General features: G+C 66.8%; 49 protein-coding genes (1 of these 49 only partly in view). 18 read left to right on the top strand and 31 right to left on the bottom strand.

Annotated elements, in window-relative coordinates; translation table 11 throughout:
• The 7 genes from AB0I34_RS08100 to AB0I34_RS08070 all read right to left on the bottom strand — a co-directional run.
• A protein-coding gene (locus AB0I34_RS08100) for an ABC transporter permease (protein WP_360441368.1) crosses the window boundary here: on the bottom strand, positions 1 to 2 show a 2-nt sliver of it. Its footprint begins 967 nt before the window's first position; just 2 of its 969 coding nucleotides fall inside the window; the start codon is cut by the window's left edge — 2 of its three bases fall inside, at positions 1 to 2; its stop codon lies off the left edge, out of view.
• 135 nt (positions 3 to 137) lie between these two features.
• Positions 138 to 2,402 (bottom strand): DPP IV N-terminal domain-containing protein, encoded by a 2,265-nt coding sequence (locus AB0I34_RS08095; protein ID WP_360441365.1) that lies wholly within the window; start codon positions 2,400 to 2,402, stop codon positions 138 to 140.
• Positions 2,403 to 2,659: 257 nt separating this feature from the next.
• Entirely contained in the window at positions 2,660 to 3,916 is a 1,257-nt protein-coding gene (locus AB0I34_RS08090; protein WP_360441362.1) for an MFS transporter, read from the bottom strand.
• Between the two features lie 130 nt (positions 3,917 to 4,046).
• A complete protein-coding gene (locus AB0I34_RS08085) occupies positions 4,047 to 4,946 on the bottom strand; it encodes a LysR family transcriptional regulator (protein WP_360441359.1) in 900 nt (299 codons plus the stop codon).
• A gap of 45 nt (positions 4,947 to 4,991) precedes the next feature.
• Positions 4,992 to 5,558, bottom strand: a complete 567-nt coding sequence (locus AB0I34_RS08080; protein WP_360441356.1) for a hypothetical protein — start codon at positions 5,556 to 5,558, stop codon at positions 4,992 to 4,994.
• A gap of 169 nt (positions 5,559 to 5,727) precedes the next feature.
• The gene (locus AB0I34_RS08075) at positions 5,728 to 6,504 is read right to left on the bottom strand and encodes a phytanoyl-CoA dioxygenase family protein (protein ID WP_360441353.1); all 777 of its coding nucleotides are present in this window, start codon (positions 6,502 to 6,504) and stop codon (positions 5,728 to 5,730) included.
• 838 nt (positions 6,505 to 7,342) lie between these two features.
• Positions 7,343 to 7,666, bottom strand: a complete 324-nt coding sequence (locus tag AB0I34_RS08070) for a hypothetical protein (protein WP_360441350.1) — start codon at positions 7,664 to 7,666, stop codon at positions 7,343 to 7,345.
• 551 nt (positions 7,667 to 8,217) lie between these two features.
• Here AB0I34_RS08070 and AB0I34_RS08065 point away from each other — a divergent pair.
• The 4 genes from AB0I34_RS08065 to AB0I34_RS08050 all read left to right on the top strand — a co-directional run bounded on the left by AB0I34_RS08065 (position 8,218) and on the right by AB0I34_RS08050 (position 11,190).
• Positions 8,218 to 8,886: a DUF1353 domain-containing protein gene (locus AB0I34_RS08065; protein ID WP_360441347.1), complete on the top strand. Its 669-nt coding sequence runs from the start codon at positions 8,218 to 8,220 to the stop codon at positions 8,884 to 8,886.
• A gap of 43 nt (positions 8,887 to 8,929) precedes the next feature.
• Positions 8,930 to 10,018: an IS630 family transposase gene (locus AB0I34_RS08060; protein WP_360441344.1), complete on the top strand. Its 1,089-nt coding sequence runs from the start codon at positions 8,930 to 8,932 to the stop codon at positions 10,016 to 10,018.
• A 97-nt stretch (positions 10,019 to 10,115) separates the two neighbouring features.
• On the top strand, positions 10,116 to 10,631 hold the full coding sequence (locus AB0I34_RS08055; protein WP_360441341.1) for a SigE family RNA polymerase sigma factor: 516 nt from the start codon (positions 10,116 to 10,118) through the stop codon (positions 10,629 to 10,631).
• Positions 10,606 to 11,190: an META domain-containing protein gene (locus AB0I34_RS08050; RefSeq protein ID WP_360441338.1), complete on the top strand. Its 585-nt coding sequence runs from the start codon at positions 10,606 to 10,608 to the stop codon at positions 11,188 to 11,190. Before AB0I34_RS08055 ends, AB0I34_RS08050 begins: the two co-directional genes overlap by 26 nt.
• Here AB0I34_RS08050 and AB0I34_RS08045 read toward each other — a convergent pair.
• Entirely contained in the window at positions 11,175 to 11,486 is a 312-nt protein-coding gene (locus AB0I34_RS08045; RefSeq protein WP_360441476.1) for a helix-turn-helix domain-containing protein, read from the bottom strand. The two genes, AB0I34_RS08050 and AB0I34_RS08045, sit on opposite strands and share 16 nt — an antisense overlap.
• Before the next feature lie 247 nt (positions 11,487 to 11,733).
• Between AB0I34_RS08045 and AB0I34_RS08040 the strand changes: the two genes are divergently transcribed.
• Positions 11,734 to 11,868 (top strand): hypothetical protein, encoded by a 135-nt coding sequence (locus tag AB0I34_RS08040; RefSeq protein WP_360441335.1) that lies wholly within the window; start codon positions 11,734 to 11,736, stop codon positions 11,866 to 11,868.
• Positions 11,869 to 11,999: 131 nt separating this feature from the next.
• Here the strand turns inward: AB0I34_RS08040 and AB0I34_RS08035 are convergent, their stop codons facing one another.
• The gene (locus AB0I34_RS08035) at positions 12,000 to 14,135 is read right to left on the bottom strand and encodes an AAA family ATPase (RefSeq protein ID WP_360441332.1); all 2,136 of its coding nucleotides are present in this window, start codon (positions 14,133 to 14,135) and stop codon (positions 12,000 to 12,002) included.
• A gap of 196 nt (positions 14,136 to 14,331) precedes the next feature.
• On the opposite strand from AB0I34_RS08035, the gene AB0I34_RS08030 reads away from it, so the two are divergent.
• Together AB0I34_RS08030 and AB0I34_RS08025 are read left to right on the top strand one after the other, a co-directional pair.
• Positions 14,332 to 15,747, top strand: coding sequence for an FAD-dependent oxidoreductase (locus AB0I34_RS08030; protein WP_360441329.1), 1,416 nt, complete (start codon positions 14,332 to 14,334; stop codon positions 15,745 to 15,747).
• Between the two features lie 25 nt (positions 15,748 to 15,772).
• Positions 15,773 to 16,612, top strand: a complete 840-nt coding sequence (locus AB0I34_RS08025; protein ID WP_360441326.1) for an alpha/beta hydrolase — start codon at positions 15,773 to 15,775, stop codon at positions 16,610 to 16,612.
• 23 nt (positions 16,613 to 16,635) lie between these two features.
• On the opposite strand, the gene AB0I34_RS08020 is transcribed toward AB0I34_RS08025, so the two are convergent.
• The 3 genes from AB0I34_RS08020 to AB0I34_RS08010 form a co-directional block, all read right to left on the bottom strand.
• Positions 16,636 to 16,932, bottom strand: a complete 297-nt coding sequence (locus AB0I34_RS08020; RefSeq protein WP_360441323.1) for an antibiotic biosynthesis monooxygenase — start codon at positions 16,930 to 16,932, stop codon at positions 16,636 to 16,638.
• 96 nt (positions 16,933 to 17,028) lie between these two features.
• Positions 17,029 to 17,673, bottom strand: coding sequence for a response regulator transcription factor (locus AB0I34_RS08015; RefSeq protein ID WP_360441320.1), 645 nt, complete (start codon positions 17,671 to 17,673; stop codon positions 17,029 to 17,031).
• Positions 17,670 to 18,635 (bottom strand): sensor histidine kinase, encoded by a 966-nt coding sequence (locus AB0I34_RS08010; protein ID WP_360441317.1) that lies wholly within the window; start codon positions 18,633 to 18,635, stop codon positions 17,670 to 17,672. Before AB0I34_RS08010 ends, AB0I34_RS08015 begins: the two co-directional genes overlap by 4 nt.
• Before the next feature lie 177 nt (positions 18,636 to 18,812).
• Here AB0I34_RS08010 and AB0I34_RS08005 point away from each other — a divergent pair, with 177 nt between their 5' ends.
• On the top strand, positions 18,813 to 19,376 hold the full coding sequence (locus AB0I34_RS08005; protein ID WP_360441315.1) for a hypothetical protein: 564 nt from the start codon (positions 18,813 to 18,815) through the stop codon (positions 19,374 to 19,376).
• Here AB0I34_RS08005 and AB0I34_RS08000 read toward each other — a convergent pair.
• From AB0I34_RS08000 to AB0I34_RS07985, 4 genes are all read right to left on the bottom strand, one after another.
• On the bottom strand, positions 19,364 to 20,650 hold the full coding sequence (locus AB0I34_RS08000) for an ArsB/NhaD family transporter (protein WP_360441312.1): 1,287 nt from the start codon (positions 20,648 to 20,650) through the stop codon (positions 19,364 to 19,366). The genes AB0I34_RS08005 and AB0I34_RS08000 overlap by 13 nt on opposite strands.
• Before the next feature lie 3 nt (positions 20,651 to 20,653).
• Positions 20,654 to 21,169, bottom strand: coding sequence for a CBS domain-containing protein (locus AB0I34_RS07995; RefSeq protein WP_360441309.1), 516 nt, complete (start codon positions 21,167 to 21,169; stop codon positions 20,654 to 20,656).
• 235 nt (positions 21,170 to 21,404) lie between these two features.
• Positions 21,405 to 22,511, bottom strand: coding sequence for a hypothetical protein (locus AB0I34_RS07990; RefSeq protein ID WP_360441306.1), 1,107 nt, complete (start codon positions 22,509 to 22,511; stop codon positions 21,405 to 21,407).
• Positions 22,512 to 22,869: 358 nt separating this feature from the next.
• Positions 22,870 to 23,970, bottom strand: coding sequence for a methyltransferase (locus AB0I34_RS07985; RefSeq protein WP_360441303.1), 1,101 nt, complete (start codon positions 23,968 to 23,970; stop codon positions 22,870 to 22,872).
• A 119-nt stretch (positions 23,971 to 24,089) separates the two neighbouring features.
• Here AB0I34_RS07985 and AB0I34_RS07980 point away from each other — a divergent pair, with 119 nt between their 5' ends.
• Positions 24,090 to 24,974 carry a LysR family transcriptional regulator gene (locus tag AB0I34_RS07980; protein WP_360441300.1) on the top strand — a complete coding sequence of 295 codons (885 nt, stop codon included), beginning with the start codon at positions 24,090 to 24,092 and terminating at the stop codon, positions 24,972 to 24,974.
• A gap of 28 nt (positions 24,975 to 25,002) precedes the next feature.
• On the opposite strand, the gene AB0I34_RS07975 is transcribed toward AB0I34_RS07980, so the two are convergent.
• Positions 25,003 to 25,500: a helix-turn-helix domain-containing protein gene (locus AB0I34_RS07975; protein ID WP_360441297.1), complete on the bottom strand. Its 498-nt coding sequence runs from the start codon at positions 25,498 to 25,500 to the stop codon at positions 25,003 to 25,005.
• A gap of 75 nt (positions 25,501 to 25,575) precedes the next feature.
• Here AB0I34_RS07975 and AB0I34_RS07970 point away from each other — a divergent pair, with 75 nt between their 5' ends.
• Positions 25,576 to 26,172: a dihydrofolate reductase family protein gene (locus AB0I34_RS07970; protein WP_360441294.1), complete on the top strand. Its 597-nt coding sequence runs from the start codon at positions 25,576 to 25,578 to the stop codon at positions 26,170 to 26,172.
• On the top strand, positions 26,166 to 26,993 hold the full coding sequence (locus tag AB0I34_RS07965) for an MBL fold metallo-hydrolase (RefSeq protein WP_360441291.1): 828 nt from the start codon (positions 26,166 to 26,168) through the stop codon (positions 26,991 to 26,993). Before AB0I34_RS07970 ends, AB0I34_RS07965 begins: the two co-directional genes overlap by 7 nt.
• Before the next feature lie 45 nt (positions 26,994 to 27,038).
• Here AB0I34_RS07965 and AB0I34_RS07960 read toward each other — a convergent pair whose 3' ends face one another.
• From AB0I34_RS07960 to AB0I34_RS07940, 5 genes are read right to left on the bottom strand one after another with little or no spacing between them, the layout of a single operon-like run.
• Entirely contained in the window at positions 27,039 to 27,995 is a 957-nt protein-coding gene (locus AB0I34_RS07960; RefSeq protein ID WP_360441288.1) for an ABC transporter ATP-binding protein, read from the bottom strand.
• Positions 27,979 to 28,971 carry an ABC transporter ATP-binding protein gene (locus AB0I34_RS07955; protein ID WP_360441285.1) on the bottom strand — a complete coding sequence of 331 codons (993 nt, stop codon included), beginning with the start codon at positions 28,969 to 28,971 and terminating at the stop codon, positions 27,979 to 27,981. The genes AB0I34_RS07960 and AB0I34_RS07955 overlap by 17 nt, the downstream gene beginning before the upstream one ends.
• Entirely contained in the window at positions 28,968 to 29,864 is an 897-nt protein-coding gene (locus tag AB0I34_RS07950) for an ABC transporter permease (RefSeq protein ID WP_360441282.1), read from the bottom strand. The genes AB0I34_RS07955 and AB0I34_RS07950 overlap by 4 nt, the downstream gene beginning before the upstream one ends.
• Positions 29,861 to 30,865, bottom strand: coding sequence for an ABC transporter permease (locus tag AB0I34_RS07945; RefSeq protein ID WP_360441279.1), 1,005 nt, complete (start codon positions 30,863 to 30,865; stop codon positions 29,861 to 29,863). The genes AB0I34_RS07950 and AB0I34_RS07945 overlap by 4 nt, the downstream gene beginning before the upstream one ends.
• Positions 30,862 to 32,463 (bottom strand): ABC transporter substrate-binding protein, encoded by a 1,602-nt coding sequence (locus tag AB0I34_RS07940; protein WP_360441276.1) that lies wholly within the window; start codon positions 32,461 to 32,463, stop codon positions 30,862 to 30,864. The genes AB0I34_RS07945 and AB0I34_RS07940 overlap by 4 nt, the downstream gene beginning before the upstream one ends.
• Positions 32,464 to 32,665: 202 nt before the next feature.
• Here AB0I34_RS07940 and AB0I34_RS07935 point away from each other — a divergent pair, with 202 nt between their 5' ends.
• Positions 32,666 to 33,664, top strand: a complete 999-nt coding sequence (locus tag AB0I34_RS07935) for a LacI family DNA-binding transcriptional regulator (RefSeq protein WP_360441273.1) — start codon at positions 32,666 to 32,668, stop codon at positions 33,662 to 33,664.
• Positions 33,665 to 33,668: 4 nt separating this feature from the next.
• Here the strand turns inward: AB0I34_RS07935 and AB0I34_RS07930 are convergent, their stop codons facing one another.
• Positions 33,669 to 34,940, bottom strand: a complete 1,272-nt coding sequence (locus tag AB0I34_RS07930; protein WP_360441270.1) for a putative glycoside hydrolase — start codon at positions 34,938 to 34,940, stop codon at positions 33,669 to 33,671.
• Between the two features lie 110 nt (positions 34,941 to 35,050).
• On the opposite strand from AB0I34_RS07930, the gene AB0I34_RS07925 reads away from it, so the two are divergent.
• Complete coding sequence (locus AB0I34_RS07925; protein WP_360441267.1) at positions 35,051 to 35,713, top strand: SGNH/GDSL hydrolase family protein; 663 nt, start codon at positions 35,051 to 35,053, stop codon at positions 35,711 to 35,713.
• Positions 35,714 to 35,732: 19 nt separating this feature from the next.
• Positions 35,733 to 37,070: a Gfo/Idh/MocA family oxidoreductase gene (locus AB0I34_RS07920; protein WP_360441264.1), complete on the top strand. Its 1,338-nt coding sequence runs from the start codon at positions 35,733 to 35,735 to the stop codon at positions 37,068 to 37,070.
• Positions 37,071 to 37,122: 52 nt separating this feature from the next.
• On the opposite strand, the gene AB0I34_RS07915 is transcribed toward AB0I34_RS07920, so the two are convergent.
• Positions 37,123 to 37,908, bottom strand: coding sequence for a 6-phosphogluconolactonase (locus tag AB0I34_RS07915; protein WP_360441261.1), 786 nt, complete (start codon positions 37,906 to 37,908; stop codon positions 37,123 to 37,125).
• A gap of 125 nt (positions 37,909 to 38,033) precedes the next feature.
• Here AB0I34_RS07915 and AB0I34_RS07910 point away from each other — a divergent pair, with 125 nt between their 5' ends.
• Positions 38,034 to 39,191: an amidohydrolase family protein gene (locus AB0I34_RS07910; RefSeq protein WP_360441258.1), complete on the top strand. Its 1,158-nt coding sequence runs from the start codon at positions 38,034 to 38,036 to the stop codon at positions 39,189 to 39,191.
• Between the two features lie 3 nt (positions 39,192 to 39,194).
• On the opposite strand, the gene AB0I34_RS07905 is transcribed toward AB0I34_RS07910, so the two are convergent.
• From AB0I34_RS07905 to AB0I34_RS07875, 7 genes are all read right to left on the bottom strand, one after another.
• The gene (locus AB0I34_RS07905) at positions 39,195 to 39,983 is read right to left on the bottom strand and encodes a phytanoyl-CoA dioxygenase family protein (RefSeq protein ID WP_360441255.1); all 789 of its coding nucleotides are present in this window, start codon (positions 39,981 to 39,983) and stop codon (positions 39,195 to 39,197) included.
• A 30-nt stretch (positions 39,984 to 40,013) separates the two neighbouring features.
• Positions 40,014 to 42,902, bottom strand: coding sequence for a beta-galactosidase (locus AB0I34_RS07900; protein ID WP_360441252.1), 2,889 nt, complete (start codon positions 42,900 to 42,902; stop codon positions 40,014 to 40,016).
• A 59-nt stretch (positions 42,903 to 42,961) separates the two neighbouring features.
• Positions 42,962 to 46,618, bottom strand: coding sequence for a Calx-beta domain-containing protein (locus AB0I34_RS07895; RefSeq protein ID WP_360441249.1), 3,657 nt, complete (start codon positions 46,616 to 46,618; stop codon positions 42,962 to 42,964).
• Positions 46,619 to 46,656: 38 nt separating this feature from the next.
• The gene (locus AB0I34_RS07890) at positions 46,657 to 50,664 is read right to left on the bottom strand and encodes a Calx-beta domain-containing protein (RefSeq protein WP_360441246.1); all 4,008 of its coding nucleotides are present in this window, start codon (positions 50,662 to 50,664) and stop codon (positions 46,657 to 46,659) included.
• Positions 50,665 to 50,781: 117 nt separating this feature from the next.
• On the bottom strand, positions 50,782 to 51,762 hold the full coding sequence (locus tag AB0I34_RS07885; RefSeq protein ID WP_360441243.1) for an ABC transporter permease subunit: 981 nt from the start codon (positions 51,760 to 51,762) through the stop codon (positions 50,782 to 50,784).
• Positions 51,763 to 51,765: 3 nt separating this feature from the next.
• Complete coding sequence (locus AB0I34_RS07880; protein ID WP_360441240.1) at positions 51,766 to 52,662, bottom strand: carbohydrate ABC transporter permease; 897 nt, start codon at positions 52,660 to 52,662, stop codon at positions 51,766 to 51,768.
• Between the two features lie 23 nt (positions 52,663 to 52,685).
• Positions 52,686 to 54,473: an extracellular solute-binding protein gene (locus tag AB0I34_RS07875; RefSeq protein WP_360441237.1), complete on the bottom strand. Its 1,788-nt coding sequence runs from the start codon at positions 54,471 to 54,473 to the stop codon at positions 52,686 to 52,688.
• Positions 54,474 to 54,783: 310 nt separating this feature from the next.
• Here AB0I34_RS07875 and AB0I34_RS07870 point away from each other — a divergent pair, with 310 nt between their 5' ends.
• The 3 genes from AB0I34_RS07870 to AB0I34_RS07860 all read left to right on the top strand — a co-directional run.
• Positions 54,784 to 55,578, top strand: coding sequence for an SDR family NAD(P)-dependent oxidoreductase (locus AB0I34_RS07870; RefSeq protein ID WP_360441234.1), 795 nt, complete (start codon positions 54,784 to 54,786; stop codon positions 55,576 to 55,578).
• Positions 55,578 to 56,966 carry an adenylosuccinate lyase family protein gene (locus AB0I34_RS07865; RefSeq protein ID WP_360441231.1) on the top strand — a complete coding sequence of 463 codons (1,389 nt, stop codon included), beginning with the start codon at positions 55,578 to 55,580 and terminating at the stop codon, positions 56,964 to 56,966. The genes AB0I34_RS07870 and AB0I34_RS07865 overlap by 1 nt, the downstream gene beginning before the upstream one ends.
• A partial coding sequence (locus AB0I34_RS07860) for a thiamine pyrophosphate-dependent dehydrogenase E1 component subunit alpha (protein WP_360441228.1) occupies positions 56,963 to 57,671 on the top strand: 709 nt, incomplete at its 3' end. The genes AB0I34_RS07865 and AB0I34_RS07860, both read left to right, overlap by 4 nt.

Below are 57,671 nucleotides of genomic sequence, written 5' to 3'. Positions count from 1 at the left end.
AAGTATTTAACCACTTAGGCAACTCCCATAGGGCATCGCTGTCTGCCTTCACTTCCGAACACCGGTCAACCACCAGCGGCAGCTGAATTACTCGGCTTGCGAACTGGACCAGTCACCCAGCGCCGCCGGCTCCGCTCTCAGGACTTACGGATGCTGTAGTTCGGTGGCTCCTGCCCGGCCAGGTGCCGGACGAAGTAGTCCCACCGTCGCCTGATCACGTACGGCTCTGAACCACAGGCGTGCGACCGGTTCGGCAGGATCAGCAGGTCGAAGTCCTTGTCCGCGGCGATCAACGCGTCGGCCAGCGAGAGCGTCGAGGCGACCGGCACGTTCTCATCGGCCTCACCGTGAATCAACAGCAACTTGCCCTGCAACCTGCCGGCGAGCGTCCGGTTGGCCTGGTCGATGTAATGATCACCGACAGGCCAGCCCTGGTAGCGCTCGATCCACCACGCCTTGTCGGTCCGATGATCATGGTTGCCGGCACCCGACACACAGACCTTGTAGAACTCCGGATGTGCCAGGATCGCGCGCGTCGACGCGTACCCACCAGCCGAGTGCCCGAAGATGCCGACCCGATCGAGATCAAGATTCGGGTACCGGACCTTCAGGTCCCGCATCGCGCTGATGTGATCCGGCAGGCCGGCATCGCCGAGATTGCGATAGGAGACGTCACGGAATTCCTTCGACCGGTACGGCATGCCCAGCCCGTCGATCAGTACGACGACGAACCCGAGTTCAGCGATCGCCTGTGCCGCCCAGATCCGCGCCGCTTCGGTCAGACCGACCGGAGCCTGGTTCATCTGCGGCCCGCCGTAGATCGAATCGATCACCGGATAACTCTTGTCCGGGTCGAAGTTGGTCGGTCGGACGATCACGCCGTACACCCGGGTCCTGCCGTCCCGGGAGGGAGCCGAGAAGCGTTCCGGGAACTGCCAACCGGACTCGGTCAGCGCAGAAAGGTCCACTTCAGCGATGACGCCGACGCTCTCCCCCGAGGAACGGAGCAGCTCCGCCACCGGGGCCTTGTCGATCTTCGACCACGTGCTGATGAAGTAGCCACCGTCCGGCGCGAAGCTGACCTCGTGGCTGCCATCCTGCGGGGTCAGCAACTCCGGTTCAGCCGACGAACCGTCCAGCCGTACCCGATACAGCCGACGGAGGTACGGATCCTCACTCACGTCTTTGCCCACTGCCGTGAAGTAGACGTACCCGTCGCCGACGTGCAGTACATCCGCGACCGCCCACTCGCCCGAGGTCAGTTGATTGAGCAGCGTCCCGGTTGAGGTGCGGTACGTGTACAGATGGCCCCAGCCGTCACGCTGCGAATACCAGAGCGTCAGATCCTGATCTTCAATGGTCCGGTGGTTCACCGGACCCGACGTCGACAGGTTGGAGTCGACCGGCGTCTCCGCCTCCTCGTCCACGATGACACGACTTGAACCGTCGGCACCGATCTCATACAAGGTCGCATGCCGATCGCCGCGGAACAGCCGCAACAGGTAAAGCGATGACCCGTCCTGTCGCCACCACATGTTGCGCGAACTACTGTCGGGACCGGGGATCGGGCTGCCGTAGTAGTAGAGCTCCAGCGGTGCTATCTCAACCGGCGTACTGTCGTCGGATGCGAGGTCGATGATGACCAAAGTCGCCGTCGGCAGCGGATCATCGCCCGGCAAGGGATAGAAGTACTCCACCGCCTCCGGTCGAATGCTGCCAGACCGCGGCGTCGACAGGCTCATGGTGATGGTCCCGGCACCCGCGGTGTCGACCCGATGGGTCAGGAGTCGGCTGCTGTCGGGCGACCAAAGGACTTTGGTGTCCTTCCACGGCTGTCCGGCCCCGGGCAGTCCGGCGGCGCGCAGCGGGGACGGCAGAACTGCGCCGTAGAACGACCCTTCCTTGCCGCCACAGGTCAGACGGCGCTCGATGCCTGTCGCCACCTCGCGGACCCACAAGTCGTGATCACGATTGAAAGCGATCTTGGTGCCGTCCGGGGAACGTACCCCGAATTGATCTTCCTCACTGAACTGCCGTAGCTCGCTGCCGTCCCAGCGCCACCGGGCATCGTTGAAATCGAACTCGAGATCATCGGCGCCCCGGTAGTCGATCCGCGTCGGCTTGAGACGACTGGGGTCAACCTTCTCGTCGGTTGCGTCGGCCAGCGCAGCAGCCAGGCCTTCATGGTCGAACGCATCCTGGTGTTCGGTGCCGGCCGACGCATCGGCGATGCGGTAACGCCAGCCCTCCTGCGTACTCAGCTTGAACCGATACCGGGGTGAGCCCGGCAGCCATGCGATCTCGGTGACCTCTCCGGGGACCCGAGTCTCCATCTGCCAGGGAAGGAATGATTCCGCCCGGGCGTAGTCCTCAACGCTGTAGATGACGTCCTCCTGGTGCAACTCAGGCGGTCTTGGCCATGGCTTCCGTTGGACCTGTGGTGCGGCGTGAAGTCGACCTGTCGATCGCCATTCCGGCACCGCACGGCTTGGAACTACCCGTGAAGTGTAATGTGATATGTCACCGGTGACAACGGATTTGGGCCTCGGCTCACCGCGGCGAGATCCTCGCCTGCCGCTTCCACGACATCGCCTTGGGCGACAGGTCGACCCCGCCCGAGCATCGCGACGGATCACTGCACCTGGAGGGCCGCCGGCTATCAGCTCCGGTCGGCCGGTTGGGCGGAGGGTGCGATGGCGGCTGATCGGCGCGCGATGACGATGGCGATGAATGCGCCGATCGACAGCACGCCGGCGAAGCCGATCATCGACGGCCGGAGCGCGACATGCTGGATGACCAGGCTGAACGCGATCGACGGCAGCCCCATGCCGACGTACGCGATAATGAAGAACATGGCGAGGACGCCGGCCCGCGAAGCCGGTACGGCGGCGATCGCGGCCTCAGTAACCCCGCTCTTGATGAGGAGCCCCGCGCCCCCGCCGGCAAGAGCCGCAGACGTCAGCGCCAGCCAGAGCGTCGGCTGGTAGAGCGACACCGCGGTCAGCGCCAGCCCGATCGGGAACAGCAGCCCACCGATCACGAGCACCGTCGACTGGGCGACCTTACCGAGCGCGAGCTGCGCGACGGCCGACGCGGCGAAGGCAGCGAACGGCGCAAGGCCAGTGACGAAGTACGACGTGATGCCCAACTCGCCACGCACGATGATGGCGCCGAGCGAGGAGAACAACCCCATCACCGCGAACGCGAAGAACCCGACCGCGGATGCTGCTCCGAAGGCTGCGCGCTGACCTGGACGCAGGGCGAAGCGCAACGGCCGGTCCTGATCCGTCGCCTCGGTGTCGATGGTCTCGGGGCTGGCCAGCACCAGCACGAGGAGGCCCGCCATCAACGCTCCGAAGATGAGGTACGGCGTACGCAAGGGCGAAGGTGCCCATTGGGCCAGTGCTCCGGCTGCCAGCGGGCCGAGGGCGAGACCACCGAGATTGACAGCGGTCGCGACCAGTGCGGGAACGGGTGATCCGTGCCGTCCGGGCCGAGCGTGGTGGTACAGATCGCTGAGATAGACAGTCGCGGTCGACGCCATCAGACCGATAGCCACACCAGTCAGCACCCGGCCGACGATCAGGCCGGGCAGGTCCGGCCAGAAGGCCAGCACCGCATCGGCGAGAATCGCGACGAACAGTCCAGGGACGATCACCCGGCGGCGGCCCAACCGATCGGACAGGTGGCCGAGCAGCCGGAAACTGGCGCCGGTGCCGACGACCAGCGCCGCAAAGGCGACCGTCACCGTCGTCGCGCCGAAGTGATCCCGGACCTGGTAGATCGGCCACAGCGGTGTGGGGACCGTACCGAAGGCCATCAACGTCAGGAACGCGGCAGCCACGAACCAGAAACCGGCCAGATGCCGCCCGGCACTCGCAACCGCGACTCGGGACGATTGTGTTGCTGTACTCATTTCCAACCTCTCGCGAGCGAATGGTGCTTCCACTCGTTGAGAACCTCCTGCTCGCGAAGGCCGATGCCAGACTTCGTCGGCCCGGATGAGATGCATTCCATCTCTCCTGGAGATCCCGAGGCTGGAGCCCTCAGCCGGCGCGGTGCTGGGCCAACATGCCGGCCGCGAACGCGGCGGCCGCCGGACTGGTCTCGGCGCGTGGCGGCAGGATCAGGTAGAGGTGGCGTTCCATCTGGGCGCCGTCCACTCGAAGGTGACGCAGCGGGCTGTCGGGATCGGTCAGGACCTTGTACTGGAGTCCCACCGGGGTGAATCCGATGCCGGCGCCGGCGGCGATCATCTCCAGCAGGACCTCCCAGTCGCCGACCTCCGCGACGATCCGCCGGGTCAGTCCGGCTCCCGCGAACAGGGCATCGCACAGCAGCCGCGCGGTCCAGCCCGGGGGTACGTCGACGAAGCGCTCGCCCGCGAGGTCGGCGACCGTCACACGGTCACGGCCGGCAAGTTCGTGATCGCTTCGACAGGTCAGCGCGAGCGGCTCGCTGGCCAGCGAGGTAAGGCGCAGCCGACCGCGTTGCTCCAGAGCCGGTCCGATGGCGCAATCGAGCTCGCCGTTCTCCACCATGTCGAGCATGGCCAGCGCGGCGGTACCGCGCATCCGGACGTCGACGCCGGGGTGGTCGCGCAGGAACGCGCCGAGGTAGCCCGCGAACGGTACGAGGTACTGCGCGGAGAGGGCGATGCCGAGGCGGAGCCGTCCCACGAGCACATCCCGGGTCTCCTGCACCGCGCGACGTGCAGTCTCAGCGGCGCGCAACGCCTCGCGCGCCGGCGCCAACAGGGCCTCTCCGGTGGCGGTGAGCCGCACCGGCCGGGTACCGCGGAGGTACAGCTCGCTGCCCAGCTCGCGTTCCAGGGACTGCAGGGAGTTCGACAGTCCGGATTGCACGATCAGCTCGCGACGAGCCGCGGCGGTCACGCTGCGCTCCTCCGCGAGTGCGACGAAATGTCGTAGCTGGCGCAACTCCATGCCCGAACCTCCATCTGCTGAGCGGATCGAGACTATCGTTCCCGGTCAGAGCTGGTGCAGTCCGCGGCGACGCCGTACCAGGAGCACGGCCGGGCCGGTCATGATGCCGAGGGCAACCAGCAGGCCGGCGCCGATGATCGTCCGGGTTTGGTCGGAGTCATCCTGCGCGACCGGTCCAGCAAGACCAGCCTCCACTGCGGTTGGCACGGCCACCGGCGTCGTCCGGGACGACGTACCGGTCGTCGGCGTCTGCGACGGCGGTGCGGTCGGCGTACCCGTTGGCGTGCCGGTTGGTGCTCCAGTTGGCGGCGTGACGTCGCACTGCACACGCCCCCGGATTTCGGCGACGAACTCCCCGTCGGCGTTCTGAGCCTGGAGCAAGTACGTACCGTTGGGCAGACCACCGAACTCGACGAGCTCAGTCCCACGCGCGGCCGGCGAGACGACGTACGTGTCCTGCACATCGCCCGCCGTGATCCCGACCATGTAGTGCTGGAGCGTCGCGTTCGGGTTGTACAGCTTGGCGGCGACGACGGCGCCTTCGTCGTGGCACGTCAACCGCGCCTTGCCGGGGTCGGCGCAGAGTCGGCGGCGAGTTCGAGCACCTGACATGAATAGGTAGACGGATGTCGACAGAACGAATGGTGTGAAGAGATTTCACGATGCCCCGCTTGGAGACTCATTTGACGCGCCAAGGGCGAACAAATTTCACCACCACCAACGCGGCACCGGCCTCCCAACTCAATGCAAGGCCGGTGTCGCGGGAAAGCGAGTCCGTACGTCAGATCGGCAGCGGATCGTAGTTCGCGCCGAACGGGGCGTCCGGCCTCGCGAACTCCCCCAGCAGCGCGCGCCTCAGCGGTGTGGTCCGCTCAAGGAACTCAGGGTCGTTGCCGAAACGGTCGGCCGGGCGGACCCACGGTGGGCTGTAGACGTAGTGCGTTGTGAAACGGTCGTAATCGCCATCGTGGCGGAAGGTTCGATGCCAGACGCCATTGTGGAACACCAGAGCAGCCCCGGCCTCGGCGCACACGACATGGCCGATCGCGATGTCGTCGTTGGGCTCACGGATTGCATCGGGTAGACCGACCCGCGAGCGGTGGCTGCCGGGAATCAGCTCCATGTTGCCCATGCCGGGCACAGTCTGATCGGTGAGCAGATACGACACGCGGAGCTGAAGCAACGGAACCGGGTAGCCCAGGTCCTTGAAGTCGAAGGCGGCCGATCCGTCCTGGTGCCAACGGCCGTTCCCCGCGTGCGCCGGCTGCATGGTGTTCCAGCCTGCTTGCAGCACGAATCGGTCGCCGAGCAGACCCTGCACTTTCGGAAGGACGTCAGGATGATCCATCAGCCGCTCGAGAACCGGCTCGCTCTCGTAGCTCCGGCCGATCTGCCCGAACGCGCGGTCGCGGTTCTGGTGCAGACGCCGCGAAACATCGTAAGCCTCGGCGGCCTCATCCTTTGTCAAGACGTTGGGAATCATGAAGTAACCCCATGACTCGAAGATGAAGCGGTCAGTCTCGGTCAGCTGACCTTTGCCGACGACGGGATCGAGCATCAGTCTGTCCTTTCTTCATGGTGTTGAGACGGCTTCCCGGGCTGGCATCACAGCTACCAGGGAGGCGGACGGATCACCAGATCGGCTGGTGGTCAGCGCGCACAGCCACCACCTCCAGGCAACCCACGGATGGTGGCTGTCAGTGTTCGCTGAGGTGCTCAGATCCTCAGGGCACGCGACCATCGCCGGAAACGGCGCAAGGCGATGGGGTCCTGAGAGTCCGCATGAACCTCGTGCAGGTGCGAGCTGAGCCCATGGCAGTCCGCCGACACACGGCTCGCCAAGCCGCGCACGAGGCGGATGATTGCGGTCACGACCCAATTCTGACGCCACTCGTATACCGATAAACATCCAACTCACCGAGAACTCGCCGGCGGCTCCCCCGAACGGCGCCAGCCACAAGTCCACGACGGTGGCGACCTCGATGCTGCTGATCGGCACGAGCGGGAACTCAGGCAACCCATCCCGGACGCAGCTGCGGCCCAACGCCACGATTGCGGCGGCGCAAGAACTGAAGACAAGGCCGCTCCACCTGTGCCGCCACCGACCTGTCGGCGCAGCCACGTCCAACGGGCTTCCCACCACCGGTCTACTCGCGCCCGCCCGCAACGTCGCGGATCAGCGCGCCTGCGGGCGACCGGCAACCGCAGCGGACTCCTTTCCCCGTCGGCAAGGTTGTACGTCGTCCGGTCAGCATGCCCATGTAGGACGTTGCAACCCGACATCATGCTCAACGAACAGTTCCGTTTAACGCGCTACCACCGTGCGACTTCCACCGTGAGTCCGTCGACGATCACTCACAACTCGTCCCAGCCCGCACCGCAGGCAGACTGGCCGACTACATGAACAGGGTCGGATTGTCAGCCTTGATTTGCGCGGTGACATGAGGTTCAACTGCACCGGCGAATAGTTGAGCCTTCGAGGATTCTTTGTTGGCTCGCTCCGTCGCCGCGTCTGCTTTCTTGCCCGCTTGATCAGCCTGGGCTTTGAAGAAGAAGGTGGGAATGGCGCCCGTGGTCACACCGATGAGTGTCCCGAACAGGCCCCAATATTTGGAATAGTCATCAAAGGAGCTGGTCTGGTCAGCGCAGAACAGCATGATGAAAACAACCAGCCCCAAGTAGGCCAGGCCAATCAAGATCGGTCCAGTCTTCGACTCCATCGAATTTCCCCCTTGAAATCTGGCCGAACGCGTCGGCAGCGGATTCACTGGTTTCACAGTGGCCCGCGCCGGGCGGAGTGTCAATGACGCGCGTCCGAGACCCTCGTAGATATCGCGCTCGGCGCGCGTGTGCTATTCGCGGTCTGGCGGCGCGGACGTGGAACCCCATGCGCGGCTCTGCTCAACGCATCACCGTGCTCCTGCAAGGTCAACGCTGCGCCCTCGCGCGCTAACGAACGCAAGAATGGCGCACTCCTGGGTTCACCTTCCCGCGATCGAGTCCGGCGGCCACATGCCATCGAGACCCGAAGACCGTTAACTGCCAGCGAGTACGCATCGATTGGTTGGTCTCGGTTGCCGGAATCCTGAGCCATCCGCATATGTACGGGTCATCGGATTCGACCGGATGCGAATCGCCTCGGCATCCCCTTGCCTGCCAGGCTCCGACACATGACTCTGACTACATGCCACCACTTCCTCCTCCGCCCTGGGCGAACTGCTTCGAAGACCCTGATCAACCGGGTCAGCCAGCCAACATCCAACTGGAACAGGTGACTCGAAAGTCATTCATCCTCGGGTCGTCGCTGAAGTACACCGGCGCTCGCGGAGTGGCGAACCTCCCCGACGCAGCCTGCGTGCTGCGACCCGCTGATTTAGGCGACCCGGCACTCACGGACCTCGCCTCGGTGCCTACGGCATTGCGGTGGTTCGTCAGTTCCTACGACGTCCACACGCCCGCCGCTCTTCTCCACGACCGGCTGATCGGACCCACGAACATCCTTGGTGTTTCCGATGCGGACGCCGATCGGTTCTTCCGCTTCATGCTCAAAGCGCTCGGAGTGAGATTCGTCCGCCGCTGGATGATGTGGACAGCGATAGCATTCGGTACCCGGTGGCGCAACCCGCGATTGCGACCGCTGCTGATCGTCTGGCTGCTGGCCGCAGTCGCTGGAATCTCGACCCTTGTATACGGATCTCTCGTGCAGAACTGGTCCCTCGTGATCGTGGCGGCGATCGCGCCGATTCCCGCTTCTCTGCTGTGGGGCCGCCAGTACGGCGCTGGGCTCACAGCCGCCGCGACCGCCGTATGGGTACTTCCGCCGACCATCCTGGGCACCGTCGGCTTCTGGATTTACTGGGCGTTGGAGAAGGCGGTATCTGCGCTCCCCATCCACACCGCTGTCAAGGGCGACGAGCCAGTCGAGTACAAGCACTTCTAGTGTCCTGAGTCAATAGTTCGGTGTTAGTTGGTAATCTGTGGTGATGCCGAGCCCGAAGGTTGATCCTGTCATGTTGTCCTTCGAGGAGCGGTCGGTGCTGGCCGGGTGGGCTCGGCGGCGGAAAACGTCGCAGGCGTTGGCATTGCGGGCTCGGATCGTGTTGTGCAGCGCGGACGGCGGAACGATCGGCGAGGTCGCTGCGGCTGTCGGGGTGTCGCGGAACATGGTCTCGAAGTGGCGTGCCAGGTTCCTGGTTGATCGGCTGGACGGGTTGTCGGACGAGCCGCGGCCGGGCCGGCCTCGGGTGATTGGTGATGAGCGGGTCGAGCAGGTGATCACCAAGACGCTGGAATCCCAGCCGCCCAAGGGTGATACGCATTGGTCGACGAGGTCGATGGCGGCTGCGACAGGGATGTCGCAGTCGGCGGTGTCGAGGATCTGGCGCGCGTTCGGGCTGAAGCCGCACGCGATCGAGACCTGGAAGCTGTCGACCGATCCGTTGTTCGTCGACAAGGTCCGCGACGTGGTCGGGTTGTACCTGAGCCCGCCGGACAACGCACTGGTGCTGGCGGTGGACGAGAAGTCCCAGATGCAAGCGATCGACAGGACCGCACCGATCCTGCCGATCATGCCGACCACCCCGGCGCGGATGACCCACGACTACGTCCGGCACGGCACCACCAGCCTGTTCGCGGCCTTCGACATCGGCAGCGGCTCGGTGATCGCCCAGCACTACCGCCGGCACCGGCACCAGGAGTTCCTGCGGTTCCTCAAGCTGATCGACGCCGCGGTCCCGAAAGACCTGGAACTGCACCTCGTGGTGGACAACTACGCCACCCACAAGACCCCGAAGGTGAAGGAGTGGCTGATCCGCCACCCCCGGTTCCACCTGCACTTCACCCCCACCAGCAGCTCATGGCTGAACCTGGTGGAACGCTGGTTCGCCGAACTCACCAACCGCAAACTCCGCCGCTCCGCCCACCGCAGCATCACCGAACTCGAAGCCGACGTCCGGACCTGGATCAACGAATGGAACGCCGACCCCAAACCCTTCGTCTGGACCAAGACCGCCGACCAGATCCTCGACACCCTCGCCGCATACTGCACGCGAATTAACGACTCACGACACTGATGACGACGAGGCATGCTCGTCGTGTCACCCCGGATGCAGCGTTTTCGGCGCTCCGAGCGTTTGAGGAGTATGAAGGTCCGATAGCGAGGAGTCGGATTTGGAGTTCGACGAGTACTTTGCTGCGCGCGGCCAGCAGCTTGTGCGGCTGGGCTTTGTCTTGTCGGGTGATCATCACGCCGCCGAGGATCTGGCCCAGCACGCGCTGATGAGTGCCTACCGGCATTGGCGGCGCGTGCGCAGGATAGAGGATCCTCACGCCTACGTGCGAAGGATCCTGGTCAACGCACACTTGTCGGCTGCTCGACGAAGACCTTCACGCGAAACGCCGATGGCAATAGCTGACTCGGCGTTCACGGAACCGGACCTGGCAGAGGCCGTGGCCCAGCACGATGTGGTGTGGCGAGCATTGGCTGACCTCAAGCCTCGGGAGCGGACGGTCCTCGTCTTGCGTTACTACGAGGATCTAGGTTACGCGTCGATCGCCGCGCTGCTCGGCATCCAGGAGTCAACCGCACGTGCAACTGCAAGCCACGCGCTTGCCGCATTGAAGAGCAGCGCAGAACTCGCCATGCCGAAGGGAACCATCGATGAAACTGACAGACGTCGAACGTGAGTTGCGCGCGACCCTGGCCGAGGCGGGGCGGCGAGCGCGAGTTCCTGACGATCTCGAAATCCGTGTGGTCCAGCCCGTGCGCCGTCGCCGAGCCTGGCTCGCGGCCGGCGTCGCCTCAGTCAGCATAGGACTTGCCGGAGTCCTCATTGCCGTCATGACGACTGGAGGGGGGAACGACACGGTTGCCTCGACTCCCACTCCGGCGACAACGCCAAGCGGACTCGCCAGTGCTCTCATCGGCGCGTGGAGGCCAATCGATATCGTCGGATTCGACCGGTCCAAACTGACAGTAGCTCATTCGACAAAGGCCGCAATCACGTTCGGCACGGACGGCAAATGGTCTGGGACAGACGGCTGCAACCGAGTAGGCGGAACATACCGCGCCGCGGACAATGGCTCGATCACAGCGGACGCCGGCGCTGCGACAACTCTCATGTCCTGTGACAACGTTCCCAATCGCGGCGCGCTGGAACTTGCCGCCCGGTTCAAGATCGACGGGCGTTCACTCACTCTGTACGCCGCGGACGGTTCGGGTGTCGCGTCCTATGAGAAGAAGTGAGCCAGCCAGAGTCCATTCCAAGCGCCGGGATTAAGCAAACGTGTGATGCACTGCGCGGTCTTTTCTTGGCGGCCCGGCCGCGGCTCGTCCGACAACCCGTCCAGCCGATCAACCAGGAACCTGGCACGCCACTTCGAGACCATGTTCCGCGACACCCCGACAGCCGCAGCGACCTCGCCGATCGTTCCGCCGTCCGCGCTGCACAACACGATCCGAGCCCGCAATGCCAACGCCTGCGACGTTTTCCGCCGCCGAGCCCACCCGGCCAGCACCGACCGCTCCTCGACGGACAACATGACAGGATCAACCTTCGGGCTCGGCATCACCACAGATTGCCAACTAACACCGAACTATTGACTCAGGACACTAGGCGGCACTTACAGGCTGAGGTTATGGGTCTCATCGCATTGGAACTTGACGCCAGCCGGCCGCCTCCCGACTGGCCGCGTAGACCACCTTGGGGTTTCTGCCGATTCGTCACCTGTGTCATCGATAAATACTCGCAACCGCGCGGCTTCAGCCGGCGATGTTGTCGGTGTACGCATGCGTCCAGCCAAGCAGGACGAACGCCGTACGTTGCGTGGATTGAGCAAAGTCCTCAATCCACGCAACGTCCGGCGGCTACTGCTCGACGTGTGCACGGAGGCGGCCGCGACGGTCGGCCGGCTGCGTTGGTAGCTCCGCTTGCCAATCCATATGCAGCAGATTAGGGCCCCGGGCGAGCATGAATCGCGAACGAGCGGCGCGCAACCGTAAGTAGCAGGCTTCACGTGCCACTTGCCGCCCATGTACGTGTTCCGGCCGTCAGCTCAGCGAGGTGGGGGTGGTGGGCCCTGGGGGCCGTGTACTTCTTGGGTCCATAACCGGTCGATGATGCGGTCGATGCCTCGGGCGAGGTGGCGGCGGTAGGTGGTGAAAGGTAGGCCGAGCACCTCGGCGGCCCGTTCCTGCGTGCCGGCGGGCCGTAGGAAAGTACGGTCTATCGCCCGGAAGGGTCTGTCGTCACGGGGGTCGACCCGGAGTGACTCAGCGGCTTCCAGGACGACGGCACGCAGTGTCTCGGCGGAGGAGTCACCGTGGTCGCGGATCAGCCTGGAGCGCAGGAGCGGATTGCCGGCGAGCCGGTCCGGCCGGTGCAGACAGCGCAGGGCGGCGCGCACTGAGTGGGCGAAGTCGGGCTGGGAGAGCACCAGTTCCGGGTCGGCGCCGGTTGGCGGTCCGGCGGGGGCGCCGATCTCGCGGTCGGACATCAGCTCCAGCCAGGCCGCGGGGTCCAGCCGCCGGAAGTCGTGCGCGAACACCGCGTAGTGATGGGTGCCGATGTCGTACTCCGCCTCATGGGCTCGGTGGTAGTCGATGTAGGCGAAGAAGGGCTCCCAGAAGGCTCCGTCCTCGTAACACGCGATGAAGTCCCACGACAGGCGCGGGGTAGTGAGGACGTGCTGGATGTGCCACGCGGTGATCACGTTGTTCGACGCAGACGGCATCTGGTAGGCATCGCGGTCGATGAGGAACCTGGCCGCATGAACGCTCTCGCCTGGTCTCGGCGGGCCGTGCCTCTGCGCGTACTGCCAGATCGCCGCGGCGCCTGGGTCGGCGGCGAGGTCGGACTCGCCGGCTTGATCGAGGGCGATCGCCCCGCCGTACCCGATCGGCTCGCCGGTTCCGGCCCGGATGGGAATGAACCTCGCGGCAGGATGATCCATCCAGTGCCTCACCAGCTCGGCCTGCTCGGCCGTCTGGTACCGCTCGGTCATCGCGAGGATGGGAGCGCGGTCCTCGTCGCGGAGCTCGTCGGGGAACGCGTGACCAAAGGTCTCCCAGTCCCAGAAGCTCCGCATCACCGGGTTGTTGCGGTGCAGGAAGATGATGTCGGCAGCCCACCGGTGCTGTTCCAGTCCCCTGGTACGGCGTGCCTGCTCCACGAGGTGCCGACGTACCCGCCGGTGCAGATCGGCGTACGACGCGCGGTCGCGCCAGCGCAGATCCGCGTCGAGGACATCCCGCGCCACGTCGTGCGGGAACACCCCGTACGGGTCCTCCTCGACGAACGACAGCCCACGCAGCCAGCCGAACAGCTCATGCGTGTCGTCGCCGCCGAGCGCCGTACGCAGTAGGTCCTCCGTGGTGAACCGGGCGTGCGCGCAGGCCTCCAACGCTTCGCGGTGCCGTGGGCTCGGGACCCACTCGACGAAGTGTTCCAGCAGTACCCGCACCACGTCCGGCGTCTCGTGTAGAGACAGGCCCGGCGCGAGGGCACCTCGGTGCTGCTCGACGACATCGGCCAGGAGGGACAGGGCGAGCGGATGCCCGTGCGTCATCTCCAGCACTCGTCCATGCAGGTCCTCGGGCACATCCGCGGCGTGCAGGTAGGCGCGTGCGTCGTCGGGTTGCAAGTTGCGCAGAGCAACTACTTGCAGTAGCTCGCCCCAGCCAGGATCGCTCGCCCAGTGCGGCGAAGGCGGCGTACGCCCGGCCACCACGACCAGCGCGGCCGCGGGAAGCTCCGGCAGGAACTCCTCACGCAGCCAGTTGTCCAGCGGCACCAACTGCTCGTAGGTGTCGATGAAGAGAATCGGGCGACTGTGCGCGGCGAGGCCCTCCAGTGGTGCTGCTCGTTCTGGCAGGCCGAGAGCCGCGCCGAGTGCAGCGTAGAACGCGGGCGGCGACGGCTCGACCGTCCGGGCGTCCAGCCGCACCGCCGTAGCACCCGCCTCCTCGGCGGCCTCGGCGAGAGCACCGAGCAAAGCGGTCTTCCCGATCCCTCCCGGCCCGTGAACGAACAGCACGGTGAAGCCGGACCCGCCCGACGTCAACGCAGTCCGGAACAACTCGAGCTCACCGGTCCGCCCGACGAACCGCCGGCGCCGCGCCTGCCGGAGCCGATCCGCAACAGTGAACGCACCGAGCTGTGCCGTCTGCGTCGCTTTGCCACGGCTCGTCATGCGCCACCCCCTTCGGCACTCCGAGCATTCTCGCGCGCCGCGCCTCAGTCCAACGTGCCCTCCGTCCGGTCAGCGGTCAAGACGGATGGACAGCTCGTACGACGTTCGGACAGTGATTGGACAGCGAATGGTCTGGCAGATGGGCAGCCGACGGCCGCACGCTTCCGGCACTGATACAGCTCCCCGGAGGTGTGAGATGGCGGAAATCCTCGTACTGGGCGCCGGCCTGAACGGCCTGGTCACCGCGATGCTCCTGGCCCAGGACGGCCACAGCGTGACGATCCTGGAACGCGACCAGGCGGCCCCCGGCGACGACGCCGAGAACGTTTGGCAGAGGTGGCAGCGGCCGGGAGTCAACCAGTTCCGTCAGTTGCACTTCATGCTCCCCCGCTGGCGGGCGCTGATGCAGCACGAACTTCAGGCCGTACTCGACCAGGTGATCGCTTTCGGCGGCACCCGCGTGAACGTGTTCGACGAACTGCCACCCGACCTGACCGGCGGCCGGCGCGACGGCGACGACAGATTCGACACTGTGACGGCCCGGCGTCCGATCCTCGAGGCGGCAGCCGCTGCTGTCGCACAAAGAACCCACGGTGTCTCGATCCGCCGCGGCGTCACGGTCACCGGATTGCTCACCGGACGCTCTTTGGTCGGGGCAGCACCACACGTGACCGGTGTCGTGGTCGACGGCGGCGCCGTACTGCGTGCCGAGCTCGTCGTCGACGCGACCGGGCGACGCTCACCGATCGCCGCCATGATCGAGTCCGCCGGAGGCCGCCGCCCGCACGAGGAGCGCGAGGACTCAGGATTCGTGTACTACGCCCGCCATTTCCGTTCGCCCGACGGATCCCGCCCCGCGGCCCTGGGCACACTGCTCCAGCACTTCGACAGCCTGTCGATCCTGACCCTTCCCTGCGACAACGACACCTGGGGCGTCGGGTTCATCACCTCCGCGCGAGACAAGCAGCTGCGCGGACTGCGCGACACCTCCGCGTGGCAGGCGGCGCTGAAGCTCTACCCGACCGCCGCCCACTGGGGCGAGGCCGAACCGATCACCGACGTACAGGTGATCGCCGGCATCGAAGACCGGTACCACCGGTTCGTCGTCGACGGCGAACCGGTCGTGACCGGGCTCGTCGCGGTTGGCGACGCGTGGGCGTGCACCAACCCCTCGCTCGGACGCGGCGCGTCGATCGGGATGCTGCACGCCTGCGCACTCCGCGACCTGCTCCGCGACGTCAGCCCGGACCAGCCGGAGAAACTGGTACGGCGCTTCGACGAGATCACCGAGAGCACGGTCACCCCGCTGTACAGGATGACGCTGGCCTTCGACCGGCACCGGCTGAACGAGATCGCCGCCGATGTCACCGGTCAGACCTACCGCACATCAGACGCCGGCTGGGCGATGACCAAAGCGCTGTACGCGGCCGCACTGCGCGATCCCGACGTACTGCGTGGGTACGCGTCGGTCATGTCGATGCTGAGTACTCCGCAGGAGGTGTTGGCAGCGCCCGGCATGGCCGGCAAGGTCCTGACGCTTGGTGCCAACGCGCCCCAATACCCGACGCCTGGTCCCAATCGCGCGGAACTGCTGTCCGCGATCGTCGGCTGACGACCGAACCAACAAGGAGCTCGCCATGCGCCTGGACGTCAACGGAACAGTCCTCGAGGTAGAGGACAACGGCAACGGTCAACCCGTCCTCCTGCTCCACGGCTGGCCCGACAGCCATCAGGTCTGGCGCCACCAGATCACCGCTCTCGGCGAGGCCGGCTACCGAACCATCGCACCCGACCTCCGCGGATTCGGTCACTCCGACAAACCCGACACCGTCGCCAGCTACGGAATCATCCAGCAGGTCAGCGACCTCATCGGACTCCTCGACCTGCTCGGGGTGCCCCAGGCGAATGTCGTGGGACACGACTGGGGCGGTGCGATTGGCGCAGTGCTCGCGGCCCTGGCCCCCGAACGGGTCGCCAGCCTGACCTGCGTGTCGGTCGGCCACCCGGCGGCGTTCGCCGCCGCAGGCTGGGAACAACGCCAGAAATCGTGGTACATGCTGCTGTTCCAGTTCCCCGGCATCGCCGAACGCTGGCTCGCTGCCGACGACTTCGCCAATCTGCGCAACTGGAGCCGGCACCCAGACATCGACTCCGTCATCACACACCTCCGCGACGCCGCGGCTCTCACCGCGAGTCTCGCTGTGTACCGGGCGATCCTGCCGCCGGAATCGCTGATCCGGCCGCCGACGGAGCTCCCGCGCATTCAGGCACCGACCATGGGGATCTGGAGCACCGAAGATCTCGCTGTCACCGAACAGGCACTGACCGGCACCGCAGCTTTCGTCGACGCCCCGTGGCGGTACGAGCGGATCAACGGCATCGGCCACTGGCCACAACTCGACGCACCCGACCACGTGAACACGTTGCTGCTCGACTTCCTGACCAGGCTCCCCACTGCCACCTCGGCGTACTCCTGATCTACGCCACCCCGGCCGTCGCGCTACTTGACCGCGATGACGTCGATCGTGCGGATGTCCGGGTCGGCGGCCAGCAGATCGGGACCGAACTGGCCGAGGGCGGCCGGGATCTCGCCGTTGAGGTGGGCCTGCCGACCGTCCTCGTCCGCGAACGTGTCGAAGATGCCGAACGTCGTCGGCCCGAGCCGGAACGCGTACCAGGTGACGGTCCCCTCTTCGGCGGCCGCGAGCTCCCGCCCCTTCTCGAGGAACGCGCGCAGTTCCTCTTCCTTGCCCGGCTTGGCCTCCAACGTCGCCAGTAGTCCCCGGTCGATGCTCATGTCCGTGGTCCTCTCCTGAGTTGCCCTCCTTCGACCGTACTGCGCGTCGCCAGTGGCACGCACAGCACGGCGAAACTGAGGCATCTGCCCGGGACGTCATGGCTCGATCAGGCCGGCGCGGATGGCGTAGCGGGTGAGTTCGGTGCGGTCGCGCATGCCCAGTTTCTGGAGGATGTTGGCGCGATGGCGTTCGACGGTCTTGGGGCTGATCGTCAAGACGGCGGCGATCTCCTTGGAGGAGTGGCCTTCGGCGATCAGCTTGACCACCTCGTCCTCGCGCTCGGTCAGCACCTGCCCCGGCACTCGTTCGCCGCGGCGAACTCGCTCGAGGTAGTCGCGGACCAGCGTGCTCACCACGCCGGGATAGAGAAAGGACTCACCCCGAGCGGCCGCGCGGCAGGCGTCGACGAGGTCACGGTCGGCGACCGACTTCAGCACGTAGCCGCAGGCGCCGGCCTTGAGCGCCGCGAAGAAGTACTGCTCGTTGTCGTACATCGACAACATCAGCATCCGCGGCGGCTCCCGCCGGCGTGACAGCTCGCGCGCCGCCTGCAGTCCCGTCATCCGCGGCATCGCCACATCGAGTACCGCCAGATCGATGGGAGTACGGCGGAACGCCTCCACGGCCTCGGCACCGTCGCTTGCCTCGGCCACCACTTGCAGGTCCGGCTCACTGTCGAGGATCAGTCGTACGCCGCGACGTACCAGGGTGTGGTCGTCAGCCAGCAGGATCCGGATCATCGCACCGGCTCCAACGGGACGGTGAGGCGGACCGACGTACCACCGAGCTCTCCCACCCCCACGACCAGTTGCGCGCCGATCAGCAACGCACGCTCCCGCATCCCGTTGATCCCGGTGCCTTCGGCAGCTCCTCCCAGGCCCTGTCCGTCGTCGTCCACCGCGAGGACCACCGCAGACCCCTGGCGCTGCAGAGCGAGCCGCACGGTCCGGGCCTGGGCATGGCGGGCAACGTTCGTCAGCGCCTCCTGTGCTACCCGGTAGACGACCAGTTCTCGTTCCGTGCCGAGATCAGGCAGGCCGGGTGTGGATGTGCGCTGGACCTTCAGTCCATGGGCCGAGAACTCAGTTGCCAGGGCGGCCAGCGCACTGTGCAGGCCGAGATCCTCCAGTACACCTGGCCTGAGGCGTCGGGCCACTCCGCGGACTTCGTCCAACGTCGTGCGCGCCGTCTCCTGGACCTCCAGCAGATCATGCCGAACATCGGCCGGCACTCTCGTCGACAGTTGCCTCAGGCCCAGAAGCACGGCTGTGAGCCCCTGGCCGATCTCGTCGTGCAACTCCCGGGCGATGCGATGCCGCTCCGCCTCCTGCGCTGCCAGAGCCTTCGCGTTGCTTGTCCCGCGCTCGGTCTCGAGGCGCTCGATCATGGCATTGAACCCCCGTACCAGCTGACCGACCGCGCCACTGCCCGACTCCGGTAGCCGACGGCCTGGCCGCTGCAGGTCCACGGTCTCCATCAGCCGGCTCAAGCGGTCCAGCGGCGCGAGACTCGTCCGCAGCAGCGCCGCGTTCAGCACGACGATGCCGACCAAGCCAAGCAGAAGCACCACCGCCTCCGAGACCAGAACCGTCGCGGACACAGTGATCGGCGCCAGGGCCAAGGCCAACGTGCCGACAACGAACACCAGCCCGTTGATCAGGCAAACCCGCCAGTACAACGGCAATCCCGCTCCCGATCTCACCACCCCAGCGTCCCCTACCGCCTCGAACACTGTCCATGAACCGGGGCAGAAGTGGGTGGTAGCACTCATTCCGCGGCGGGCCGTCACCTCGGAGACTGGAGGGGCGGCGGGACGCGACCGGTGAGCCGAGGGGGTCGTCGGCAGGCGTCCTGCCGCACCAGTACTTCGGGAGTTGACATGCCGGCAGCACTCGCACTGTGGACTCCGGCGCCGACCGGGGCCGCGCCTTGGGTCGTGTTCGCCATCCTCCTGTGCGCGGCGGCCATCGCGGGCTCGGCACGACTCGTACCGACGGGACAGTGGCTGGTCGTCGTCCGCTCCGGACGCGTCGTCCGGGTTGCCGCGTCCGGCCTGACCTTCCACATCGTTGGACTGGAGCGCCAGGTCCTCCTCGCGCGCGGTCCCATCCGGATGCCCCTGGTGGTGTGCGGGCGCTCCACAGAGGGCGCGGAGGTCCGGCTCCTCGCCGAGGCCACCTTCCGCATCGTCGATCCAGCGCTCGCCGCGCGAAGCTCGCTGGAGCCTCTGGAGCTCGCGGCGGACGAGGCGGAGCGCACGCTCGGTGGGCTGATCCGTCGGTCCGGCCTGGCGTCGCTGGCCGTCCTTCCGACGTACGATCACGACCTCGAGCAGACCCTGATCACAGTTCGCGGCGTACGGCTGACCACGCTGCGGATCGACCGCATCGATGTCGAGTTGACGGCCTGTGTACTGCGGGCCGCCGGACATCAGGTGAAGTAGCGCAGCCATACGTACACCCAGGCTAGCCCGATACTCAGCGCGGTCACCACGATGCCGTACCGGGTGAACTGCCAGAACGTGATGTGGTGGCCACTGCGGGATGCGATGCCGAGGGCAACCACATTCGCGCTCGCGGCGACCGCCGTACCGTTGCCGCCGAAGTCCGCACCCAGAGCGAACGCCCACCACAGCGACTGTCCGGTGCGGTGATCCGGCGCCTGCTCGACCACTCCTTCGACCACAGGCGTCATCGTGGCGACGTACGGAATGTTGTCGAAGAACGCCCCGAGTACGCCGGAACCGAACAGCAAGGCCGTCGCGGCCATCAGGTAGTTGTCGCCGATTGCCGCCACCGCCCAGTCACCGATCGCTCCGATCACGCCGGTGTTGACCAGGCCCGACACCATGATGAACAAGCCCATGAAGAAGACCAGCGTCGACCACTCGACCTCACGCAGCACCTCAGGCACATCAGACCGGGACACGAGCAACATCGCGCCGGCGCCGAGCAAGGCCACCAGCGACGGCTCGAGGTGAAGCACCGAATGCAGAGCGAACCCGACGATCATGACCGCCAGCACTGCCAGGCATCGCACCAGCAACCCCGCGTCGCGGATCGCACGCCGCTCCTGCAGCGCCATCACCGCGGCGACCTGCTCCGGGTTGTACCGGAAGCTCTTGCGGAACAGGAATCTCGTCAGTACGACGAACAGTGCGAACACGATCACCACGATCGGCGTCATGTGCACCACGAAGTCGTTGAACGACAACCCCGCCCGGCTTCCGATGATGATGTTCGGCGGATCACCGATCAGCGTCGCCGCGCCACCGATGTTCGAGGCAAGCACCTCGGCGATCAGGTAGGGCTGCGGCGGGATCCGCAGTCGTTCACACACCACAATGGTGACCGGGGCAACCAACATGATCGTGGTCACGTTGTCCAGGAACGGCGACGCGACCGCGGTGATGATCATCAGCAGGACCATCAGCCGGTACGGCTCGCCCCGCGATCGCTTCGCCGCCCAGATCCCCAGATAGTCGAAGACGCCGGTCTGCTTGATGATGCCGATCACGATCATCATTCCGAGCAGCAGGAAGATGACGTTCCAGTCGATCCCCTCATGCTCGGAGAAGAACACCTCCGTACCCGGCGCCAGCCCGAGCAACAGCATGCCGGCCGCACCGATCAGGACGACCCGTACTTTGTTCGCCTTCTCCGTCGCGATGTAGAAGAACGCCAAGCCGAAGATCCCCAGCGCGACGAGAGGCCTCACGACTCATCCCGACGACTGGTCACCGAGCCCGGTCACCGCCAGACTCGTCAGCAACCGTTCCAACGTGATCACACCGGTCAGGACTCCGTCGCTGCCGACCACTGCGACCAACGGGCTGCGGGCACGCGCCATCAATGCCGCAATCTCCAGCAGGGTCGCCTCCGCGGTCACCATCGCCGGCCTGGCCGGCGTTCCTGGCAAGCAGTCACCAACCGTCAGACCACCGAGTTCACGCCAGAACGCATCCGCCGACGACTCGTCGACAGTCCGCACCAGCATCGGATCATCCTGAAACGCCGCGGGAATGCTCAACCTCAGCACCTGGGATCCAGGCAGAACCGCCAGCGGCCGCCCACCGACGTCCACGACAACCAGACCCGGCATCCGCCCGACCGCCATCAACCGCACGGCCTTCACCACAGGATCGAACACCGTGACAGTGGGCAGACCAACGGCTATGTCCGCGGCGCGCATCGCTGCGCCTCGCCCGATCTGACCGAACGCCTCGACACTGTTCACCCTGACCTCCCTGGCCGCCGCCTCTTCCTCGGCGACCGCTCTGGCAAATCAGTCTCGTCGCGACAGCACCCCCCAACCATGGGGTCCCGACCCCAACTTTGGTTGTTACGCGGCCCCTGGAACGGTCGTATGACTGCTCAGCGTCAGCCAAGGCCGCCATCTAGAAGTCGGACTACGAGCTCAGCTCCACCGCGCTGCTCAACACAGCCTTCTCAGTGAGCGCGCCGGATCCACTTCAGTGGGTCAGGCGACGTGACTGCGGTGTGAGGACGAGCTCGTCCGGACTCCGCTGCTCGACCTGGAGTAGCTTGCGGTCCCCGGCGTACCGCAGCGTCGCGCGGACCTCGTCCTCGCCGGCCAACGTTCGGTCGGCTAGCGACGCCACCGTCTGCTGGGTGCCGCCCCACAACGCCACCGACACAAGGTCCGCGGCATACGCGGTGAACTGCCGGACCGCCTGGGACGCCTCCAAGAAGGTGACCACGTCGCCCGGAAGCCGCAGTACGTCCTGAGCCATCGGCTTATCGTCGATGGCGACATACCGCATCCCGTCGAAGGTCAGGATGCGCAGCGCCACGTACAGGGGCAGCAGATCGCCCCTCGTTCCCAACGTCCCGATGCCGACCTGGCGCGCGATGTCAGCCACACTGGGCCATCCCGGACGGGTCTGGCTACTGCGCAATGGCTGATCGAGCCAGTTCGGGCCGCGGTAGTGAGCCGCGCCCCAGGTATTGATTTCGTCAACCGACATGCCGTCGGCCCGGCCGGCCCATTCCACGACGTTGGCGACCTCGATCTCCTGGAATCCGAGCAGCGACGTCCACCCTGGGTCGGGCACAGCCACCGGTGGCCGCCTGCGCCGGAACCACTGCGGCGGCTCGACCGCGTCGACGTGCCAGAAGTCCAGTTGCCAAAGATCAGTCGGCTGGAGATCGTCCTCGTCGTCAGGCAACTCGCTCGGAGGCAGCAGGCGGTGCGCCACTCGGACCCGGTACATCCCGGGCTCGCGGAGTCGCAGATGCTCATCGCCGCCGGGCGTCGTCAGGCTGCTCAGCTCGACGACACCGCGCAAACTCTCGTACGGCACCTCAACCACGTCCGACCACGCGTCAAGATCCTCATCATCGGGCCGTGCCTCAAGCGCCTGCAGGTGTACGACGCACGGCCCGTCCCCACCCGAGGCGTACAGCCACCCGCGCCCCGACCGGGCCATCGTGCCAACCGGATGCGCGCCGTTGTCCGACAGTTCGTCGTCGCCGATACCAGCTCCAGCGTCACGCACAACGAGAATGCCGTCTTCCGGCGAATAGTTGCCCGCTTCATGCCTCCCCAGAACATCCATCCCCGAACCGTAGTCCAGGACCGTACTTCGCGGCTGACCGAGCGGTGGCTCGAAGGCTGCGAGATCGACACCATCGCCGTTGGTGAAATCCGTGCGTCAGGTTGGACGGCCCGACAGCAACCTGTTCGGCTCCCGCCACGTACCCGCAACCACTAGTTGGCTTCCGAACGCCACGTCTATCCCATTGCACTACCGTCAGCGAAGCTTTGACCACGCTAAGAATACAACCCACACAGGGACGAGACCGTGGAACGTGGTCAAGGCCCATCCGGTCTCCGACCGGCAGGCGCTGAGTCTCAAGCGTGTGGCTAAGGTGCATGTCCTGCTCGGACAGCTTCGAAGTGTTCGGTCGATGCGGTTACGGTTTGTGGGCGAGGACTGCGCCGTTGGCGCCGGGGGCGTCGAAGGACACCGTGTGGACGTCGACGAAGCCGGTGGTGTGCAGCCATTGCTCGTACTCCGCCGCGGTGTAGTTGCGACCAACCGTTTCCACCAACATGTTCAGGCTCATCAAGGCGGCGGCCGGTGGCCCGGTCTTCTCGTCGTTGACCAGCAACTCGCTGATCACGATCCGACCGCCGGAAGGCAAGGCCGCAAAGCACTTGCGCAAGATCGCCAGGTCCTGCTGTGGCGTCCAGTCGTGCATGATCATCGACAGCAGTACGACGTCATGGCCTGCTGGGAGTTCGGGATCGGCGAGGAAGTCGCCCGGGGTGACCGCGATGCGGTCCTCGTAGCCTGCTGCCACGAGCTTCGTCGAGGCGATCTCGCAGACCGGCGGCAGATCGAACACCGTTGCCCGCAGATTGGGGAAGCGCCGGCACAGCTCGATGTCGTAGGCCCCGGAGCCGCCGCCGATGTCGAGCAGGGCGGTGGAGGCAGACAGGTCGACGTGTGCGCCGAGTTCGCGCGCGGTGAACGTCGACAGCGAATGCATCGCCTCCCAGAACACGGCCAGCAACTGGGGGTCCTCGCCGACGAACAAGTGCTCCTGCTCGTCGGGGTTCCAGCTCGTCGGCCGATTGGTTCGCACCGCCTCGGTCAGTCTGCCCCACGCCGGGTAGAGCCTGCGGTCGAGCATCTGCACCCAGCCGCCGAAGTCGAAAGCCTTGCCGGGGACGAGGAACTCGTCAGCCAGCGCGCTGTTGACGTAGCGCCCGTCCCGGCGCTCGAGCAACCCGATGGACGCGCACGCCGTCACCAGCAACTCAACCGGCCGCTGGGCGACGCCGAGCAGCTCGGCGAGTTCGTCGATGGTGTGACCGTCGGTGTCGGCCAAACGGGCGAAGAGGTCCAGCTCGTGTGCGGTCGCGAGCGCCTTGAATGACCAGAAGCCGATGGAGAGCTGCATCAGCGGCAGAGGCGAGACCGTGGGGAGGTCGTGGTCGGCAGCGCGCGGCTCGACGGCCGCGTTCGTCCCGGTCGAAGTGGCCGGAGCCTGATCACGGGTGTTGCGCATGAATTCTCCTGCCACGTCGTACGAAGCTCGGACTCCTTCACCCTCGTCGGAGCCGCTCTGTCGATCAACGCGAACCTGTGCAACGCTCGTGAAGTGTGCCTTAACGAAGGAGATCGGGAATGCTGGAGCGCTACGAGCTGGAGACGTTCCTGACGCTCGCCGAGGAGCTTCATTTCGGTCGAACCGCCGAGCGGATGCACGTTTCCACAGCCCGGGTCAGCCAGACGATCAAGGGACTGGAACGTCGCGTCGGCGCGCCGCTGTTCAACCGCACCAGTCGCCGCGTGGAGTTGACCCCCATCGGGCGGAGGCTGTCCGAGGACCTGCGGCCGGCGCGGGAGATGATCGTGGCCGGGTTCGAACGGGCACTTCAGTCGGCCCGCGGCATCACAGGCACCCTGCGCGTCGGCTTCGTCGGTGCGGCCGGAGGTCAACTGCTCTTTGAGGCCGCCGAGCTGCTGCACGCTCGCGAACCCGGCTGCGAGGTCCTGGTTCGCGAGGTGCAGCTCGACGAGGCTGTACCGAGGCTGCTCGACGGCGAGGTGGAGGTGCTGCTGACCTGCTTCCTCAGCGAGCGGGACGACCTCGTCACGGGGCCCGCGCTCGTGACCGAGGCACGGATGCTCGCCGTACCGTCCGGACACCCCTTTGCCGATCGGCGGTCCGTCTCGGTCGAGGACCTCGCCGGGGTCACCGTACTGCGGACGCCCGATGATCTCCCCAGCTCCCATGCGCCGGGCCAGACCCCGGCCGAACCGCCAATGGAATCCGGTCCGGCGGCCGGGTCGTTCCAGGAGATCCTGACCCTCGTCGGTGCCGGCCGGGGAGTCTTCCCGATCGGCGCCCACGCCAGGCGCTACTACCTGCGCCCGGATGTCGCCTACGTCCCCTTCCCAGATGCACCGCCGGTGCACTGGCGTCTGATGTGGCGTACGGACGGTGCCACCGCCCGAGTCCACGCCTTCGCCGCGGCCGCACACGATCTAGTGAGCCCTGCTGCATGACCACGGTTGATGAGTTTGTTCGGGGTCCTCAGTCGGCGTGTTGCTGGTCGGCGGCTGCGGCGTAGGCGGCGTCGAGGCGCGCGAGGGGGCCTGGACCGTCGTGCGGTTTCGGCGGGGCGCCGAGGTGGCGGGTGCGGAGTTCGTCCATGAGTTCCTCGATGAACGCCGGACCCTCGTCGCGCATGAGTTGCTGCCGGCTGCGGAGCTCGGCGGTGCCGGGGCGCCAGTCGAGGCCCCAGTTGCCGAGAGCGTAGATGATCGGGAGCGTCTGGATGCCGGCTTCCGTGAGGCTGTACTGAGCGCGCTGTCCCCGCGCGGCCGTGCCGCGCTTGAGGATCCCTGCTTCGACGAGCCGCACCAGGCGGTCGGCGAGGATGTTCGAGGCGATGCCCTCGATCGATCCGGTGAGCAGCGCCCGGAAGTAGCGGCGGTCGCCGAAGATGACGTCGCGCAGTACGAGCAACGACCAGCGATCTCCAAGCACCTCGACGGCGGCGTTGATCGGACACCCGGACCGTGGTTCCACGACTCCTCCTTGACAGCTGTTTGCATCCTAATATAGTGATTGCAGAACGCAAGCACTATTCGGAAGAGGGGGATCATGGGCCGCTTCGTGTATTCGATGAACGTGTCCCTCGACCTGCGGATCGAGCAAGTCCCTGGGGACGACGGCGCGGGCGACTGGCTGCGCATCGACGAGGAACTGCACCGCGCGTTCAACGCGCACGCTCAGGCCCTCGCGCTGATGGTCCACGGCCGGGTCATCTACGAGACGATGGAGGAGTACTGGCCACGGGGACGCGAGGACGCGTCGCTGCCGGACTTCATGCGTGAGTTCGCCGAGATCTGGACCGCCAAGCCCAAGGTGCTCGTCTCTCGCACCCGCGACAGCGCCGATCACAACACCCGGATCATCGGCGGAGACGACGCGATCGAGCAGCTTGCCGTGCTCCGGGCCGAGACCGACGGCATCATCGGGGTCGGCGGCGCGGCGCTCGCGACGCAGCTGCTCCGGGCAGGGTTGCTTGATGAGCTGCTGCTCGCCACCCATCCCGCGATCCTCGGCTTCGGCCGGCCGCTGTTCGACGACTACGACCTGCCGATCGACCTCGAGCTGCTCGAGCAGCGATCGTTCAAGCAGGGCGTCACGATGCACCGCTACGCGATCCGCGACGTCAAGGAGGCCGGCCCATGCTGACGCAGGTTGCGGACGGTGTGCAGGTCCACCAGAGCGAGTTGATCCAGAACAACGCCGTTGTCGTGCACGGCACGGCCGGCGTGCTGCTCATCGACCCCGGAATAACAGGCGCCGAAATGGCCTGTCTCGCGGACGACCTCCGCGCAGACGGCCGGCCCGTTGTGGCAGGCTTCGCGACGCATCCTGATTGGGATCACGTGCTCTGGTACGCCGAGTTCGGCGATGCGCCCAGGTACGGCACGGCCCGCTGCGCGGCGGCTCTGCAGGATCTGCAGTCGAACGCGGATTGGAAGGCCCGCGTCGCCGAGGGGCTGCCGCCGGAGGTCGCCGACGAGATCCCGCTGGACCTGTTCGGCCTCATCACCGGTCTGCCCGCCGGAACGACCCACCTTCCTTGGGATGGCCCGAAGGTCACGGTTATCGAGCATCAGGGACATGCCCCGGGCCATGCGGCACTACTGATCGAGGAACGCGGAGTGCTCGTCGCCGGCGACATGCTTTCCGACGTCCTGGTTCCGATGCTCGACCTGTATGGCACCGCCGCTGACCCGCTCGAGGACTACCTCGCCGCGTTGCGGCTGTTCGCGGGCGTCGCTGACGACGTCACTGTCGTCGTCCCGGGCCATGGGGCCGTCGGCGGAGCGGATGAGCTGCGCGCACGGATCGACCAGGATCGGGCCTACGTGCAGGCCTTGCGTGACGGCCAGGACCCCAGCGACCCGCGAGTCGGCCCATCGGCCAAGCCGGGCTGGGAATGGGTCAGCGACGTACACACAGGGCAACTCCACCGCCTCGCCGAAAGAAGCGGGCGCAACAGCTAGCCCCGGTCGGCTCGCGGGGGTGACTCGGCTGGATCGCGGAGCGGATCAATCGTTGAGCCAGCAGCGCGACCAATGCCCGTTGACGGTGGTGGTCGTGGGCGGCGGCTGCTCGGTGCACACCGGCATCGCATGCGGGCAGCGGGCCGCGAACGGACAGCCGGCGAGCTCCTGCTCCCGATCGAGCGGCTCGCCCGATGCATCGACGATCGGCAGGGTACGGCGTTCACTGTCACGGTCCGGATCCGGCGAGGACTCCAGCAGCAGCTGCGTGTACGGATGCCGCGGCCGTTGCGTCACTTCCTCCGCCGGACCGCCCTCGACCATCCGGGCCGCGTAGATCACGGTGATCTCGTCGGCGAAGTACCGCGCACTCGCGATGTCGTGCGTGATGTACAGCATCGCCAGCCCGTCCCGAGCGCACAGGTCCGCGAACAACCGCAGTACGTCGAGACGGATCGACACGTCCAGCATCGACACCGGCTCGTCGCCGATCAGCACCACCGGGTCGGCCGCCAGCGCCCGCGCGATCGCGACTCGTTGCCGTTGGCCACCAGACAGCTCGTGCGGGTACTTGTCGATGTACTGCTCCCCCGGCGTCAGATTCACCCGCTCGAGCAGCCCGATGATCCGCTCGGTCAGATCACCGTCCGTGCCGAAGTTCCGCAGCGGCCGGCTGAGGATGTAGCGCACGCGGTGCAACTGGTTCAGGGAGGCGAACGGGTCCTGCATGATCAGCTGCACCTGACCGAAGTGCGCCTGCCGATCCGCCCGTCGGCGCGTACTGACCTCCTTGCCGGCCAGGCGGATCGTGCCCGCGGTCGGCTCGTCCCCGAGCGTGAGGATCCGGGCCAGCGTGCTCTTGCCCGAACCACTCTCACCAACGAGCGCGACCACCTTCCCGGTCTCCAGCGTCAACGATGCCGAGTCGACCGCGGTGAACCACTGCCCGTGCCGCCGTCCGTGCAGCGGCATCCGCTTCGTGACGTCAACGGCCTCCAGCATGGCGCACCTCCTGAAGGTCGAGCAGCAGACAGGCTGCCTGCGTATGGTCACGTTCGATCAGGGCCGGCGAGGTCTCCCGGCAGTCGTCGACGCGTTGTGGGCAACGGGGTTCGAAGGCGCACCCGGCCGGCAGCTGCCGCAGGTCGGGCGGGGCGCCGCCGATCCCGCGCAGTTCGCGACGCGGTCCGTGCAGCGACGGAAACGAGTCCCGCAATCCCTGGGTGTACGGGTGTTTCGGGTCGCGGTAGATGTCGGCCGCCGGCGCGATCTCGACCGCGCGTCCGGCGTACATCACCATGATCCGGTCGGCGAGCTCGACGAGCAGGGACAGGTCGTGGGTGACGAACAGGACCGAGAAGCCGAAGCTGTCCTGCAGTTGCTTGAGGTTGTCGAGGATCTGGCGCTGCATCACCACGTCGACAGCCGTGGTCGGCTCGTCCATCACGACCAGGTCCGGCTCACAGGCGAGTGACAACGCGATCGCGGCCCGCTGCCGCATTCCGCCGGAGAGCTCGTGCGGGTAGCCGCGCACCCGGTCGCGTGGAATGCCGACAAGGTCGAGCAGGTCCGCGGCCCGGTCCCACGCCGCAGCGCGTTTCATCGACCGGTGCGCCCGGATCGCGTCGGCGAACTGCGTGCCGATCCGCATCACCGGATTCAGCGAGCTCATCGCGCTCTGGAACACCACGGCGACTCGCTCCCAGCGCAGGTCGCGCAGCTGCTGCGGAGAGCAGCCGACGAGCTCGGCCGGCGGACCGTCCGACGGCCGATACGTCACCGTGCCGCCGGCGATCCGGGCCGGCGGGCGTTGCAACCGGGTGATCGCGGTCATCAGCGTCGTCTTCCCGCTGCCGCTCTCGCCGAGTACGCCGAAGATCTCGCCACGATCGACGTCGAACGACACCCGGTCGACCGCCCGCACCGCCTGATCCGTCCCGTACTCGACGACCAGGTCACGGACTTCGAGCAGCGTCATGCCGCCACCACCTTCCGCCGCTTGGGACGCGCAGAGGCCCGCACAGTACGGCGACGTGGATCCGACAACTCGTCGATGCCGAAGTTCACCAGGCCCGCCGCCGCACCGACCAGGGCGATGCCGAGGCCCGGCGGCAGGAACCACCACCAGGCGCCGCCCTGCAACGCCCCTTGCGACTGCGCCCAGTAGAGCATCGTGCCCCAGCTGACCGTGTTCGTGTTTCCGGCACCGATGAAGTCCAGCCCCGCCTCCGCCGCGATCGAGCCGACGACCGCGAACAGGAACGTCGACGCGATCACGGGAGCCAGATGCGGCACGACCTCCATGAACAGCACGCGGGACTGCTTGTCACCGCTGTACCGGGCCGCCGCTACGAAGTCGCGATGGCGCAGCGACAGCGTCTGCGCTCGTTTCACCCGAGCACCACCGGCCCAACTGGTCAGACCGATGATCAGCGCAACCGCCGGCCACCCACCACGACCCCTGGTGTAGCTGGCGATCAGGAGCAGCAACGGCAGACCCGGGATGACCAGGAAGATGTTGACGAACCCCGTCAGCGCGGCACCCGCCTTCCCCGAGTGGTACCCGCTGACCAGCCCGAACAGTACGGCGAGGAACGTCGAGATCGTCCCACCGATCAGGCCGACGAACACCGAGACCCGCGTCCCGGTGATGAACTGCGCGAACACGTCCACGCCGGACGACGTCGTACCCAGCCAGTGCGCTCCCGACGGGCCGGCCAGCGGCGGACCCGCGTGCAGTTTGGTCGGCGACTGACCGAGCACCGAACTGACGAAGACCGGTCCGAGGACCGCGACCAGCAGCATCACCACGAGCACCGTCAGGCCGACGGTCACCTTCCGGTCACCAACTGAGACCAGTCGTCGGATCACGACACCTCCCGGGTGCGCGGGTCGATCAGCACGTACAGCGAGTCGACCACGAAGTTCGCCGCCAGCACGGTCAGCGAGATGATCAGGAACAGTCCCTGCATCAGCGGATAGTCGACGTTCACGATCGCCTGGTTGAGCAGGCTGCCGAGACCGGGATAGTTGAACACCATCTCGGTGAGCAGCGACCCGCCGACCACCATCCCGATCGACACCGCGAAGCCACTGATGCTCGGCAGTACGGCGTTCCGCGCGGCGTACGAGAACACCACCCGGTGCCCTGGCAGGCCCTTCGCCTGCGCCAGTAACACGTAGTCCTCGTTCACCACCGAGGCCATCATGTTGCGCATGTGGATCATCCAGCCGCTCACCGACGTCAGCACGATGGTTGCGGCCGGCAACATCGCGTGCCGGACCGCACTGTTCAGGAAGTCCGGCGTGAACCCGGGCACCAGCCCGATGTCGGCGCCGCCGGACAGCGGGAACCAGCCGAGCGTGAACGAGAACAGGTACGCGAGGATCAGCGCCACCCAGAAGTACGGCAGCGAGTGCAGGAAGATCGACGTCAGGCTGCCGACCGAGTCGACCGCCCGGCCTGGCCGCCAGCCTGCCACGATGCCGAGGCCGGTGCCGAGCACGAACGCGATCACGGTCGCGCTACCGACCAGCAGCAACGTCCACAGGAAGCCCGACTTCACCACGGCCGAGACGGTCGCAGGGTAGAACGAGATCGACCGGCCGAAGTCCAGATGGATGATCCCGTTCAGATAACTGACGTACTCGTGCCACCAGGACTGCCCGCGCGCGCCGCCGAACAGCCGGTGCACCAACTCCTCCTGCTGCTCCGACACCGGCCCGAGCTCGGACATCTTGAACAGGATCGCCGACGCCGGATCACCCGGCATCAACCGCGGCAGGACGAAGTTGATCGTGACGGCGGACCAGGCGGCCAGCAGATAGAACCCGATCCGCTGCACGAACGGCGTACCCAGAACTCGGGTCATGCCGGCTTCAGCGAGAGGAACAGCTTGGACGCGAACACCCCGCTGATCGCCCCTGGATCCGGCGTCGTGTACGGATCGTCGGCACTCGGCCAGCCGGTCCAGTGCTCGGTGTTGTACATGTACGGCGTACCCTTCACCGCCACCGGGATCACCGGCAGCTGGGTCAGCATGATCTGCTGCAACGGTTTGGACGCGGCCAACTGTGCATCCGGCGCGGCCTGGGCCAGCGCTCCCAGCGCGGTCTCGGTGGCTGGGTCGTTCCAGCCGACCACGTTGGTCTTCGACTTCACCGACAGCATCCGGTCGTAGAACGTGTACGGGTTCGTACCGAACGTGAACGCGTCACCGTAGATCGCGTCGAAGTCACGCTTGTCCTCGTCACCGGTGTACGCGGCCGACGGTACGCCGTTCACCGCGGCATCGATGCCCAGCGCGGCGAGCTGACCGGCCAGCTCCTGCGAGTACGCCATCCCGTCCGCGAACGCGCTGACAGTGAGGATCCGCAGCGCCAACTGCTTGCCGTCGGCACCGATCAGCTTGCCGCCCTGCTGCTCGTACCCGGCCTGTGCGAACTCGGCCAGCGCGGCCGCCTTGTCCGGCTTCACCGGGTCGCGGTCGGCAGGCGCGATCCAGGACGACCAATTGCCCTGGTAGAGACCTGTCGGACCCACCGGCTGGTAGACACCCGGGTTGTACGCGTCGGTGACCGCCTGCCGGTCGATCGCCAGCGCGAGGCCCTTGCGGACGTGCACGTTGTCGAACGGCTTGCGCGTCAGGTTCAGCATCAGCGGCTTCATGCTCGCGTAGATCGGCCAGAGGTGGTTCTGCGCGGGGTCGCGCTGCACGAACTGGTTCTTCACGTCGGGGATTCCCGCGTACGCCAGATCGACCTCGTGCCGGACCAACTGCTGGGTCAGCAGGTTGGTGCTACTGGTGGTCACGTAGGTGATCTGCGGCACCGGGACCTTCTGCTTCCAGTAGTCCGAGCGCGCTGTGAACGTCGCCTGCTGCCCGGTCACCTGGCCGAGCGAATACGGACCACTGCCCATCGGCTGCAGGTTCGTGTCGGTATCCGGGTCCTTGCCCGCCCACACCTTCTTCGGAACGATCACGGTCCGGCCCAGATCCTGGATCGCGGCGTACTCCGGCTTGCTGAACGTCAGGTGCACGCCGTCGGCGGTCTTGGTCACCGTGTCGACCGGCAGCGCGAGCAATTGGTGCTGCTTCAGGTAGTCGAAGGTGAAGATCACGTCGTCCGCGGTCAGCGCGCTGCCGTCGGACCACTTCGCCCGATTGTCCAGGCTGAGGTCGATCGCCTTCCCATCGGCGGACCAGGTGTATTTCGTGACCAGACTCGGCATGAACTCGTTCTGGTGTGCGGTGTTGAAGTCGAACAGCTGCTCGTAGATCAGCCCGATGGTGCCGCGCAACGCGTTCACCGAGAACGGGTTGAAGTTCGGCTGCAGGGTCGGCTGCGAGTACGCCGCGACGGTCAACGGTGGCGTACTTCCGGCCGCGCCGGCCGCAGAACCGCCTCCCGAACAGGCCGTCAGCCCGGACAGCGCGGCCAGACCGGCCACGACCGCTGTCAGTTTCATCCTGGAGCGCACGGGATCTCCCTTCGATCCCCGGCCGGACCGGCCGGAGTGAGATGAGACTGCCAACGTTTGCAGCAAGAGTCAACTGTTTGCAGTGGAATCCCGACCAAGTGGTTACAATCAGGGTCAAGAGTCACGGCAATCGTTTGCGGTACGATGCGGCAACGAGCACTGATCTATCACGACGACCGGGGAGCTTGCATTGGCTGTCACGCTGGCGGAGGTGGCCGCGGCCTGCAACGTGTCGACCTCGACCGTGTCGCGGGCGCTGACCGATCCGGAGAAGGTCAACGCCGAGACCCGGACCCGGATCGAGCGGGTCGCCCGGCAGCTCGGGTACGCGCCGAGCCGGGCCGGCCGCTCCCTGGTGTCCGGCCGGACCGACACCGTCGGCCTGGTCGTGCCGGACATCGCGAACCCGTTCTTCCCGCCGATCATCAAGTCGGTGCAGGCCCGCGCCCGCGACAAGCGGTACGCCGTACTGATCGCGGACACCGACGAGCACGTCGCCGACGAGCTCGAGCTCGCCCGCGGGCTGAGCCGTCAGGTCGACGGCCTGATCCTCGCGTCGCCGCGGACCGCGCCGGCCGAGCTGACCAGGCTCGCCCAGCAGCTCCCGGTGGTCTTCGTGAACCGTGAGGTCGAGGGCGCCCGCAGTGTGGTGATCGACGAGGCCGAGGGAATGCAGGAGGCAGTCGAGCACCTGGTCTCGCTCGGACACCGCCGGATCTGTTACCTGGCCGGCCCGCGGCGGTCCTGGTCCAACCAGCAGCGCCGCGACGCACTCGCGACGGCATGCGCGGCCAACGACGTGGAGCTGCGCGAGCTCGGCCCGTTCGAGCCGCAGATCCAGGCCGGTATGCGGGCCGCCGACCTGTTGCAGTCCGCCGAGGTCGCGGCCGCGATCGCGTACGACGACCTGATCGCGCTCGGAGTGATGTCCCGGCTCACCGAGCGGGGCATGCAGGTCGGCCGGGAGATCAGCGTGATCGGCATCGACGACAGCCCGCTGTCCACGGTGACGCACCCGATGCTGACCTCGATCCACGTCCCGGCCGCGGAGCTCGGCTCGGCGGCGGTGGACCTGCTGCTCGACCAACTGCGCGACGGCGCGGAGCTCGGCGCACCGACAACGGTCAAGCTCGAGACCCGCCTCGTGATCCGGGGATCGACCGGCGTCGCGCCGGCCGACCCCCGGTGAACAACTAGCTCTTCTTCAGGACCAAACCGGTGTTGGCGGGTACGTCGATCCGGCCCGTGTACCGCACGCCGTGCAGGTCGGTGAACGTCCCGGCGGGGAGTCGCAGCTGCGCCGGCTGTGCCGACGACGGGTTCACCACGGTGATCCCGTCCCGGTACGAGCGCGTCCACAACACCGGACCACGTCGTACCGGCGGAGTGATCGCCGTACCGAGATCGGCCGCCATCTCCGGGATCTCGTTGAAGCCCGCGTAGTCCTTGCTCCCGGTGCTCTCGAGCATCGCCGGCGCCTCGCGGTACAGCAGGTAGTTCGCCACGACCCACTGCCGTTGCTCAGGCGATGCCTCGTACCAGAAGCTGGTGGGCAGCTTGTTCATCACGACGGACGGCTTGCAGCGGTGCCGGCGCAGCAGGTCGAACATCAGCTGCCACTCGTCGTCGGTCACGTTCTCCACCCGGTGCACCGTGAAGCCCTGCTCGTTCAGCCAGATGTCGGAGATGTCGATCATCTGGTCGAGCGCGGCCATGTACTCCGGCGACTTGTCCTGAAACTCGTCGTGCAGGCTTCCGTTGAACGTCAGGTTGAACGCGACCGCGACGCCGCGGGCGTGCGCGTAGTCCCGCAGATACCGCAGCCAGTCCAGTACGTCGGCGACCCACGCCGGGTCCTTCGGGTCGGAGCCGAACTGCTGGACCCACTGACCATTGGCGTCATAGTGACCGCTGACGTGAAAGTCGTTGCGTACGCCGATGTTGTCGACGGCAATCACCTTGAAGCCGGCCGCGATCGCCGGGTCGAGCAGCGTGCTGGTGTACCACTGCCGGACCTCGGGGTTGCTGATGTCGATCGGCGTGTAGACCTGGTTGTTGAACTCCCAGGCCGGCGTCGTCCGGTCGGGGGTGTACTCGATCCAGTCCGGATGGTTGGTCTTGAACCACTCCGGCGTGTACTGCCGGGCGGGCGCGTTGCGGAACGCGGTGACGTACGAACTGGCCAGCACACCTTGAGGTTGGGCCGACTGCAGCGCGGCCCAGACGAATCCGACCCGGCCCGCGTACACGGACGGATCGGCGACCTGGCGGTCGAACACCTGCGCCTGCAGTACGCCGTGGTCCCGGGTCACCGGCAGTGGGACGGACGACTGCGCAGGTGCGCAGGTGCCACCGGCCTGGTCGGGCACAGGTGGACTCGGTTCACTGGCCTGCGCGGACGGTGCGAGCAGTCCCAGGCCGGCTGCGAGAACCAGCGCGGCCAGGGACGTTCGGCGGAGTCTCATGGACATTCCTCTCGTGACTCAGTTCTCCCCAGTGGCGGAGGGGGTGCGCTGGACGATACGGACTGCAAACGTTTGTCGCAATAGCAGAGAATCTTGCTATCGTGTCGGCCATGGCGAACACCATCGGGAGATCGGCCCTGGCGGCCGCACTACAGTCGGAAGAGCCGATCCGCTGGTCCACGATCGGCGACAGCATCGCCCAGGGCGCGCACTGGACCGGCGCCGAGCGTGACTACGTCCAGCTGCTCGAGGAACGGATCCGCTACGAGCTCACCCGGTACGGCGACTCGTTCGTCCGCTGGGCCGTCTCAGGGGCGAACACCGAGGACACCCTCGGCCGGCTCCCCGCCGCCCTCGACCTCGCGCCCGGCCTGGTCCTGATCGGCGTTGGCACCAACGACGCGAAGGCCGGGGCGGACGGCGTCGAGAAGTTCGCGCAGCGCTACGACACCCTGCTGAGCACCATCCTCGAGACCGGCGCGATCGTGGTCGCTCAGACGCCGACCGCCGTACTGCGGACCTGCCGGTACAACCTCGGCGACCACCTCCCGGCGTACGCCGAAACCATCCGCACTGTCGCCGCTCGGCGGAACGTGGTGCTGGTCGACCACTTCGCGCACTGGACCACCGCCGGGAACGGCTGGGCACCGGCCCAGTGGATGGCCGACCCGACCCACCCGAGCGGTCGCGGCCACCGGGTGATCGCACGGACCTTGTTCGAAAGCCTTGGCCTGTACGCGGCCGACAGCGCCTGCTGCCGGTTGCTCGACTGATCTCAGCTGAAGGAGACCCATGTCCTCGATCCGCCGGTACGCCGTCTGCGGTCTGTCCGCCCGCGGTCTGGCCAGCTTCGTCCTGCCGATCCTCGGACTGACCGACCGCACCGCCGACGGGGGTTTCGGGTACGGCAGCGACGAGGACGACCTGTCCGGGTACGCCGAGGTGGTGGCGATCGTCGACACCGACGCAGACCGGGTCGCCGAGTTCAACCAGGCACTGCAGCGCCTCGGCCGCTCGCCTATCCCGTTCTTCCCACCGACGCAGTACGACGAGATGCTCGCGACCGTCGTACCGGACGCGGTGATCGTCACCTCGCCCGATCACACGCACGAGGAGTACATCATCGGCGCGCTGCGGCACGACGTGGATGTAGTCACCGAGAAGCCGATGGTCAGCACCGCCGCAGCCGCCCGGGCAGTGCTCGCGGCCGAACGTTCATCGAACGGGACCGTCCAGATCACCCACAACTTTCGCTACCCGGCCGCGCATCGCAAGGTGAAGCAGCTGATCCTGGCCGGCACGATCGGGCGGATCACGCGCGTCGTGATGGACTACCACGTCGACCTGCGGCACGGAGCGAGCTACTTCCTGCGCTGGAACCGCCGGCGCTCGCTCTCCGGCGGATTGCAGGTCCACAAGTCGTCGCACCACTTCGACCTGCTCAACTGGTGGATCGGCTCCGCGCCGGACGAGATCTTCGGGTACGGCGCTCTCAACTACTACGGCCCAGCGAGCCCGCACCGTCCCGGCGGCGAGCTGTCCGTCGGCGAACTGCGCGCCAAGGACCCGTACTTCCTTGCCCAGCAGGAGTCCGGGGTCTTCCCCACCGACGACGACTCCGCCCGAGCGGGCCTGTTCGGGCTGCACTATCCCGGGCAGTATCCGGGATCGCGACCGCTGTACCTGTACGACGCCGAGATCGACATCGAGGACACGTACAGCGCGGTCGCGCGCTACCCGAGCGGCGCGAGCCTGACGTACTCCATCGACTTCTCCAGCACCTGGGAAGGATTCCGGGTCAGCATCGCCGGCACCCACGGCTCGATCTCACTGCTGCACGGCCGCACCGTGGACGGCACCGCACTACCGGCCTCCGACCACATCACCGTCTCCGAACTCTTCGGCCCGACTCGCGTCATCGAGGTACACCCGGAAGCCGGCGGCCACGGCGGCGCGGACCCGCTGATGCGGCGTGACCTCTTCACCGGCCCGAGCCCCGAGTCCGTCGAGCTTGGCCTGATGGCGACCAGCACAGAAGCGGCGTACGCCGTGGCCATGGGCGACGCTCTGACCCAGTCGATCGCCACCCGCCGCCCCATCAACCTCGCCGCGCTGCTCGACCTGAGCTGACCACCCGTCCCAACTCGCGGGGGGACAATTCCCGCGAGTCGGGAATCGGATGTCAGGCGGTGGCGGGGAGGAGATCGAGGGACGCGGCGGCGGAGGCGGCGTCGAGGTAGAGCTTGGCGTGCGGAGTACGGCGGAGGATCGTCGACGGGCAGGCGGCGTCGATCGGCAGCGTCAGGGTGTTGCGGACCGCGACGGCCTTGCGCTGCTCGGGGGCGACGACCTGCACCACCCGGGCGCCGAGCAGCGCCGGAACGGTCAGCGAGATCGCCGTCGGCGGCACCGACGCGATGTCCGGGAAGTGCCCCTCACCGACCTGCTGGTGCAGCGATTCCGGCGTCAGCCTGATCGGCTTGACCCAGCGCGGGTCGTCGAACTCCGCCTGCCCCGGCTCGTTGAACGCAAGGTGCCCGTTCTCCCCGATCCCCATACAGGTCAGGTCGATCGGAGACTGCCGCAGCAGTGCCTCGTATCGCGCACACTCTGCGTCGACGTCGGGCGCCTCACCGTCGATGTACTCGACCCGCGCCGGCCCGAACGGCTCCGCGATCCGTTCGGCGATCCAGCGCCGGAACGACGCCGGATGGTTGGCGTCGATGCCGACGTACTCGTCCATGTGGAAGACGGTGACCTGCGACCACGGGACGTCGTACCCGGCGAGGGCCGTGACGAACGCGAGTTGCGAGTTGCCGGTGGCGATCACGACGCGGGCCGCGCCGCGCTCGGCGACCGCGCGACTGAGCACATCGGCGGTGCCGGCGGCGGCCGCCGCAGCCATGTCCGCGGTGTCGGCGAAGACTTCGAGGCGGAGATCCTCGATCTGGGTCCGGGTGTCGAGCACGTGCACTCCTCGGGACGGATTGACGGGTGTAGGCTACAAACGTTTGCAGCAAACTAGCAGGTTTTGCCGTGAGTCCCAAGATGCTGTTGTGTAGTCCCCGAACCGGACGCCTGAGGAGGCCCACTGTGTCGAGCGAGGTCCTGGAAGGTCACACGGCCGGCGGCCGCGGCGTGCGGGTGCGGTTCTCCCCCGCCGGCATCGAGGAGATCGCCGGCCACCCGTCCGCGCCGGACCTGCTGCTGATCCCCGGCCTGGTCGACCTCCAGCTCAACGGGTACGGCGGCCTCGACGTCAACGACCCGTCCCGCCCGGCGAGCGAACTGCCCGACCTGGTCCGCGCGCTCTGGGGACAGGGCGTGACGACGGTCTTCCCGACGATCATCTCCGCCGACGACCCGACCACGACCACCCTGGTCAAGCGAGCCGCCGCCGCGCGCGCATCCGATCCCCACACGGCGCACGGCGTACCGGGGCTGCATCTGGAGGGGCCGTACATCTCATCCGAGGACGGTGCCCGCGGCGCCCACGACCCGGCCGTCATCCGGGACCCCGACGCCGGCGAGTTCGATCGCTGGCAGGCCGCGGCCGACGGCGCGATCGCGATCATGACCGTCGCCCCCGAACGCACCGGCGCCATCGAGTTCACCCGCCACCTCGCAGCACACGGCGTACTCCCGTCGGTCGGGCACTCGCTGGCGACGGCCGCCGACGTCCACGCCTTCGCGGCCGCGGGCGGACGACTCTCCACGCATCTCGGCAACGGTCTTCCCGCCCAGATCCACCGCCACCAGAACCCGATCTGGGCGCAACTGACCGAGGACGCCCTCACCGCGGGCTTGATTGCCGACGGCCACCATCTGCCCGCCGACACCTTCGCCGCCCTGGTCCGCGCCAAGGGGCCTTCCCGGTGCGTCCTCACCAGCGACGCCGCCGCCCTGGCCGGGTGCGCGCCCGGCGACTATCGGACCGCGGTCGGCGGCGCGGTCACTGTCACCGGTGACGGGAGCCTCCGTCTCCACGGCACGCCGTACCTGGCCGGCAGTGGCGCCTCGCTCCTCGACTGCCTCCGCTGGTCCACCAGCCCCGGCGGCCTCCCCGTCGAGACCGCCGTCACCATGGCCACCACCACCCCCGCCGACCTCCTCGGCCTGCGCGACCGTGGCCGCCTGGAGGTCGGCACGCGCGCCGACCTCCTCCAATTGACCCGCACCCCTACCGGCGGCATCGGGGACCTTGCCGCGGTTGTTGTCAACGGTAAGCTGATTGCCTGCAGCAACGGTTAGGGATCACTTCCAGGCGTCGGAACCGCGGAACGGCAGATGCCGACCGGCGATGTAACGAGGGCGCGGGTTGTAGGCGTTGACGCCCGGCCGGCCGCGCAGCAGGAACGCACTCGGGAACGGTTGCTCGTCTCCGGTGATCTTGGTGGAGGTCGGGATGTAGCGGATGGTGAGACCACAGCGCCGATTCGGCGAGGTGTTCGCGTTGCTGCCGTGAATGATGTTCGGATGGTGGACTTCGACGTCGCCGGGGGCCAGCACCATGTCGACGGCACGGGACTCGTCGACGTCCTTGGACGCGATCTCCAGGCCGAGGACATTGTCGACCCGATCGTTGAGCAGCACCTCGCTGAAATCGTTCTTGTGACTGCCGGGGATGAGTCGTACGCAGCCGTTCGCCGGGGTCGAGTGGTCGACGGCCAGCCACAACGTCACCACCTCGATCGGATCGAGCGGCCACAGAGATCCGTCCTGGTGCCACAGCACCGCCTTGCCGGAGTACGGCGGCTTGCTGATGTAGTGCGATGCGAACAGAGCGATGTCGGGGCCGACGAACAACTCGGCGATGTCGAGCAGCCGGTGGTCGCCGATCAGCCGGACCCAGAACGGATCGTCCTTGACGTACAAGTGCCCGAGATCTTCGGGCCGTACGTCGGGGTGGCGTTGCTGCAGCCACGCGACATGGTCGTTGGCCTCCGCAACGAGCTCGGGGTCGACGACGTCCCTGAAAATCATGTATCCGTCGCGTTCGTACTGCGCCAGCGCCGATGTGCGCTGCTGTGCCGACACGGTCATCGGTGGCTCCCTTCTCTCGTAGTACGGCGTTCAGTCCGCCGACAGACGTACCTCGGTCCAGCGCCCGGCGTCGCCGTACACCAGCCGGGCGTGGTGCGGCCGGCAGCCGAGCTCGTCGAAGACGACCAGCCGGTTGTCGTCGCCCATCCAGCTTCGCGGCAGGTAGTACGACTGCTGGGCACCACCGGACCGCCAGTACCGGCCGGCATTGCGACCGTTCAGGAAGATCTGGCCTTTGTCGAGCGCACCGATGTCGAGGTAGACCGGCTGATTGCCGGCAGGCATCGGGAACCGCGTCTCGAACCACGACGGCGACAGCACCCGATTCTTCGGCGCGAGCCGCGCCCCTGCGGGCAGCAGGACCAGCACACTGCTGTCGACGGCTCCCGTCGTCACGGCCGTCCCGGCCGCGCCGGGGTCTGCTTCCCAGCGCCGCCACTGCCAGTTGACGCAGCGACCCCGCGCCGGAACGGCGTACACGGCAAGGTTGTCCAGGACGTCCTGCGCCGAGCACCCGGTGTACTGGACCCGGACCGTCACGACCAGCTCGTCCAGGACGGCCCCCACCGAGCAGCCGGCGTACTGCATCCGGACCTTGCCGGCGCTGTGCGGGATCTGCCAGCTGAGCCAGCGCTTGATCGCGGAGAACATCGTCCACGGCGATTCCGGGAACGACATCGGCGGCACCTCGACGCCGCCGGCGTGTACCCACGCGTGCACGCCGTGGAGCACTACCAACGCCTCCTCGTCCGGCCCGAGCGTCAAGTCGAACTCGACCGCCGGCAGCGGCTCCGGCGTGCGGTAAAAGGTGTCGTAGAGGAAGCCGAACGCCTCGGCGGACACCGGTTGCGGCTCGATCTCCTGGACACCGGCGATCTCGATGCGGCGAGACCCTGCGAACACCGGGCCCTGGATGCCGACCGGAACCGGTACGTCGTAGTTGTGCCCGAGGTCGTCGGAGAGGAAGACCAGCCGGTTCGTCCCCGCATCCAGCGTCACCGGCAGTTGCTCGAAGGCCCAGTCGGCCGGATGCGCGTACTCGTCCCGCATCCGCACCGAGCGCCGAGCGGCATGGGTGCCGTTGTACGTCCCGTTCACCCAGACCGAGACCCGGTTCGGGGCCTGAGTGAGCAGCAGATTCCGTACGCCGGCTTCCGCGGACTCCACCTCGGCCGCGTACCACACGTATCCCTGCGTGACTCCGAGGCGCTCGTGGGACACCGGTTCGGTCAGCGTGAGCCACCCGGACGAGGGGTCCAGGCCGGCCGGAGACTCGCGCCATCCGGACAGCTCGGGCGGACTCGAGTCGTGCTCCATCGGCTCACACCGATGCGGCACCGGCCGCCCGGTCCGGTCCAGGCTGACGACCGGTGGCGAGCCGGCGCTGACCATGACGTCGAGCGAGTCGCCGTCCCCCACGTAGTCCGGGCCGAAGACGACCTGGCCGCCGGCGAGCCAGCAACGCCGAGCCATCTCCTCGTCGACGACGACCAGAACGACATCGCCCGCAGACCGGTGCCCGACGGCGCTGTGCTCGACGGCGCGGTGCTCGACGGCGCGGCGGCGCACCGGGATCACGAGCTCCTCGCCGTTGACGCTGACGACACCGTCGGTGCCGGCCGGGCCGTACAGCACCACCGTCCGCCGGGCCTCGTCGCGTACCAGCAGCGACAGGTTCCCGTAGTCGATGGTGACGCCGTCGAACACGGCGAGGTTCACCGGTAGCACGGCCGCCCGCACCTCACCCAGCGATACCGGTAGCGACCGCCCGTCGGCGAGTGTCAGGACAAGTTCGGCCCGCCCGTCGGCGGTGGAGACGAACAGCAGGTCTCCCCTACCGGACCGTCGTGCGACCACGCGCGCACCTTCGACGACCCACTCACCGGCGATCTCGTTGCTGTCGGCAAGGAACTCGGCGAACTGGTTCGCGAACAGATTCGGCGGGCGGATGGCGTAGTACTTCTCGGTCAGCTGTCCGCCCTCGCCGACCGGGTAGCCGGACGCGTACGAGGTGACGATGTTGTTGCCGGCCCAGAATCCGAAGTTCGTGCCGCCCTCGAACATGTAGTAGACGAGTTGGGTTCCGGCCGACGTGTACTCGTTCGCTGCCCGCGCCAGCGACGCCGCGTCCGGCCAGTCGGTGGCCGGTTCGCCCCAGTAGTACGGCGCGCCCGACCAGAACTCGGAGACGATCAGCGGAGCGTCCGGCTGCTTGGCCCGGAAGTCTTCGACCTGATCGACCTCGGTGTGGTGGTTGTAGGTGAGAATCAGGTCCGGGTCGAGGATCTGGTCGGCCGGGTCGGTGGAGTTGTTGATCTTCACGGTCGTCGGTCCGGCCGCATGCACGTTGCAGGCGAGGATCGGTACGTCGATGCCGTGCTTGCGGAACAGGTCCGTCAGCTTGTGCACGTAGCGGCGCATCGAGTCGTCCCATCCGCCGGGATACTCGTTCTCGTTCTGGACTGTGAGGACCGGACCGCCGTTGGTCGCCTGGCGCGCGCTGACAATCGGCAACAGCCGGCCGAACCAGCTTTCCACCGCAGCCAGGTAGACCGGGTCGTCCTCCCGGAACCGCCGGACCGGCCGTGCGCACAGCCAAGCCGGCAGTCCGCCCCCGTCCCACTCGCTGCAGATGTACGGACCCGGACGCACCATCGCCCACATCCCCAGCTCGGCGATCAGGTCGATGTAGTGGGCGAGGTCCTTGTCGCCCTCGAAGTCGACCGTGCCTTCCACCTGCTCGTGGAAGTTCCAGGGCACGTACGTCGCGATCGTGTTGAGCCCGGCGTTCCTGGCCCGCAGCAGCACGTCACGCCATTCGGCCCGGGGATGCCGAAAGTAGTGCACCTCACCGCCGACGATCCAGATCCGCTCGCCGTCGTGGCTGAACGACTGTGCGTCGTACGTCAACCTGCTCAAGAGTCGCTCCGTTCAGTGGTGGCTTCCCCGGGGCCGGCCCGGCCCCGGGGAACCTCGAGTCAGGTCGTGATGTCGACCCGGTCCGCGACCGTCCAGGTGCCGGCCGCGTTGTCGTTCTTCGTCCCGGTGATCCGTACCTTCAGGAGGTGGTCACCGGCCGGCAGCACCGGGCTGGTGTAGCGCAGTACCTGACCGGCCGAGGTCGCCGAGTAGTTGTCCACCAGCGTCTCCGCGCCACCGTCGACCGTGACCCCGACGATCCCCATCACGCTGCCCAACTCGGAGTAGAGCTTGACCTGCGTGCCGCTGAACCGCACCTGGTAGTAGTCGCCGCTCACATTCGAGAACGTCACGTCGTTCTGGTACGCCGACGCGTTGGCGTTCACGCCCCATCCCCCGACGAACTCGAACTGGTTGAGCCCGGTCCCGGTCGTGTGATCGTTGACCCGGACGACGCCGTCCGGCGGCGGCTCGTCGTTGGACACGGTGACGAAGGCCGAACCGTCGTGGATCGCCGCTCCGCCGGTCGCATTGGACAGGTTCACGAAGAATCGCTCGTCCGGTTCGTCGGTGGTGTCGCCTGTGATCGTGACCGGGATGTCCTTGGTGGTCTCACCCGGTGCGAACGTCAGCGTCCCGCTGGTGGAGAGGTAGTCCTGTCCCGCGACCGCTGTGTCGTCGGCCGTGGTGTAGTCGACCGTCACGGGACCGGCGCTGGCCGGAGTCAGGGTCACACGGACAGTGGCCGTCGACGTACCGGAATTGCCTTCGGGAACGGCCGCGTCGCTGATGTCCAGCGACATCGGCGGCGCGTACATGTAGATGTCGTCCACCCACGCGTAGCCGCCGGTCGTCGGCTTGTAGCCGTAGATCGTCGCACTGGTGCTGTTCGGACCCGTCGCGAACGTGATGGTCTTGTCGGTCCACGACGTCGCGCTCTGCTCCTCGTAGACCTCGGGTCCGCCGTAGTCCTTCACGCCGAGCCGGACCGTCTGTCCGTCGGAATTCGCCCGCAGGAAGCCCCTGATCTTGTACGTCGTGTTGGGCGTCAAGCCGGTGACCGTCTGCTCGATGCCGTCCTCCCCGGTACCGAGCGCGATCCCGGTCTTGAAGTGGTACCGGGCCGTCACCGCGCCGTCGGCATGGTCGTACGTCGGCTGCGCGGTCTTGTCATGGGTCCGGGTCCAGCCGAACAGGCTGTTGATCGTCGGCTGTCCGATCCGGTTCAGGTCGAGGCTGCCGTTGACCATCAGATCCGTGTAGTCGGTGTCGAGGAACCCGAACTGCGGGTCCGGTGGGTCGGTGGGGTCGTACCCGGCCGTCCAGGTCGCGCCGCCGGCCTCGAACGCGCCGATGTCGGGCGCGCTACCGGTGAAGCCGTCGGTGATGCCCCGAATCGGCGTGCCCCGGTCCCGGGCGGGTGAGCCGGGCGCCAGCTGGAAGTCGTGCGCGGCCGGGTCGGCGAACCCCGGGTCGCCCTGGTCCAGGTTGTTGCTGAACACCGCGCCGATGTTCGAGGCGCCGGTGCCGATCCCGTCGACCACGATGTTGTTCACGATCCGGTCGCCGTACGCGTCCAGGCCGTACGTCGGCTCCGAGACCTGGATGCCGCTGTGGTTGTACGTCGTGTTGTTGTACACCTGGACGAAGTTCGACAGCCGGTTCACGACGATGCCCTGCCAACTGATGTTCCAGGTCACGTTGTCGTACACCAGTGCGTTGGCCGAGGACTCGTCCAGATAGATGCCGCAGGTGTAGTCACCCTCGCCGTTGCTGCGGTGAGCGTTGTCGTGGAAGTAGTTGTGATGGATCTCGGAGTGACCCAGGTCATTGTGCGCGACGTACAGCAGACCGGTGTCGTGGGCGAAGTAGTCGCCCTGGGAGAAGTCGTTGTACTGGATGATCGACGAATGGAACTCGCCGCCGATCAGGGACCGACCGGAGTTGTAGACGGTGTTGTTGCTGATCAGGTGGCCGAGTCCGGTCACCTCGATCGCGGAGTTGAACACGATCCCGCCGTAGGTGCCGTCGTGGATCAGGTTGTTGACCAGCTTGTTGTGCTGACCCCCCACTGTCACCAGCGAGCCGGAGGCGTACGCGATCTCGCTGTTCTTCAGGGTGTCTCGGGTACCGCACACACAGATGCCGCCACCACGCCCCGCGCCCCACTGGAGGTTGTAGTCGTTGGGGTACTTGGCGTCGATGCCGTCGATGACGTTGTCCGAGCCGCGCGCGGTGTCGATCGTGGCCGCGAACAGATTGATGCCCTTGACAACCATGTTCGACCGCTCGGTCAGGTCGAAGCCCAGGTCGCGCGCCTTGTACTCGATCCTGTGCCGCTTCGGGCTGTCGCTCCCCGTGGTGCGCAGGTAGAGCTGGCGCGCGGTCTTGTCGTAGAACCACTCACCCGGGTAATCCAGCGCGGCGAGCTTGCCCATGATGAAGTACTCCGACCCGCCGAGTCCCCAGTCGGCCAGGTCGATCACGTAGCCCTTCGACAACTCCTTGCGGAAACTCAGCGACACCACACCTTCGGTGGTCGGCTTCAGGTCAGCCGAGTAGACGAAGTCCTTGGCAGGCTTGCTGGTCTCGTACTGCGCGATGGTCCCCTTGGACTGCGGTTGCGTGAAGCCGTGCATACTCGTGCCGTCGGACTCCCACCAGCCGGTCTCCTCCCCCTTGACCCACCCGTTGATGTTGCTCGCGAAGGTCGGAGCGACCAGTCCCGTCGGCTCGTGGGCGGGGTTGGTGCTGAGGATCTGGGCGTCGACGTTCGTGAAGTCGGCCCGCGCGGCCACGTCGGCGCTGTCCGACTCGACCGCGAACCCGAACGTGCCTTCGGCGATCGTGGCTCCCGAGACCGAGATGACCTTGTCTCCGTCGACCGACACCACGATGTTGCCGCCGATCGCACTGACCTCGACGTGGTACGTCGTGTCCGGAGAGATCGGCATGCTGTTCGATCCCAGCACGCCACCCGGGCCGTACAGGGTCACGGTGTCGTCGTACGTGGAGAGCTTCACCTGGTACTTGTCCTGCGACCTGTCGAGGTGCAGGTCACCGGGAGTCGAGTTCTTGACCAGCACGCTGCTGAAGTTCCAGGCGCCGGCGTCCTCGACGAACAACGCCGCCCCGTCCCAGGTCCCGGCCGGCTGGTTCAGGTTCACGGGATCGTGCAGCAGACTGCCGGTCGATCCCGCTGCGTCGCGGTCCCACAGGTTCGGGTCGTACAGGTTCCCGACGGGGGTGTTCGGCGACCGGGCGAGGTTGTTCGCCACTCCGTCGACGTACACCTGGTCGAGGAAATCGCCCATCGGCAGCGAGGCCGGCACGCGGTAGATGCTGTCGTGGGTCGCCGACCATGATCCGGTCAGCAGATCGGCTCCGCTGACGGTGACCTTCGCACCGTTGTCGGGCTCGAAGGTGATCGGCCGGCCGGACGTGCCGGAGTTCTTCGGCCGGACGGTCTCGCGATAGGTGCCGGACCGGATCTTGACGGTGTCGCCTGCCCCAGCCTGCGCCGCGGCCTTGCTGATCGTCTTCCACGGCTTCTGCGCGCTGCCGTTGCCCTTGGTGTCGTTACCCCTGGCCGCGTCGACATAGTACGCAGTCCCCACTGCCGCGGCCGGTGCGGCCACGGCGACGACTGCGGATCCCGATACCAGCGCGAGCGCGGCCAGACCGGCCACGACAGACGCTGTTCTCTTCCTTCGCATCAGTCCACCCCTTGTTGTCCGGGAGCCATGCTCCTGCCTCACGAGAACACCTCGACACGGTCCGCGACGTGCCACGTCCAGCTCGCGCCGGCGTTCTTCGTCCCGGTGACGCGGACCTTCACACTGTGCTGACCGGGCGTCAGCGGTGGGCTCGAGTAGACCAAGACGTTGCCGGCGTGGGTCGTCGCGTAGTTGTCGATCAGCGTCTCGGCCCCACCGTCGACGGAGATCGCGGCGATCCCCATGGTCGTGTCCCGCTCGGAGTAGACGTTGACCTGCGTGCCGGCGAAGCGGACCTGGTAGTAGTCGTCGGCCCGGTCCGAGAACGTCACATCACTCTGGTAGGCCGTGGCATTGGTGTTGGTCGCCCAGTTCCCGACGAACTCGAACTGGTTGAGCCCGGTGCCGACCGTGTGGTCGTTCACCGAGGTGGTGGTGACCGGCGCGTTGATGACGTCGACCCGGTCCGCAGTCGTCCAGGTCCAGCTCGCACCGGCGTTCTTGGTGCCGGTGATCCGGACCTTCAGCACGTGTTGTCCGGAACCGAGGAGCGGACTGGTGTACACGAGTTGCTGGCCGGCGTGCACCGAAGCGTAGAGGTCGACCATCGTCTCCGGCCCACTGTCGACCGACACGGCCGCGATCCCCATCACCGTGTCCTTCTCGGTGATCAGCTTGACCTGGGTGCCGATGAACCGGACCAGGTAGTAGTCGTCGGTGCGGTCCGCGAACGTCACGTCGTTCTGGTACGCCGTGCTGTTCGTGTTGGTCGGCCAGTTCCCGCGGAAGTCGAACTGGTTGAGCCCGGTTCCGGTGGTGTGGTCGTTGATGCTGACGGTGCCGATCGATGCGTCGTCCGCCACGATCGTGCCGACTCCGATGCCGTCGGCGATGGTCGCGCCCGCCGGGGTGGAGAGCTTGAGGGCGAACGACTGGTCCGGTTCCACCAAGGTGTCGCCGACGACCGGTACGGTCACCAATGTGCTCGCCGCGCCCGGAGCGAAGGTCAGCGTCCCGCTCGTCGCCGCGTAGTCGTTCGGTGCGGTCGCAGTACCGTCGGCGGTGGAGTACGGGACAGTCACCGTGCCCGTGCTCACCGGACTCAGGGTGACCTTGAAGGACGCGGACCTGGTCCCCGAGTCGCCCTCGGCGACCGAGACGTCGCTCACGCGCAGCATCGGCTTCGGGGTCGGCGCCGTCGCGTGCACCATGATGTCGTCGACGAACGCATAGCCACCAGTCGTCGACTTACTCGCGTAGACCGTCGCGCTGGTGGCGGCCGCGCCGGTGGTGAAGGTGAAGGTCTTCTCGCCCCACGCCGTCCCGCTCTCGTCCAGGCCGGTGTCGGTGCCGCCGTAGTTCTTCACCCCGAGCCGGACCGTCTGGCCGGCCGCCTCTGCGCGCAGATATCCCCGGACCTCGTACGTCGTGTTCGGCGACAGGCCGGTGATGGTCTGTTCAATGCCGTCGGCTCCGGTGCCGAGCGCGACACCGGTCTCGGACTTGAACCGGCTCGACAGTGTGCCGCCGTTGACGTCCAGCACCGGCTGCGCGGTGCCCGATCCGGTCCGGGTCCAGCCGTACAGGCTGTTCATCTGTGGGTGCTGCATCCGGTTGAGGTCGAGGCTGCCGTTGACCGCGAGGTTCTCGTAGTCTGTGTCGACCGGCTGGTAGGAAACGATCGGTGGGTTCTCGAGGTTCTGTCCGGCGGTCCAGTCCGCGCCGCCGACCTCGTACGCGCCGATGTCGGGAGCGGATCCCTCGAATCCTTCGGTGATCCCTCGGATCGGGGTTGCGGCGTTACGTGCGGCCGACGCCGACCGCAGGTGCAGGTCGTTGCGCAGGGCATCGACGTACTGCGGGTCGCCGCCGAGCGGGAAGTTGTTGCCGAAGACCGCGCCGATCGCGGTCGCTCCGGTCCCGAGCTCGTTGGTCGCGATGTTGTTCTGGATCCGGTCGCCGTACGCGTCGATGCCGTACGTCGGCTCGGAGACCCGGATGCCGGAGTTGTTGTACGTCGTGTTGTTGTAGATCTGGACGAAGTTGGACAGATGGTTCGCGACGATGCCTTCCCAGGTGAGGTTCCAGGTCACGTTGTCGTAGATCAGCGCGTTCGCCGACGACTCGTCCAGATAGATCCCGCCGGTCCAGTCGCCTTCCCCGTTGCTGCGATGGACGTTGTCGTGCCAGTAGTTGTGGTGGATCTCGGAGTTGCCCAGATCGTTGTGCGCGGTGTAGAGCATCCCGGTGTCATGGGCGAAGTAGTTGCCGTGATGGAAGTCGTTGTACTGGATGATGTTGGCGAAGAACTCACCGCCGATCAGCGACCGCCCGGAATGGTAGACGTTGTTGTTGCTGACCAGATGGCCCTTGCCGAGCAACTCGATCGCGGAGTTGAAGACGAACCCGCCGTACGTCGCGTCGTGGATCGAGTTGTTGACGAGCTTGTTGTCGTCCTTCTGCAGCGTCACCAGCGATCCGGACGAGTAGGCGATCTCGCTGTTCTTGAGCGTGCCGTTCGTACCGCACAGGCAGATGCCGGACGTCCAGCCGTTCTGCAGGTAGTAGTCGGTGACGTACTTGGCACTGATGCCGTCGATCACGTCGTTCGAACCGTCGGTCGTGTCGATCGAGGCGGCGAACACCTTGACACCCTTGACCACCACGTTCGAGCGGCTGTACAGGTCGAAGGCCAGGTTGCGTGCCTTGTACTCGATCGTATGGCCGGCGGGATTGTCGCTACCGGTGGTCCGCAGGGACAGCTGGCCCGCGGCCTTGTCGAAGTACCACTCCCCCGGGTAGTCGAGCGCCGCGAGCTTGCCCATGACGAAGTACTCCGTGCCGTCCTCGCCGCCGCCGTACCCCCAGTTGGCCAGGTCGACGATCCAGCCCGGCTGCATCTCCTTGCGGAAGGTCATCGTCGCGATCCCGGCCGAGGTCAGCTTGACGTCGGCCGAGTAGCTGAAGTTCTTGGCCGTCGTCGGTGTCTCGTACCGAGCCGTGGTCGCACCCACCTGGGGCTGCGTCGTGCCCTTCAGCACGGACCCGTCGGTCTCCCACCAGCCGGTGTCGACCGGCATCGACCAGCCGCGGATGTTGCTGGCGAAGGTCGCGGTGTGCCGGCCCGACGCCTGGTTGGTGTCCTGGCTGGTGATCGTGGCGTTGACGTTGGCGAACTCACCCTTGGCCGCGGCCGACCCGCTGTTCGACTCCAGCCCCAGCCCGAAGCTCCCCTCGGCAAGATCGGAGTTCGTCACCGCGATCACCGGGGTCGCGCCGTTGTTCACGAAGACCTGGATCGAGCTGCCGGCGGTCACGACCTTGAGGTTGTACGTCGCGTTCGGCACGACCGTCAGCCCGTACGTGCCGAGGACCCCGCCCGGGCCGACGAGCTGCAGGGTGTTGTCGTAGCCGGACAGCTTGAGCTGATACGACTTCTGGTCGCGCTTGAGGTTCAGGTTGCCGGGGGTGGAGTGGTCGACCAGCACGCTGCTGAAGTTCCAGGATCCGGAGTCCTCGGCGAACACCGCGGCGCCGTCCCACGTGCCGGCCGGCTGATCGAGGTTCACCGGGTCGTTGAGCAGGTTCTGGTTCGACGCCGACGGGTTCCGGTTCCACAAGGCCGGGTCGTAGTTGTTGCCGACCGGGGTGTTCGGGGATCGGGCCAGGTTGTTCGCGACCCCGTCGACGTACACCTGGTCGAGGAAGTGCCCCATCGGCAGATTCGCGGTGGAGCGGTAGATGTCGTTGCCCTGCGCGGTCCAGGAGCTGGTCAGCAGGTCGGCGCCGCTCACTGTCACGTCGGCGCCGGAGTCGGGCTCGAACGTGATCGGCGCGGCCGTCGTACCGCTGTTCGCCGGCCGCACCGTCTCGCGGTACGTGCCGGACCGGATCTTGACGGTGTCGCCCGCCCCGGCCACCGACGCCGCCTTGCCGATGGTCTTCCAGGGGCTGGCCGAGCTGCCGGATCCGGTGCTGTCGCTGCCGGTCGCGGCGTCGACGTAGTACACCGAGGCCGCGTACGCCGGTGCGCCGGTCACGGCCATCAGTGATATCGATGTCAGAGCAAAGACGGATGCAGACGTGATGAGCTTTCTGAGCATGACAACCTCACGAAGAATGGGCGGACTTCGGTGAGTGCTGGACCTACTGGCAGGCGTGCGTCACCACAGGCTCCAGCCTGACGTCTTCCGGGCGATCTTGTTGGCCGACAGCATGAGCACGAGGGCGAGGATGGATTTGAACAGCCCGATCGCCGTCGCATAGGAGTACTGCGGGATGTCGGACGCCAGACCCACCTTGTAGACATACGTGTCGATGACCTCTGACACGCCGAAGTTCAACGGGTTCTGCAGCAACAGGACCTTCTCGAACCCGAGCGTGAACATCGACCCCATGGTGAGGACGAACAGGATGACCGCCACCGGCGCGATGCCGGGGAGGTCGATGTGCCAGATCCGGCGCAGCTTCGACGCGCCGTCGATGACGGCCGCCTCGTACAACTGCGGATCGATCCCGCTCAGCGCGGCGAGGTAGACCACCGCCGAGAACCCCACGCTCTGCCACGCGCCGGACCACACGTACACGTGCCGGAACCAGCCCGGCGACGTCACATCGATCGGGCCCAGGCCGACCAGGTGCAGGAGGGCGTTGAGCAGTCCGGTGTTCGGGTCCGCGAGCACGAACACCATCCCGACGACGATCACGGTGGAGATGAAGTGCGGGGCGTAGGTGACCATCTGCACGGTTCGGCCGAACCACCGCCGCCGTACGTAGTTCAGCCCGATCGCGAGCACGATGGGCAACGGGAACGTGGCCACCAACTCGTAGATGTTGAGCACGATCGTGTTCTTCACCACTGGCCAGAACTGGTACGACTCCACGAACCGCTGGAAGTACTTGAGGCCGGCCCACGGACTGCCGGTGATCCCGTCGACGACGTTGTAGTCGCGGAACGCGATCTGGACGCCGTACATCGGCCAGTAGTTGTAGATGGCAAGCAACAGCATCGGCACCGCGAGCATGACGTACAGCTGCCAGCAGCGCTTGAGCTCGCGCAGCACGCGGACCCGCCGGCGCGGCCGGGGCGGGGCCGCGGCGCTGTCCGCCTTCTGGTCGCGACGCGACGACAGCACAGTGGTCATCAGTCAGCCCTTCAGCGACCCGATCATCAGGCCCTTGACGAAGTACTTCTGCACGAACGGATACGCGAGCAACGGCGGCAGGCTGCTGACCACGATCAGGCTGTACTTCACCAGGTCGCGCAGATGTTCCTGGCGAGCGAGCGCCGTCGGGTCACTCAGCTGGCTCGGATCGACGGTGTTCTGGACCAGGATCTGCCGCAGTACCAGTTGGAGTGGGAACAGCTGGTCGTCGGTCAGGTAGATCAGTGCGTTGAAGAACTGGTTCCACTGACCGACGGCGTACAGCAGTGCGTTGACCGCGATGATCGGCTTGGACAACGGCAGGACGACCCGGAGGAAGAACCTGAAGTCGTCGCAGCCGTCGACCCGCGCCGCCTCGAGCAGCTCGTCCGGGATCGTCATCTGGAAGTACGTGCGGGTGATGATGACGTTCCAGATCCCCAGCGCGGTCGGCACGATCAGGGCCCACCGGGTGTTCAGCAGGTGAGTCTGCTGAACGACCAGGTAGGTCGGGATCATGCCGCCACTGAACAGCATCGGGAACACGAAGTACGCCGTGATCAGGCCGCGACCGTACAGGTCGCGGCGCGACAACGGGTACGCCGCGAGCAGTGTGACGACGACACTGAACACCGCCCCGACGACCGCGTAGAAGATCGAGTTCGCGAATCCTCTCGCGATCGACTTGTACTCGAAGATCACCTTGTAGCCGTCGAGGTCGAAGTTCACTGGCCACAGCCAGACCTTGCCGGCGGCCACCGCCTGCGGATCGCTCAGGGACGCGCTGACGATGTACGTCAACGGGTACAGAACCATCAGCAGAAAGACACCGAGAACCAGGTAGTTCGCCACAGTGAAGAGCCGGTCCGGCCCGCTGTCGCGCTCCGCCGCTGCTGCCATCGAGTCGCCCCCAGTTCCGCCGATTACTTGTACTTCTTCTGGTACGCGTCCTGCTGGATGGCCAGGTAGTTCTTCAGGCCCATCTTGTCCAGCGTCGCGAGGTAGCCGTCCCACTGCTTGTCGTCGTTGACATCGACGTCGCCGAGGCTGAACTTGGCCACCATCTGCGAGACATAGTTGTTGATCGTGGTGGACATCTCACCGGCCTGCGCTGCCTGGTCCTCGGACAGACCGAGCGGCGGCAACTGGAGCCCCTTGTCCTGCTTGTAGGCGTAGTAGTCGCGTGCGGTGTACTCGTGCAGCGGCTTCTCGAACGGCGGATTCTTCTGGTCCACCGTCTGCGCCATCCGGAAGTCGGTCGAGCGGTACTGGACGCTCTTCTGGTTCCAGGTCTTGCCGTCGAGCTTGGACGAGCCGTAGTCGCTCGTTGACGTCCAGATCGCCTGCTTGCCACTCAGCCCGATCTCGCCCTTCTTCGCCCAGTTCCAGTCCTGGCCGAGCATCCCCGAGGTCGACCGCAGGACGGCCTCGAGCTCGTACTGGGCGTCGGCCCACATGAACGCGATCTCCGGGTGTTTGCAGGCCTTCGTGATCACCATGGTCCCGGTGGTGACCGCACCGTAGTAGTTCCACGCCGCCACCCGGGTGCCGTCCGGTCCGGCCAGCTGCGGGACCGTCTCGTAGGAGCGCCAACGGGCGTTCGCGCCCTTGTCCTCGATGTTGACGAACGAGCCCTGGTAGAACGCCCGCACCGAGCCCAGCACCGGTGCGCCGGCCTTGTTGCCGAGCCGCTTCAGCGCGTCCTCGTCCTGGGTGAAGCTCACCTTCGGCAGCAGGCCCTGCTTGGCCAGCTTGTTCATGTACTTCAGACCCTCGCGCCACTGCGGCTTGTTGAAGGTCACGTCGACAGTGCCGTTGTTCAGCACCAGCCACGGGGTGCCCGGGTTGTACATGAACGCCCCCATGAAATAGGTGTCCATGCCCTCCCACGAGTAGCCCATGAACGGGACCTCGTCGCCCGGCTTGCCGTCGCCGTTCGGGTCACCGGACTTGAACGCCTGCAGGACCTGCTCGAACTCATCGAGCGTCTGCGGCATCTTCAGCCCGAGTTTGTCCAGCCAGGGCTTGAAGATCCAGGTCCGGTCGGCGCCGGCGGAGCAGTGGAAGCAGTCGTTCAGGTTCGGCAGCGAGTAGATGTTCTTGTCGGTCGAGGTGATCAGCGACTTGGCGTCGGGATATTCCTTCAGCACTCGCTGCAGCTCGACGCCGTAGTCGTCGATGTAGTTGTTCAGCGGCTGGAACAGGCCCTGCGATCCGTAGAGCAGCTCCTGGGCCGGCGTGAAACCGATGGACATGAAGATGTCCGGGAGCTCGTTGGCCGCGATCATCGCGTTGACCTTGGTGACCGTGTCCTCGGCGGTGACCGTCTGCCACTCGATGTGGACGCCCGTGCGCTGTTCGAGCCAGGTGGTGAACGGGTTCTTGCTCCAGTCACCGACCAGCGGGTCCGCCGGCACGACCACCTTCAGCGTCACCGGATCGGTCGTGACCTTGCTCTTGGTCGAGGCGATCGGCCCGACGTACCCGTCGGGATAGAGCACGTCGGCGCGTGGTGTCGTCGCAGGGCCTTTCACCGCACCGGACAACGACGAGCCCGTGGCGTCGTCACCACCGCTACAGGCCGCCAGCACCGATGCGATGCCGGTGGCCGACAATCCGAGCGCGACGGCGCGCGTCACGAAGGCTCGCCGGGACATCTCACCCCGTGCGACCCGGCGGACCAGGTCGTTCGTCTCACGGTCGGTCGGCATGACTGTCTCCTCATGGTTCTGTGCGTCCTCAGGGGGACTTGGTAGGCGGCTCAGGGACAGCTACGGATCGATCCGGCAAGACGTCGCGGGGCGTCGACGTACTTGTCTGGGATTTCTGGTCAACCGGTTGATCAATTCGTGCGTGAGGCCAGACGCTAGTGACCGGCGTCTACACTGTCAATACGTCAAATGCAAGCAAATCAACCGGATTTGGACGCCTTGTCGGCCGCCGTTCGGCTCGTCTACAGTGCTCGTCAACCGATTGACCGATGTTTCACCGACGGACGTGGGACGCGGTCACCGCCACGGGATGGGATGGCTGGTAGGCATGGTGCGCAACCTCGAGGGACGGCGGATCCTCGTCACCGGCGCGGCCGGGGGGATCGGCTCGGCGGTCGCACGGCTGCTGAGCGAGGGCGGGGCGCAGCTCGCTCTCAGCGATATCGGCACCGATGACCTGGACCAGCTGGCCGGTGGACTGGCCGGCAGTGGGAAGGTCACCGCCCTGCCGGCGGATCTGTCCAACACCGCCGAGGCGAGTGCGCTGGCCGGACATGCGGCTGCCACGCTCGGCGGACTCGACGGCCTGGTGAACTGCGCGGGCATCATGCGGACGACGCCGTTCGCGGAGGTCGCCGCAGCGGATTGGGAACGCATCCTCGCGGTCAACCTCACCTCGACGTTCCTGGTCACCCAGGCAGCGGCCACCGCGATGCGCGAGACCGGTGGCGCGATCGTCACGATCGCTTCGGTGGCGGCCCGGTCCGGCCGCCCGGACGCGCCGCACTACGCCGCGTCGAAGGCCGGCTTGTTGTCGATGACCAAGTCGGCAGCGCTGGCGTACGCACCCCGGGTGCGCTGCAACGCGGTCTGCCCGGGCGTCGTCCGCACCGCGATGTGGGACGCGATCATGCGCGATCGGGATGCCCACTTCGGCGTCGGGGCCGGAGAGCGCTGGCTGGACGAGGTGCGACGCAGCACACCGTTGGCCCGCACGGGCACACCGAAGGAAGTCGCGAACGTGGTCGCCTTTCTGCTGAGTGACCTGGCCTCGTTCGTGACCGGCCAGGCACTCAACGTCGACGGCGGCTTGGAGATGGACTGATGAACGAGACATCCGGAAGCCGTGTCGGCTGGTTCAACCTGCTCGACACGCTGCACGCCGACACCGTCACGGCCGAGATCTGGAGCGAGGACGCTGCCGTGCAGGCATGGCTCGACGTCGAGGCCGCACTGGCACAGTCACAGGCCGACGCCGGAGTCATCGCGCGGTCCGACGCCGATCAGATCGCCGCCGTGTGCACGCTGGACAACATCGACCTGGACAGCCTGTGGACCCAGGCCCGCATCGTCGGCTATCCGATTCACCCACTGGTCCGGATGATCGCCGCGAACCTGCCCGCCGGGCCTGCCGGCCGGGTCCACTACGGCGCCACCACCCAGGACATCATGGACACCGGCCTGTCCCTGCAACTGGACCGCACGGCGCGCCGCCTGCTCGGGCTGCTGACAGATCTCGGCGAAGCGCTCGCCCGGCAGACCGAGGAGCATGCGGGGACAGTGATGGCCGCACGAACCCACGGCCAGCAAGCCGTCCCGACCACCTTCGGCGCGAAGCTCGCGGTGTTTCTGGCCGAGGTCACCCGGCACACGCGCGACATCGACCAGGCTCGGCGCGAGGCCGTCGCGGTCTCTCTGTTCGGAGCCGGCGGCACGAATGCCGCGCTCGGCGAACAGGCCGCCCAGGTCCGGCACGCCCTCGCGGGCCGGCTCGGCCTGACTCCGGTCGACGTGCCGTGGCACGTGAGCCGGGATCGGCTGGCACGCTTCTGCCTGACGTGTTCCGCGGCCGCGGCGACCTGCGTGCGCTTCGCGCGCGAGATCGTCGACCTGTCCCGGTCCGAGATCGCCGAAGTGCGTGAGCGCGACGGGCACCACCGGGGCGCCTCCTCCACCATGCCGCAGAAGGCCAACCCCATCATCTGCGAGGCCATCATCGGCTTCGGGATCACCGCGGGATCGACCGCGACCAGCATGCTCCGCGCGATGGAGGCCGGTCACGAGCGCAGCGCGGGCGAGTGGCAGGTGGAGTGGCACGCCGTGCCACTCACGCTGGCAAGTTGCGCCTCCGCCGTACGGCTCACGGCTGACACCGCGGCAACCATCCAGGTCTTCCCGGAGGCTATGGCCGGCAACCTCGCCCGCGACGGCGGCTTGCTGATGAGTGAGGCTGTGATGATGCAGCTGACCGACGTCCTCGGCCGCGCGGGCGCGTTCGACCTGGCCTACCAGGCTGCCAAGCAGGCCCGCTCCGGCGGCACGGACCTCGCCACCGAGTTCCAGGCTCTGCTGACACCCGAGCAGCGCGCCGGCGTCGGTCCCCTCGACATTGCACCCGAGTCGTATCTGGGTGAAGCTGCCGCGATCTGCGGGGCCGCGATCACCGACTGGCAGCAGACCCGCAAGGAACTGATCACAAGGGAGGGCGTATGAGCGACCCGGAGCTGGTGGTGCGGCTCGCGGATCTGCGGGCGATGTGGCGGATCCGGGCCTTCGAGGAGAAGGTGCGTGAACTTCGGCTCGCGGACGCGATCGTCGGCTCGGTGCACCTGTGCATCGGTCAGGAGGCGGGGCCGGTCGGGACCTGCACCGAGCTCAGGCCTGATGACGCGCTGTTCGCCACCTACCGCGGGCATGGCTGGGCCATGGCCCGCGGAGTGCCGGCTGAGGAGATGTTCGCAGAGCTGCTCGGCCGCAGCACTGGCGTGAACGGGGGTCGCGGCGGCTCTGCGTACTTCACTGCACCCGAGTACGGTTTCCACGGCGAGAACTCGATCGTCGGCGCCGGCGTGCCGATCGCTGTCGGCGCCGCCCTCGCGGCTCGGGTCCGCGGTGACGATCGCCTGGCTGTCGCCGTGTTCGGTGACGGCGCGATGAACCAGGGCGCGGTGCACGAGGGGATGAACATGGCGGCGGCGTTGCGCTTGCCGGTCCTGTTCGTCTGCGAGAACAACGGCTACTCCGAACTGACGCCGATCGCCGCGATGGTGGGCGAGCCGGAACTGTGGCGGCGCGCGGCGGCGTACGGATTCACCGGACACCGTGTCGACGGCAACGATCCGGCGGCCGTCCGGACGGCCGTGGCCCGCCCCGCCCAGGCGGGCCCCCCCCCCGCAGGACAGCGCATAGACGAATTTA

The sequence above is a fragment of the Kribbella sp. NPDC050281 genome (assembly GCF_040655855.1).
Lineage (GTDB): Bacteria > Actinomycetota > Actinomycetes > Propionibacteriales > Kribbellaceae > Kribbella.
The sequence above is the reverse complement of the archived record's forward strand: the minus strand, read 5'-3'. Positions and strand labels throughout refer to the sequence as shown.

What these genes read in the sequence shown, in the direction of transcription:
- AB0I34_RS07885 (WP_360441243.1), bottom strand. Translation starts at nt 51,762, where the DNA reads ATGACCACTGTGCTGTCGTCGCGTCGCGACCAGAAGGCGGACAGCGCC.
- AB0I34_RS07955 (WP_360441285.1), bottom strand. Translation starts at nt 28,971, where the DNA reads ATGACGCTGCTCGAAGTCCGTGACCTGGTCGTCGAGTACGGGACGGAT.
- AB0I34_RS07985 (WP_360441303.1), bottom strand. Translation starts at nt 23,970, where the DNA reads ATGCGCAACACCCGTGATCAGGCTCCGGCCACTTCGACCGGGACGAAC.
- AB0I34_RS08025 (WP_360441326.1), top strand. Translation starts at nt 15,773, where the DNA reads ATGCGCCTGGACGTCAACGGAACAGTCCTCGAGGTAGAGGACAACGGC.
- AB0I34_RS07940 (WP_360441276.1), bottom strand. Translation starts at nt 32,463, where the DNA reads ATGAAACTGACAGCGGTCGTGGCCGGTCTGGCCGCGCTGTCCGGGCTG.
- AB0I34_RS07925 (WP_360441267.1), top strand. Translation starts at nt 35,051, where the DNA reads ATGGCGAACACCATCGGGAGATCGGCCCTGGCGGCCGCACTACAGTCG.
- AB0I34_RS07865 (WP_360441231.1), top strand. Translation starts at nt 55,578, where the DNA reads ATGAACGAGACATCCGGAAGCCGTGTCGGCTGGTTCAACCTGCTCGAC.
- AB0I34_RS08050 (WP_360441338.1), top strand. Translation starts at nt 10,606, where the DNA reads ATGAAACTGACAGACGTCGAACGTGAGTTGCGCGCGACCCTGGCCGAG.
- AB0I34_RS07870 (WP_360441234.1), top strand. Translation starts at nt 54,784, where the DNA reads ATGGGATGGCTGGTAGGCATGGTGCGCAACCTCGAGGGACGGCGGATC.
- AB0I34_RS07970 (WP_360441294.1), top strand. Translation starts at nt 25,576, where the DNA reads ATGGGCCGCTTCGTGTATTCGATGAACGTGTCCCTCGACCTGCGGATC.
- AB0I34_RS07890 (WP_360441246.1), bottom strand. Translation starts at nt 50,664, where the DNA reads ATGGCCGTGACCGGCGCACCGGCGTACGCGGCCTCGGTGTACTACGTC.
- AB0I34_RS08075 (WP_360441353.1), bottom strand. Translation starts at nt 6,504, where the DNA reads ATGCTCGATCCCGTCGTCGGCAAAGGTCAGCTGACCGAGACTGACCGC.
- AB0I34_RS08020 (WP_360441323.1), bottom strand. Translation starts at nt 16,932, where the DNA reads ATGAGCATCGACCGGGGACTACTGGCGACGTTGGAGGCCAAGCCGGGC.
- AB0I34_RS08080 (WP_360441356.1), bottom strand. Translation starts at nt 5,558, where the DNA reads ATGTCAGGTGCTCGAACTCGCCGCCGACTCTGCGCCGACCCCGGCAAG.
- AB0I34_RS07945 (WP_360441279.1), bottom strand. Translation starts at nt 30,865, where the DNA reads ATGACCCGAGTTCTGGGTACGCCGTTCGTGCAGCGGATCGGGTTCTAT.
- AB0I34_RS07960 (WP_360441288.1), bottom strand. Translation starts at nt 27,995, where the DNA reads ATGCTGGAGGCCGTTGACGTCACGAAGCGGATGCCGCTGCACGGACGG.
- AB0I34_RS08040 (WP_360441335.1), top strand. Translation starts at nt 11,734, where the DNA reads ATGCGTCCAGCCAAGCAGGACGAACGCCGTACGTTGCGTGGATTGAGC.
- AB0I34_RS08045 (WP_360441476.1), bottom strand. Translation starts at nt 11,486, where the DNA reads ATGTTGTCCGTCGAGGAGCGGTCGGTGCTGGCCGGGTGGGCTCGGCGG.
- AB0I34_RS07880 (WP_360441240.1), bottom strand. Translation starts at nt 52,662, where the DNA reads ATGGCAGCAGCGGCGGAGCGCGACAGCGGGCCGGACCGGCTCTTCACT.
- AB0I34_RS08015 (WP_360441320.1), bottom strand. Translation starts at nt 17,673, where the DNA reads ATGATCCGGATCCTGCTGGCTGACGACCACACCCTGGTACGTCGCGGC.
- AB0I34_RS07965 (WP_360441291.1), top strand. Translation starts at nt 26,166, where the DNA reads ATGCTGACGCAGGTTGCGGACGGTGTGCAGGTCCACCAGAGCGAGTTG.
- AB0I34_RS07895 (WP_360441249.1), bottom strand. Translation starts at nt 46,618, where the DNA reads ATGCGAAGGAAGAGAACAGCGTCTGTCGTGGCCGGTCTGGCCGCGCTC.
- AB0I34_RS07875 (WP_360441237.1), bottom strand. Translation starts at nt 54,473, where the DNA reads ATGCCGACCGACCGTGAGACGAACGACCTGGTCCGCCGGGTCGCACGG.
- AB0I34_RS08070 (WP_360441350.1), bottom strand. Translation starts at nt 7,666, where the DNA reads ATGGAGTCGAAGACTGGACCGATCTTGATTGGCCTGGCCTACTTGGGG.
- AB0I34_RS08060 (WP_360441344.1), top strand. Translation starts at nt 8,930, where the DNA reads ATGCCGAGCCCGAAGGTTGATCCTGTCATGTTGTCCTTCGAGGAGCGG.
- AB0I34_RS08030 (WP_360441329.1), top strand. Translation starts at nt 14,332, where the DNA reads ATGGCGGAAATCCTCGTACTGGGCGCCGGCCTGAACGGCCTGGTCACC.
- AB0I34_RS08085 (WP_360441359.1), bottom strand. Translation starts at nt 4,946, where the DNA reads ATGGAGTTGCGCCAGCTACGACATTTCGTCGCACTCGCGGAGGAGCGC.
- AB0I34_RS07920 (WP_360441264.1), top strand. Translation starts at nt 35,733, where the DNA reads ATGTCCTCGATCCGCCGGTACGCCGTCTGCGGTCTGTCCGCCCGCGGT.
- AB0I34_RS07990 (WP_360441306.1), bottom strand. Translation starts at nt 22,511, where the DNA reads ATGGATGTTCTGGGGAGGCATGAAGCGGGCAACTATTCGCCGGAAGAC.
- AB0I34_RS07930 (WP_360441270.1), bottom strand. Translation starts at nt 34,940, where the DNA reads ATGAGACTCCGCCGAACGTCCCTGGCCGCGCTGGTTCTCGCAGCCGGC.
- AB0I34_RS08035 (WP_360441332.1), bottom strand. Translation starts at nt 14,135, where the DNA reads ATGACGAGCCGTGGCAAAGCGACGCAGACGGCACAGCTCGGTGCGTTC.
- AB0I34_RS07980 (WP_360441300.1), top strand. Translation starts at nt 24,090, where the DNA reads ATGCTGGAGCGCTACGAGCTGGAGACGTTCCTGACGCTCGCCGAGGAG.
- AB0I34_RS08005 (WP_360441315.1), top strand. Translation starts at nt 18,813, where the DNA reads ATGCCGGCAGCACTCGCACTGTGGACTCCGGCGCCGACCGGGGCCGCG.
- AB0I34_RS07905 (WP_360441255.1), bottom strand. Translation starts at nt 39,983, where the DNA reads ATGACCGTGTCGGCACAGCAGCGCACATCGGCGCTGGCGCAGTACGAA.
- AB0I34_RS08090 (WP_360441362.1), bottom strand. Translation starts at nt 3,916, where the DNA reads ATGAGTACAGCAACACAATCGTCCCGAGTCGCGGTTGCGAGTGCCGGG.